Consider the following 51,811-nt stretch of genomic DNA (forward strand, 5'->3'; position numbering starts at 1 on the left):
CGAGATGGAGCGCGCTGGGTTATTTACCAAGGCAGCTTTTGAGAAGTAGTTTTATTTTTGCTATCGCTTGATTGATGGTTGCCTAATCGAAGCGATAGATATCCATTCCCAAGCTATGATGTGCCATGCTCTGATGCACGACGGAGACGCGTTGACCAGCTCCTAGGGCAAAAAACAGTGGTAGTAAATGCTCGTCGCTTGGGTGTATGTCACGAAAGTTAGGATACTGCTGCCAGTCTAATGCTGCTGGGATGTCTGTTTTGAGCTGCTGTAGCAACCAGAGCTTAAATTCTTGTGCGGTCTCATCTATGCTATTGGCTTCCCAGCGTAGGGCTTGTAGATTATGAGTGATATTGCCTGAGCCAACGACGAGTATTTGTTCGTCGCGCAGTTGCGCCAGTTGCGCGCCCAGCTGATAGCAGGCAGCACTGTCATAGTGCCGTGGCAACGATATTTGTACGATAGGTACATCGGCCTGCGGATAGAGATGTCTGAGCGGTGCCCAGACACCATGGTCGCTGACGCGCATCGGATTGACGCTACAGGTAATACCGCGTGCCGTTAACTGCTGCGCTAGCGATTCAGCGAGTGCCGGATGACCTGCAGCAGGATATTGTAGCTCATACAGTTCAGGTGCAAAACCTGAAAAGTCATGCCACGTCTTTGGTTGTGGGTTGCTGCTGATTTCTAGCTTCGCCGACTGCCAATGCGCCGACATAATAACGACGACACGTGGCTTGGGTAGGTTTTGCCCGATACGAGCCAGTGCACTGGTCGTAGCCGATTGCTCAATCGCCAGCGTTGGGGCACCATGCGAGATAAATACCGCTGGTAGCTTGGCTAAGTTGGTCGCAGTTGACTGCCCAGCTTGGGCGTTTGCCAAAGCTGCTGTGGTCGTAATGGGCGTATGCGTCTCTTGGTGAGGTTGCTCACGTTGCTGATGCGCATAAGGGGCGTTCGGTGTCGCTCGTTTTGGATATTTCATGTTCCGTTTATTAGGGCATGTGCTCGTTTTTCAATCGTTTTGATGAGGTATAACCAGTTCAAAATAAAAACAGTATGCTAAAAACAGCGTTCTGCTGGCATGAGTTTTCTTCGCTTGCTGTGCGCTTTGCCCTCCAGAGGCTTCGAAAAACTCATCGCAGCAGCACTGTACTCTTTTTAAGCTGTATTCTTTTTAAATTGAATCGACTATATCTGTTTTAAGCAAGCAGTCATTTATTAGCACATTTGCTCATGCTATTTTCAGTTACTATAATTTCGAGTAACTACGATTTTTAGTTGCCACGATGGTAGGGATGGTTGTGATTGACACTCATCGCCCGATATAGTTGCTCCATCAAGACCACACGTACTAATGGGTGCGGCAACGTCAGCGCGGATAATGACCATTTCACATCGGCTTTTGCCAATACTTCTGGTGATACGCCGTCAGCGCCACCAATCACTAGGGCGATATCATCGCCTTGCTGCATGGCATCGGCCAATTTATCTGCCAACCCTTCTGTTGATAGCATTTTTCCTTTGACATCCAATACCCATAATTGCTCACGTCCCGCTGCATTGTGAGCGGCCAATATCGCCTGACCTTCTTGCTCGCGATACTGGGCGAGATTGGCATCCGAAGGGTTTTTGGCACGTTTGGCGGCAGCAAGTTCAACAATTTCTGTACTGAGCATCGGTTGGATACGTTTGAAATATTCATCAAAGCCAGTCTGTACCCAGCTCGGCATCTTGTTACCAACGGTCAAAATTCTTACTTTCATAATACTTACCCTGTCAATACGTGAGAAAATGTAACAAAAAATTTTTAAGGTTAAGTTGCCGTAACAAAGACCTCTTTTACAAAGCTTTTTTTTATGCTTTACTAGCATTCGACAAACAGTTGTTCTTTAGTTCGCAATCATCTTGAGAAGTGATGAGCAATTGTACAACGTCATTATGCAATATTTTCATGTTATTTTTTGATCTACCATAAGTTCAATTGAAAGTTTTTTTAACGAAAGGAGTCGTTCATGAATCGTACTATATCTAGTGTTCTTACCTTTACCGCTGGTGCTTTGCTGTCTACCTCTGTCTTTGCTGCCTCTTTAAACGGCACGCAATGGCAAACCATTGATGATAAAACTGGTGAAAAAAAGGCCATCATTCAGCTGAATGAAAGCAACGGTAAAGTATCAGGAAAAATCATCAAAGTACTCAATAAAGAAGAGGCTAAAGCTGTTTGTACCAAATGTCCTGGCAGCCTCAAAAACAAGCCAATCGAAGGTCTACAGATTCTATCGGGCTTAAAGGCTGACGGTAATAATAAATGGAGCGATGGCAAGTTAGTAGACCCTGAATCTGGCAAGACGTATTCTGGCAAACTCACGTTAAGTGACAATGGTCAAAGCCTAGATCTAAGAGGTTATGTCGGTTCGCCACTCTTTGGTCGTTCGCAAACGTGGCAACGTATCAAGTAACGTGTGTAATGCCTATTGCATAGACTATTGACCAAGACTGTCATTTGAGCAAGCTTGCCATTGAAGTAAGCTTATCATTGAGACATAAAAAAGGATAGCCGATTAAATTGGCTATCCTTTTTTTATGTCTGTTTAATTGCTATTACTCTCTAATGATATTACATAAGTGAAGCAATGGTTTGCGAGACTTTGTCTTCTGTATTTTGGCTATCAGCATTATCGCTTGGTTTTGGAATAATAGTCAGCTTAGCATCAGATTCAAAGACAATGGCTTCAATATCATCGAAACTGTTCATGCCTTCAGAGCGCATGGCACACTCGATTTCTTGACGAGTCAAGCGCTCAGCATTCATGGCATCTGGCAAAAACTGCCCTTGATAAAAAACGATGCGCGGCTCAGATAAAATAAAATTGCTAAATTGCGGTGAGATGGAGGCGTATTTGGTGACCAAAAATTGTAGTAGGTATAGCACCAAGATAGAAGCCACGCCTTCGATAAAAGGGATGTCTTTGAGCAAAATAGTGCTAGCGCCCAATGAGCCGATCATTACGGTGACGATCCAATCAAAGTTATTGAGCTGTGAAGTGGAGCGCTTACCTGAAATTTTGGTGGTCAGCACGACTAAGACGTAAACCATGACGGTCGTTAAGACGATGCGTCCAAGCTTGTCTATACTGTCAAAAAATAGCATGTCCATAATATTGACTCCTATCAATAGTGCAAAGTGATTCAATGTTTAAAGGTCAGCTGCTAAATATCACACCAGCTAAAACTAGCGTAACGGAATTCAGGCCCTAATGGTGAATAAACTTTGTAGTACGTTGTAGACAGCAGCGCGTGTTCACCCTGTTTTACGTTTGGGGTTAAGGAGATGATTCAGCGCCAAAATACTGATGCGGGCACTGATAAAAGTCAGTACCAATATCATGACTAAGGCAGAAATGAGCGGGAGAGGTTGTTGCATAGCCATCTCAATCAATACTTCACGATTTACTGCATCAAATAAAAAGAACCATATGCCTAAGAAATAAATAGCAGTGAGTAACCAAACTACTGCGACGCCGCCAAACATTAAGCGATTTATTTCACTTTTACTAAGGGCGCGCTGTTGATGCTTAATAAATTTACTGACCGCAATATAAGCACCAATAATGATAGAGAGCACAGTCACCAGTTGCGAATTCAGAGCAAGTTTGGTTTGAATCATCATAAATATTGCGCTGGCAAGAATATAGCCCACCGCAAAAAATCCCACATATTGTGCCAGTTGGGATTGAGCTGACTCATGATTTTTCGGTAGCGCACTGCGATCTGAATGAGTCTTGGGTTTATTGAGATTGGTTGTCTTGCGTGACATGAGCGACCCTTTATAAAGGTGAAAAATAGGATGTTAAAAACACTTAATGTTGCGCTGTCCAATCAAGCATCGCATCTAACACGGGTCTAGCCGTATAAGCGTTTAATGCTTGCTCACTATTAATGAGTCCAACAACGACATAATCTTGTCCCGACAACCCTTTGACATAGCCTGCCATTGAGGTGACATTATTTAGAGTGCCTGTTTTTATCCATGCGCGCCCTGTGGCGGCTGAATCGGGTAAGCGTGCGCCATGAGCAGCAATGGTACCACTGACTCCAGCGATGCCTAACGAATTGACATAAGCATCGAAGCTAGGATGGCTATAAGCGTAAGTTAATAGCTCGCTTAAGTTGGCAGCCGTTATCGTACAATCACGGCAGAGTCCTGAGCCATTGGTTAGATACGGTGCTGGTGTGTTCATATGGCTCTGCCACCACTGATTTATCGTTTGTAAGGCCGCAGGATAGTCCGTAACAGCAGGTTTGCCAAACTGATATAAGCTGGTTGTCGGCTTATTGATGGTTTTATTATTTGCGGCATTGACATCGCTTGGCGTATCACTATTTGCACTAGTTATATCAGATTCTGCGTTGCTTTTAATATTAATGGCTTCAACGCTACCTGCTTTGGTTTTATTTTTCACCATAGTAGATTGGCTATAAGCGCCAATCGATAGCGCCACTTGTTCAGTCATGACATTGTTTGAGAAGTGATTGATATCATAAATCTGCTTAGTCAAATTCAAGGACGGATAGCTGGCAATGGGCAGCGGAGACATAGACAGTGCTGACAAACCATGCGTGGATTTAGTGCTTTTTGCTGTAGTGTAAGGCGTTTCTTGGGTGATGACATCGCCACTTAAGGTATTGCCTAGCTCTTGCCATTTTGCGGCGACAACACGTGCCGAAAAATCTTTGGCATAAGGATAAGCGACATAAAAAGCGTGCTCTTGGCAGCTATTGGGCAAACCGGTATTTAACACAAGCTTTTTCGTTTGCCACTGCGGTGCGAGACTATAACGCGCTTGTCCACAAGCAGCTGAGCGCGTATCTATTATGCTGGGCAAATCATAATTTGCTAATTGCGGTGTATAAGTCAGGCTTGCTTGGTCATCGTTTAACGGATAGCTTTTGATGCCAATGGTACTGAAATTCACCAAAAAACCATCGGGACTGGCGTTGTAAGGACGCAGTGGTGAGTTATCAAAGGCGGCAGGATCTTTAGTGACATTTTTAAAGACGGCACTGTCGACAATAATATCACCCTCGATATGATGAATACCCGACGATTTTACTTTATAGAGAAGCTGTTTTAAACGCTCGTGGGTCATTTTTGGGTCACCACTGCCTTGAATAATCAGATCACCATGTAAGCGGTCACCGATGACAAGGCCTGTATGATAGACACGGGTATGCCAGACAAAATCAGCGCCTAGGGTGTCTAAAGCAATAAAGCTGGGAACGAGCTTCATGGTGCTGGCAGGCGTGCGAGCGATATCGGATTGGTGATTCAATATTGGTGAAAATGAAATCTTTATGGATGCAGCATCAGTATTAATGTTACTGGTTTTATCGCTATTTTCTGTAATATTGGCATTACTACCATCGTCGTTAACGATGGTTGTTTTTGCCTTATCACCCAATATCGTTGGGATACTTTCTAAGCTTTGATAAGTGTAAGGATCATCAGTGTAAGCATGCAATTTTTGCTCATGTCTTTCAATGGTTCGCCGCTCAATGGTAACCAATGTACTCTGTTGGAGCAGATGGCTTTTCTCATTGAGTTTGTCATTATTATTTTGCGTGGCTGTTTGGGCGTTACCCTTTATATCAGCATTTACGTTAGCGGTTTGTTTCGGTTGAGAAACCCTTTTAGAGGAGCTATCCGAGCTGCTATCGATGACCTGAATCGGAGCGGGCAGGTGACTGGCGTTTTTATCACCGACTGGTGTGATGATGATACTAATATCAGCTTCTGTTAAGTCAGCTCGTGATAATGCCGCTTGAATAGCTTTGGGCAATGCTGCTTGCGCATACAGCGGGGCTGCCACTAATATCAGCGCAACCAACCATTTATGAGTCTGATTAAACGATCGCAAATGACCAAAAATAGGCGATAATTTGGCGGTAAGCACGGAGGAATGACAGAGTCTAGAAGTAGGTCGCATGAGCATCTTTTATTCGGTAGCAAAAGCCGCCTATACTAACATGAGTTACTGTTTTCGCGTAGATGGCAGGCGTGGTTGAAAACCTTTTTAGCTGAATTTTCAAAATACGCACGCACGCTAGCGCACATGTAAAAATGCCATGGCGGTCATGATCGCATCGTTATAAGCATCGTGAGCGCCCAGATCAGGGATATTATAGTGCGCTAAGATATTGCGCAGCTGTTGTGATTGGTTGGGGACACCCTGAGTGCGATCACCCATGCGTCGACTGTACAAATGGCGCAAATCGATGACTTGGTTGGGTAGTGCCGTGCCCATATAGCGTTTGACTAAAGGATTCAAAAATCCCGTATCTATTTGTGGGCAGAACCCTACTATCGGTCGATTATTAATAAAGGGTAGCAGTAATGCCAACATCTCATCATAGCTCATGCCATGCTCGACATCAGCGGTACGCAGCCCATGAATCACAATGGTGTCACGGTCTGGCATCACTGGAGGCTTGCATATGATATGCATGCCATTACCGGTGTCAATCGTATTGCCATTGATATGAATCGCGGCGACGGACAATAAATGGTGCTTTTTTGGATTGAGTCCCGTCATTTCGCAGTCAATTGCTACCCACTGCTTAGCCAAAGGTTTGGTAAACATCAATGCCAATTCTGGACGCTGTAGCTGTTTTTTCTGCCAAGCGCAAGATAACTGTGTTAGCCAACTCATATTTGTCGCTCATCCATTGATGCGAGTTCTATACTTATACGATTGTCATACTTATGCAATTTCTAATTGATAATGCTGACGTAGCTGGTTTTTAAAGCTTTTTACGACAGCCAAACACTCTTTTAATAAGTCACGCTCAAGCGCGGTCAAGGTCATTGGGTTTACTTGCCGTGCATGCTTATCTTCAGTGGAGAGCGCAACGGATAGGCGCTGCGCCATAAAAAACTCCAAGGCTTCTAGTAAAGTATCCGCCCGCTCTTGGGTCAAGGCGCGCGCTTGTACCAAAGCTTTAAGGCGGTTTTTGCTACTAGGCACGTCTAAGATATCGTTTTCTAACGCTAAGGTACGAATGCCATGAACCAGTGGAAAGATACCGGCTTTTTTTAGATCAATGTCTTCGGACACGGATTTGCCACCGAGCAAAGGCACGAACTTTTGCCACCACTGATTGACATCACCGAACTGTAGCGCGGCGCGGGCGAACTGGCGTACAAACATAGGGTCTGACTGCCTGTGGGCGATCTTTAAATGTTGACGCACCTGAGTCAATAATGACTCATCTCCGCAGACGTATTCGCCATCCAGTATGGCGGACAAATAAATACCATGCATAGGATTGGTGTTTTTAAACCATAAACCAATCTGGGCATTAAACTGTTTTAGCGGCTGTCGCCACATAGGGTTGGTCATCATGATATTGCCATCACACAGTGGATAACCGAGGTCTGCTAAATGGTGATTAAAAGTATCTGCAAATTGCGCCAGATCAGGATGAGTATAGCCATCACGTAAGATGAGCGCATTGTCTTGGTCAGTACGCATGATTTGCTCACCGCGACCTTCTGACCCCATCACGATTAAGCAGGTATTTTTCATAACTTCAGCAGGTACGATAAGTTGCCAAAGCTTGGTAAATACTTGTGCATTCAAGGTCTGTACCATACGGCTGATGTTGCCGATTTTGACGCCGTTTTGATGTTGTGCGCGAATGTAACGACCGATAAGCTCGACGGCAGTATCTAAGCTCGATAAATCTTTTGCTTGCTCGATTTGGATACTAATGAGCTGAGAGTGATGGCCAATATGCGCAAGCATATCGCTTTGTCCCAGTATACCGACGACATCCCCATTATGATCAATCACTGGTAGCCGATGGATGCGATAGCGGGTCATAGTCAATAGGGCATCACCAATCTCATCACTGGCTTTGATGGTACGCAGGTTAAAGTTAGCATAGCGCTGGCATGTAGTCGTGGCAGGGTTTTGCTGGTCACTCACGGCGCGGCAAATATCGGTGTCGGTTAAAATACCTAACAGATGACCAGTACCATGTCGCGTTTCTTTCCTATGCTCTAGATGGTTCAAGGGACGTACTAGTACATGTTTTAGCCCCGCTTTCGTCATGATAGAAGCGGCTTCGTATAAGCTATTATTGGCATCGACGATATGAACTGGCAATAGATTGACGTCAATGACAGGCTGCAACATGATCTGTTGCACTTCTTGTTGGTCGTTGTAGCTGGCAGGGTCTATGGCTTTATTGTGACGGCGTTGCTGTAATGCTTTTAGCCGTTCAGGCAGCTTATCTGACAGCATTTGACGGACTAGATGGTTTTGGGCGCTGATTTTATCGACTGCGCTACCAGCGACTTGGAGCAGCAACGTATCTTCAGCGGCTCGAAACTGATAGGTCTGTGATGCTCCAGTATTAGGGCTGTTTTCAGTCAATGATTCAGGCAGACGACGGCTGTCGAACCAGTCGTTATTATTGAGCTGGTCGGAGTGATTACTACCCAAATAAGAGGCCACAAACTCACCGTCAAGCAATTGCTCAATCTGTCCTTTGATGACGACATACAGATACTGCAATTCTTCGGCAGTTAGATGCTCATTTTTGGCGAGGTAGCGAATTTGAGTATTTTTTCTAATGCTTTGGCGTTCAGCCAGACTCAACACATCAAAAGGCGGCTGGTTAAAATCAAGATGGGGCATGGCATCATCCTTGATGGCATATTTGATAAAAGCCACTTTACTATAGCATTATTAAAGCAAAAAACCTCTAATAGCCACAGTTAAATTGTGGTTATTAGAGGTTAGTGTCTCGCTTAATACTTTTAAATATACTGCCTACGCACCCAGTAGTTTACGAATACGGCTGATCGCTTCACGGCTCTCATCGACACTAGCGACAAGCGCAATGCGTACATAACCTTGCCCAGGGTTTTTGCCATTGACTTCACGTGACAGGTAACGCCCAGCCAGTGCATGGATATTGGCCTGTTCGTATAAGGCTTTGACAAATAGTTCATCATCACCATCGAACTGTTTAGGCGCTTTGATCCAAAAGTAAAATCCAGCTTCTGGCATCCGCAATTCTAGTAGCTCACCAAGCTCAGACATCCATAAGGCAAACTTTTCTCGATACAGCACACGGTTATGCTCAACATGCTTTTCATCCTGCCAAGCCGCGATAGAGGCAAGCTGATGGGGTATTGGCATTGCGCAGCCTTGATAGGTACGATATTGCAAATAAGACTGCAAGATTTTGGCATCGCCTGCCACAAATCCAGAGCGTAAACCCGGTAAGTTTGAACGCTTGGATAACGAGTGGAATACCACGCAGTTTTTAAAGTCATGGCGTCCAAAAGCGGCGCAGGCTTGCAATAGACCAATCGGCACCGTATCAAAATATAGCTCGCTATAGCATTCGTCGCTAGCAATAATAAAGTCGTATTGATCTGATAGGCGAATGAGATATTCCCAATCATCCATTGTCATGACCGAACCTGTTGGATTGTTCGGACTACAAACGAATAGTAACTGCGTGCGCATCCATACTTCTTTTGGTACCGCGCGATAGTCGCCTTTAAAATCATCGTCTAGTGTACAAGGCACAAAGTAAGGCGTTGCTTGTGCCAGTATCGCCGCACCTTCGTATATTTGATAAAACGGATTGGGCATAACTACAGTAGGAGATAGACTGCTCTCCGGATTCGCTACATCATGATCAACAACCGCTTGTACAAAACTAAAAATCGCCTCGCGCGTGCCCATGACTGGCAATACTTCCGTGTTGGCATCGACATGATTTAAGAAAAATCGCTTTTCTAGCCAATGGGCGATGGTTTGACGTAGCTCAAAAGTACCATTAGTGGTGGGATAACGGCTTATTTTGTCCAAGTTTTCACGTAATACGTCCAGTACAAATTCAGGTGGTTCATGTTTTGGTTCACCAATGCCGAGCTTGATTGCACTGTGGTTATGGGCTGGCGTGCTATCAGCAAGTAACGTTGCCATTTTAGCGAAAGGGTAAGGATGCAGAGAGGTTAAGTTGTGATTCATAAGTAGGGTAACTATAATAGACAATTAATAATAAAGTTATAAAGAAAATTTACATTCAAGCAGTGTAGCACTTCTCTTATTTTTTGTCTTTTGCTTATCATGGCTAATTTATCTCCTCTGGAATAGAGGCTCACAGCAAAATTGTGACGTGATAAGTAAATCTAAGACGTTGGCATAAGTTTGGTGCTTTATAACTGATAATAATATAAAAGTGACTGTCAGCGGTAACGACAGATTATGGTAAGGATAATTTGACATGGCTAGTGTCTCAAAAACTGATGATCTCAATGCCAAAAATATCCAGAATAAAAATTTGGGTAACAGTACGCCGCGCACAGAGTTATACAAACAATTGAAACAGCGTGAGAATCATTGGTGGCAGGCGCGCCATCATTTGATTCGCCTGCAAGAGCGGCAGATGTTTTGGTTCGGTGACAACAGCTTTATGATGTGGCTGCTGTGGCAGTTGGTCAGCTATGTGGTCGTGGCTACGGTACTTATGTTACTCAGTAGGCTATTTAGCATATCGCTACCTTTGTGGCAGTATGTCGCTTTATTTGTGCTACAAACGCTGATTTTCATCATTATGCTGGCTTTCAAAGGTCGATTGGCCAACAACTTACAACGCCGAATTAATGAACAGGAAGTACTGAGGGAAGAGGCGCTAAACGAGATGATTATCTTGGCAGATGACAGTCTCTATCTCGATGTTCACGCTAAAGCACCTATTTCCTTGCAAGCGCTTTATGAGCATTATGATGCCAAGTTCCATCTTTCAAGTTTGCAGTGCTTGCTAAAAAAAGAGGTCGATGCTGGACGATTACTGTTAGGTGAACAACAGGTAGAGGCAAATATCTTGCCACCAGATTTGGCTGATGACGAGCTCAACGCTCATGCCAGCGAGATGATATATAGAAGTATCCTATAAACTCTGCTATCTATTCCGATAACTTTTTATCATGAAAGTAAGATTTTTACTGTATGAAAAATAGATTGATGCTAAACGGCATGACCTGCTTATCTAGCACCAATCTACTTTTTACGTTAAAGCGCCAATCCCAATCCACAATATTCGTTACTCGTTAAACTTCTTAATAGACCACACTGCTTAAGTTGCAGCACTATCGCTATGTAAGCTCAGACTCGTTGTCAATGCCGTTTTTAACGTTTCTAACTTGTCGGCAGACAAAGGCTCGTCATTTTGATCACTGATATAAAACATATCCTCTGCACGCTCGCCTAGTGTGGTAATGCGAGCCGCATGTACCTCAATTTTCTCCTGCAAGAATACTTGTCCCACCCGTGCCAGTAGCCCTGGCTGATCGAGGGTTTCTAAGCTCATAATGTGCTGACCTGATGCTTCATTAAACTCAAAATTAATCACCGTCTTCACCTCAAAATGTCTGAGCTGACGCGGCATTCGTTTATTCGTAAGCTTCAGTACGGTGGGGTCTTTAAAGGCATTGATTAAGCGCTGCTTAAGCTCTTGCTGACTGTCTTCATCGACCAATAATGTGCCACTAGGATCTAGCAGTACATAAGAATCCAACGCAAAATCACGAGTGGCAGTGATGATGCGTGCGTCTAAAACATCTAGATTCATTTGATCAAATACGGCCATAGTGACGGCAAATAGGTTTGTCTGATCTTGGGTGTAAACAAAGACCTGCACAGCATCCAGTGCCAGCTCACGATGCTCTCGCAGTACCACCAATGGTGGGCTATCGGCATTAGAGGCAAGCCCAATCGGTGGATGGTTCAAAATGGCTTCGGTATGCCATAAAATATCTTCAGCAATCTCACGCAAGAAGTACTCATCACCTAAGTCATCCCACAGTCTAAGTACCTCACTGCGGTTCATGTGCTGATTATCGACGTTATCCAACATGACCATTGCTTGCTTGTGCGTGGCGCTGATCATGTCTTGACGATTGGTTGGCGCATCGATATCAGCACGTAAAATACGACGCGTTTGCGAGTATAACTGTTTCATCAAGGTCGCCCGCCAGCTGTTCCATAACTGTGGATTGGTCGCGTTCATATCGGCGACGGTCAGTACGTACAGATGATTCAGGTGGGTGACGTTGCCAACCAAATCAGCGAAAAGTGTCACCACTTCTGGATCTGAAATGTCTTTTTTCTGCGCGGTCATCGACATCAATAAATGATAGCGGGTCAGCCAACCAACCAAATTGGCATCTGCTTTACTCATGCCATGTGCCAAGCAAAACTCAATCGACTCAGTTTCACCAAGCAAGCTATGATTGCCACCGCGACCTTTCGCAATGTCATGAAACATGGCTGCTAATACTAAAATTTCTTTGCGCTCAATACGCTGAAAGAGGGAACTGACCAGTGGAAAGTCTTCATAAAAATTCGGATCGGTAAAGCGGTGCAAGATGCGGATCAAAAACAACGTATGGGCATCAACAGTATAACGGTGGAATAAATCATACTGCATCAGACCGGTGACTTGGGAAAAAGCAGGAATATAATTGCCCAAAACGCCATAGCGATTCATGGTACGCAGGCGATGAAACAAGTAGTTTTGTTCTTTTAAATTGGCCAAAAATAGCGTTTGGTGATTAGGGTTGTCACGGTAAGTTTGATCGATACCGCGCGCGGCGATTTTTAGTGCTCGTAATGTATGTGTCCGGACGTTTTTGATACCGTACTGACCCATGAGTAAAAACATCTCGAGAATTGACTCAGGATGCTGAGCAAAAACGCGATGATGCGCCATGGCGATTTGGTCGCCAACTTGGTTGAAACGCGCATTAATCGGCTGCTTTTTTGGGCGCTCATCATCAGGTAGATTGGGCTCTATGATTGTCTCATAATAGTGATTGGTCAGCATCTCAGACAGCGTTGATATCTGCATGGCACAGCGATAATAGTCGCGCATAAAGCGCTCAACAGCGGCATTGGGTTGATCATCCGGCTGTGCCTCATAACCCATCAGCTGGGCAATGTCACGCTGATAATCAAACAGTAGCTTGTTTTCGTTACGTCCAGTCAATTCGTGCAAGTGATGCCGTATTTGCCATAAATAACCTTCGGCAAAGCTCAGCTCGTCGAACTCTTTTTCGGTCAAAAAGTTCTGCTGTACCAGATCATAGAGCTTAGTGACCCGAAAATAACGTTTGGTTACCCAGCCGATAATATGGATGTCACGCAGGCCACCAGGCGCTGTTTTGATATTCGGTTCTAGATTATATTCCGTCGCATTATGCTGCAAGTAACGCGCTCTGGCTTCCTCGGTTTTTACCTCAAAAAAAGCGCGCGGCGACCATTGCTTATTGACAATTTGAGCCGGAAAATCTTGCAAAGTATCATTACCAATCAGGAGCCGAGCTTCTAACTGCGCACTAGCAATCGTATGATCGAGCGCAGCTTCCAAAGCATCATTCACGCTACGTACAGAGAGGGCGGGCTCCAGCCCTATATCCCACAACAGCGCCACCAACCGATCGATTTTCCCACTGGCGTCAGTGCCAACCTCATCAGGGGAAAGCAGCAAAATATCAATATCTGAATAAAGCGACAGCTCACCGCGACCATAACCACCGGTGGCAAATAATGCCAAATCGGTCTTATCCAGCTCAAACCATTTAAACAAGGCGATGAGTAAGCCATCAATAGCACACGCGCGTGCTGCCACTAATTGACGAATATTGACACCACGCTCAAGCGCGCGGCTGATATCCAAATTTATTTGGGTTAACCATTCAGGAATACCGAGTAGGGTTTTTTCCGTCGCATTCGTCGCCGGTTGCAAGGAGTCGACAGTCACGGTCTTAGATGAAAATGAAGGGAGCGGTGTCAGATCAATCGATGCGGCATCACAAGTAAACATGAGTGTTATCCCGTTAAGAGTTTAAAAATAAAACGTTTCAGCTGAAAAGCGTAGAATCACCAATGTGCTGGTAGCTGATAAAAGCCACAAATAGAAGTTACTAATATAAGTTATTAAGTCATCAGAGTATAAAGATAAAAAGCGGGTAAGCACAATACTCAATATGCCTGAATTATTGGCCAAAAAAAAGACCGCCTAAGCGATCTTTTATGATGTTACTGTGTTAAAAAACTTAAATCTTCTTCAGGGCGGGCAGTAAACACCTCACAGCCATTGTCTGTGACGACCATGGTGTGCTCCCACTGCGCAGACAGTTTGCGGTCTTTGGTGATTGCCGTCCATTCATCAGGTAAGATTTTGGTCTGCCACTTACCTTCATTAATCATGGGTTCGATGGTGAAGGTCATACCTGTTTTTAGCTCGAACCCTGTGCCTTTTTTGCCATAGTGCATGACTTGTGGCTCGTGATGGAATTCATTACTGATACCATGCCCACAGAACTCACGCACGATACTGAAACGCTCAGGCTCGACCACTTCTTGAATCGCAGCACCTACATCGCCTAGGCGTGCGCCATCTTTGACAACACTCATGCCAGCATAAAGGGCATCTTGTGCCACTTTACAGATACGCTTTGCCATAATGGAGCCATTGCCCACGATCCACATTTTTGACGTATCGCCATAATAACCATCTTTGATAACCGTCACATCGATATTAATGATGTCGCCATCTTTTAGCAGTTTCTTTTCACTTGGGATACCATGACAAACTACATGATTGACCGAGGTGCAGATTGATTTTGGGAAACCATTATAGTTGAGCGGAGCTGGGATAGCGTCTTGTACATTGATAATATAGTCATGAGCAATTTGATTCAATGCTTCGGTGCTGACGCCCACTCTAACGTGCTCGTCCAACATAACCAGCAAGTCGCTGGCAAGTTTACCGGCGACACGCATTTTTTCTATGGCTTCTGGGGATTGGATAAGAGATTTTTTAATCATCATCATCTATCTTATAATTATGGGTTTAATGTGAGTAGATTATACCATAAATGGGTTGATGACAGTTTTACGTTAAGTGATAGCTAACCTATCATTGTGATTGATAATAATTGCTTTACAGCCAAAGAAGGGCAGTTATGACTGTTCAGTCACGGTAATATATTCATATTTTGACAAATTAGTTGAATGTTACAGAATATATAAGTAATGTAATTTTGTCTGCTAAAGGGATTAGCAGCAATCTTTACTCCTTTTGGGAGGTAAAGATAACCAAAATTATTGATGACAAGGATGTTGTTATGACTCTAAAGACCTCTTTTGCTGCAGCTGTCACGCCCAGCGCATTTTTACCTTCACTCGGTGCTATCGCTGCCGGTATCCTTCTGATGACCTTGCAAACCACATCTGCTCAAGCAGCTGGACAGTATTATAACTGTGCTAATGCCAACGGTTGCAAGCTGGTTGATAGTAAATATTTCACCTCGAGCTACACTAAAACTCAGTATCCGGTCGTCATGGCTCATGGACTTGGGGGCTTCACTACATTATTTGGAATCATTGATTACTTTAATGGAATACCTGGAGAATTGATGAAAGGTGGCTCACAGGTATATACCACCAAAACATCAGCCGTCAATAACAGTGAGATTCGTGGAGAGCAGCTGCTACAACAGGTCAAGACCATCACTGCCATTTCAGGCAAATCTAAAGTCAATCTATTTGGGCACAGTCAAGGCGGTATAGACATTCGTTATGTCGCTGGTGTTGCGCCAAAATATGTGGCGTCAGTAACTGCCGTATCAAGCCCAGAGCAAGGGTCAAAAACGGCAGATTTTGTCAAAAACACGCTTGAGCCAAATAACAATACTGGAAGCCCGTCAAACATCACCACAGAGTTAGTATCAGGGCTGTTTAATTTGATTGGTGGCTTTACAGATATCGGCTCTGGTATCAGCTTTTCAGAGATTCAAGAACAAGATGGCTGGCAAACATTGATGGCGCTATCGACCGATGGTGCTGCTCAATTTAACGCTAAATTCCCTGCTGCCATGCCAACCAGTTATTGTGGTCAACCGACCAGCACTGCTGCCAATGGCATCAAATACTATTCATTTAGTGGTGTTGGACAAATAACGAGCGTACTTGATCCTAGTGATTATCTATTGGCAGTAACGGGTGTACCGTTTGCAGGCGAGTCTAACGATGGTTTGGTATCTGCCTGCTCAAGTCGTCTTGGTTATGTGATTCGTGATAATTATAGAATGAATCACTTAGATTCAGCCGATCAAGTGCTAGGTTTGACAGCATGGGGAGAGTCTGAGCCAAAATCTATTTATCGTACTCAGGTTAATCGTCTTAAAAATGCCAACCTATAACCTTAATGGTTAATTGACTAAATATTTTAAAGTATGGATATACTGTATTACACGCGGCTAAAAGGATGAGCCGCAGTTTAGTGTCGTTGCTACATAGAAAAGCTTTATATAAGAATTCTATATGTAAAAAAATCTATATAAAGACGATACCAAGACAATCAATCAAAAACATAACAAGGATGTTTCTATGACACTTAATGCTCATTTATCTGCTTTGAAGATGCCAAAGGCATTTTTACCATCATTAGGTGTCATTGCCACCGGTGTATTACTGATGACCATGCAAACCACCTCCGCTCAAGCAGCTGGTCAGTACTACAACTGTGCCAATGCTAACGGATGTAAACTGGTCAGTAATAAATATTGGACGTCCAGTCATACCAAAACCCAATATCCAGTGGTGCTGGTTCATGGTGCTAATGGCTTTAATAGATTATTTGGCGTACTCGACTATTTTTATGGTATTCCAGAAACCTTGATGAGTGGTGGCTCAAACGTATTTGCAACTAAAACTTCTGCTATTCATAACAGTGAATTTCGCGGTGAGCAACTGCTGCAACAAGTTAAAACCATTAGTGCCATATCAGGAAGTCCAAAAGTTAACTTACTAGGGCATAGTCAGGGCGGTATTGATATACGCTATGTAGCGGGTGTTGCGCCGCAATATGTTGCTTCAGTAACCGCCATCTCAAGTCCGGAGCAAGGCTCAAAAACTGCAGATGTAGCGATGGAAGAACTTCAGCTTTCTGAAACCAGTCTAGTGACTCAGGCCTTGTTACCTATATTCGAGCTGCTTGGTGGTTCGTTAGATATTGGTTCAGGTATTAAGGTACAGGAACAAGATGGCTGGCAAACTCTCCAAGCCCTATCTGCTAAAGGTTCTGCACCATTCAATGCTAAGTTCCCTGCTGCAATGCCGACGAGCTATTGTGGTCAACCCGCTGATACTGAGGTTAATGGTATTAAGTACTACTCATTTAGTGGTATCGGTCAGATAACGAATGGTCTTGATCCAAGTGATTATCTACTAGCTGCTACAGGGCTTGCGTTTGCTGGCGAGCCAAATGATGGCTTAGTATCTTCTTGCTCAAGTCGTCTTGGATATGTCATTCGAGATGATTATAAAATGAATCATTTGGACTCAGTCAATCAGGTATTAGGATTAACAGCGTGGGGACAACCGGACCCAAAAACCTTGTACCGCGATCAAGTAAATCGTCTGAAAAAAGCTAACTTATAAAGCTTAGCTATAACACGCCTATAATATTGTCATAACTGGCTCGTCCTTAAGCAGGATCAATAGCCTTGACCCTGCTTCTTTATATTAAATTCGTATATCAATTGATTTATTAAATAAGATGTTTTTGCTATGTCAAATAACCGCCGTCAGTCTTTTTTAACTTTTATCAGTATTGCTGTGATTATTGCCATCGTGATAGCTGTTATCCTATGGTTTAAGCCCAGCGATAATAAAGATAAAGCGACTGAAATACTTTCTAGTAGTCAAAATAATGCTGCTGAAAATAGCCAGATTGATAAGCCTCAGTTAACTAGCAGTACTGGTGTGGCTACCAATCAAGGTAATACTAGCTTTAAAACAGGGCTTGAGAACCTACCGCGCTCCTTGCAAGGTACCGATGTCGATGGCGAAATTATTATTGATGAAAACAAACAGTTGGTCGTCACTCAAGGGTTACGGCGTTTATTTGATTATTTTTTATCCGCATTAGGAGAGGAGGAAGAAGCCGTTATATTTGCGCGTGTTGAGAGTTACATTCGCCATCACACCCCAGAGCCTGCGGCCAGTCAAGCGGTCGCTATATTTGGCAAGTATGTTGCGTATCTCAAAGCGCTCCCAGAGATAGAAAAGCGTTATGGCAATCTACAACTACAAGCGACAAAAAGTGGTGAACTGGATTTAAACGCTGTAGCACAGCAACAACAAGATGTGGCCAAGCTACGTCAGCAATATTTTGCAAAGGACACCATTAGTGCGTTTTTTGGTACAGAGGATGATTATGATGACTATAGTGTAGAGATGGTCAGAATCAACCAAAACAAACAAACCTCTGAGGCACAAAAAGAAGCCGCCAGACAAGACTATATCAGCCGCTTGCCAGATAGTGTCACCAAAGCCAATATCGTGCAGCAAGCCAATCTTGGTGAGCTTATGGATCGTACTGAACAAATGAAAGCTCGTGGCGCGACGCCTGAAGCATTATACAATATGCGCCGAGAGCTAGTAGGTGCGCCAGCAGCAAAGAGACTGGCGCAAGTAGACCAAGAAGATGCCAGTTTTGATCAGCGCTTTACTCAATATCAAACACAAAAACAGCGCTTGTTAAGCCAAAGTGCAGATCAAGCTCAAGCGCAAATTCAGGTAAACCAACTTGAGCAGCAGCTATTTGACGATGCTGAGCGTAAACGCTTGTCAGGTTATGCTTCTCTACAAGAGACGAAGACTCAATAAGCGTATTTCATTAACATTAATTAACTTACAGTGATGTAAGAGACAAGTATGCTAAAAGTGCAAATAAGTTATGGTCATTGGGAGAAGGACAGCCCACTATCTATAGCTTTAGTACAATGATATTTGTACTTCATTTGAACCAAAAGTGTTTTAAAACTATTCTAGGAGCTTATATGAAAAACATGACCAAAGCATTGATGACAGGTATTTTAATGGTGACAGTATTGGTAGGTTGCCAATCTATGTCAAGTATGACGGCACCCGCTACTGATCAGCCAAATATAACTGGTACAGACGTTATCTAAAGTGGTGGCTGATAATTTTACTGAAACCCAGATTGATTATTTAAGGTATCAGTAAGCGGCACTAGCAGTCATATGCAGTGCCATATTATAGTTATACGACATCAAAACACCTCACTATTTAGTGGGGTTTTTTATGTCAGCGCTCACCTGACACCATAGTCAGAGCACTTTTAAACCGTTACGGTGTCACCCGTCCTAGATGTACTCAGTGTACTATCTGCGGTCGGTCGCCTTGTAGCGATTCTAAAATTCTTTGACTATAAGGTGTATCATCATTTTAAGAACACTAAATATATCAATGTGCTAATTGAGGACACGCCCTAGCTGCTTTAGACAAGACATCAGTAAGGTTTTAGCATCGTTAGTGAATAAGGTCAATAGCAAACATCCGGTCGACTTTGCATTGCAACAAAACCTCCCTCAAGCAACCACTCAATTCATAATGACACCTCACTATTAGTCGTTCAGAATATCGCCATTGTTTAAAGCAATGAATAAGACAATAAACGAATCATAATAAAACCAAAATTTTCACTAGGTCTGTAAAGGGTGCATCCACTGCAAGATTTATAAGTAGTGAAAATTTTAGGTTCAATAAGACGAGGACCTTATATGAAAAGTATGACTAAAGTAATGATGGTAGCTACCTTGGCCGTTGGTACGCTTGCCGCTGGTTGCCAGACTACCGCCAATCTACCTGCGCCTGTCAGTCAGCCAATCACTGCAGATATATTACAAGCTCATAACTGGCAGCTTGTTGCTGCCAAACGCAGCAATGGTGATAAGGTAACTCAGCTGTTTTTTAATCCGGCAGAACCTTTAACTTTGAATTTCATGAATGACAACGGTAGAGATTACGTGGCATTTATGAACACCTGCAACAACATGAGTGCTGGATATAGCGTTGTCAATGGCAATGTAGAGATCAAAAACGGCATCAGTACTATGATGGCGTGTCCTGAGCCGCAAGCAAGTTTTGATACGGCAACCATGGCAACCGTACAAGGTAAATATAGCATCAATAACAATGCGAACAATGTGCCTATCTTGACTATCCGCAATGACGATCAAGTTGCGTATTTCAAAGCTATTTCTAAATAATTTGATGATTGAGTAAAAAATTAGATATTTCGGCTGAATTTAATAATGCCTCACTAATCAGTGGGGCATTTTTTTATCCAAAATTTAGTCCAGTTTAGGATACACTAGAGTAATGTTTCTGTAATATATTTGATTTTTTTAGAGGGATAGTTTTGACTCTAGGCTCATCACTAGTGGTGCTCACTCTCTAAAACTCTCGACATGTTTATCATTAGGCTTTATTGGACATTACTCTATGCTAAGAACCTCTATGCTAAAAACATCTATGTCAAAACCCGTTATAAATAGACTGACGATAAAAACGCCCATTGCCATTACGCTGTTTGTACTCCTCACAGGCTGTCAGACATTGAACAGCACATCAGTCAATAAGCCTATTAGTACAGTTGAGACCAATCCGTTGACGGCTCGGATGCCTGCGATCGATCGTCAAGGGCGCATAGCCTACGTGGATGAGCAGGGTACAGGTGCCGCAAAAATATCGACACTGTATAGCATCCGTCCTGATGGTAGCGATCGTCAGTTGATTGATCAGTTGAAGGGTTATATCTATGCGCCTGCATGGTCTGCGGACGGTCAGTGGCTTGCTTATAGTAAACAAGCACCACGTCAAAACCCCAAAATTTATATCTATGACAGAAAAAGTAAAACCCAAAGTCTAATCGTTAATGCTGAAGGCAGTAACATGTCCGCGTCGTTCTCACCTGATGGTCAAAAACTTCTCTATAGCTCAACCGTCGGCGGCAACGCAGATATTTATGAGATGCGTCTCAGCGATGGCAATACCAAACAGTTGACTACACTATCAAGCACTGAGGTACAGCCAAGCTATGCGTCTGACGGCAAAAGCTTTGTGTATACCAGTGATAAAGTCCGTGCTGGACGCCCAAGTATCTATCGCTATGACTTTGCCACTGGCAATGCAATACCTATGCCGACTAGTGGCTATGTAGCCAGTCCTCAACTCAGTGCAGACGGTCAGCAGTTAGCGTATCTCAACGGTCGCAAGGCTGCGGTTATGACATTGGCTACCCGTCAAACCATCGATCTCGCAGAAACAGGACTCGATGAGCCTGCACGGTTATCACCATCTGGACAGTATGCAGTTTATCCAATGCGTAGCTCGCAAGTGAGTAGCCAAGGCACTAGAAATATAGGTAGCCTCGTTATCCGCTCGTTATCTGGCAACACAAGCTACAGTATTAATAGTGACGCTGGCGGGATGGTGCGTTCACCGATTTGGGGACGCTAATGGCGAAATCTATGTATTATAGGGTGAGATGTCTATATAATTAATAAAGAAACATAAGTTGATTCTGTGACTTAAGTTTTCATGAACGTCACATAAATTTTATAAACGGCTCATCAAGATTCTGCGTATCAAAATACTATATATAAACATACTGTATATAGAGATACTGAATTAGTTGAGCAAAAGGAGAAAGTACGTAATGCAAGAGTCGTTTTTGATATTCATCACCAAAATCAGCTTGTACCCGACGATAGTCTTTACAGGATTGGTGATGTTTGTGACCTTGTATTGGATGGTTTCTCTACTTGGTATGGCAGATATGGATACAGTAGATATTGGCGATGCAAGTGGCGAGGGTAGCAATTTGACCTCATCAGGCTTTGTGTCGGGTCTGCTGCTCAAATTCGGTCTGTATGGCGTGCCGCTTATCGTTATTCTTAGCTTAATCAGTTTAATTGGTTGGTTGTTAAGTTACTTCTATACCAGTTTTTTACATCAAAATTTTGACTCAGGCATCTTATATTATCTATTCGGCACAGGGGCGCTAATCTTTGTATTGGTCATCTCCATGTGGCTGACAGGCATCATTATTTCTCCCATCCGCAACAAAATAGCCAAAATACCTAGACGCAATGCCGCTAGCAATATCGGCAAAATCGCGGTTGTGCGTACCCTTAGTGTCACGGATAAACACGGCGAAGTGGAACTGAATGATGGCGGTGCAGGGTTGATACTCAAAATTCGCTCAGACATCAATCATGGCTCGCTGAAACAAGGCGATCGAGTGATGTTGGTGGAATATTTAGAGGCAGCCAATACCTATCGCGTAGCCCCTGTAAAAGATAAATAACCACTATAGTCACTCCACTATAAAAGTGTTACTGCGTTAACCTCGCTTGAAGTATTTGATATACATCTACACTCGGTTGCCTTGTACTACTTTTAAATTGAATCGACTATATAAATAATTTAGCCACTAGTAAGTAATTTAGTCACGATGATTCGCCATCGTTATTTTCAGCACATCATTACCGCTTTCAGCACAGAATAAGTTCACAGAATGAACAGGGATTTAGTCAGAGGTTTTAGAAGCATCTCTGGTTTAGGCATAATATTTTTTAGCAATGATTTAAACGGTTTTAAATTTCGTGATAGTCGATTCAGAATAATGCAGATATAAGAATGGTGCGTGATAGAGCTATAAAGCACAAGTGCTATAAAGGGTGCTATAAACAGTAAATTTAACAAGCCTGATAGCGTATCTGATTTATATAGAATTGATTATGGAATGTTTTAATTAAAGGAATGGATATGGACACACTCATTATCGTCGGCGTGGTTGTAGTGCTGGCGTTTGTTTTTATGATGGTCGCACTACTGATGCTCAAGGCCTTTTACTTTAAGGTCGAGCAGGGCAAAGCACTCATTATTAACGGTGTGAGTAAAATTGCCGTACGTTTTGATGGTGGTTTTGTTTGGCCGGTCATCAACAAAAAAGAGTTGATGAGAATCTCGCTCATCACCTTAGAAGTGGATAGACGCGGTAAAGAAGGTTTGATTTGCGCAGACAACATGCGTGCTGATATCACCGTGGCATTTTATTTGCGCGTCAATGAAACCGAAGAGGATGTGCTAAAAGTCGCCAAATCGGTTGGGGTAGAGCGTGCGTCAGATAAAGTCGCTGTCAACGAGCTGTTTAATGCCAAGTTCTCTGAAGCCTTAAAAACAGTTGGTAAGCAGATTGATTTCGTCAAACTGTTTGAAAACCGCAGCGAGTTTCGTGACAGTATCGTTCAAGAAATTGGTAACGATCTGAATGGCTATGTCTTAGAAGATGTGGCGATTGATTACTTAGAGCAAACGCCAAAATCGTCGTTAGATTCAAGCAATATCTTAGATGCTGAAGGTATCAAAAAGATTACTCAATTAACGGCCTTTCAAAACGTTATCACCAACGAGCTTGAGCGTGATGAAGAGCTGGCTGTTAAGAAAAAGAATGTCGAAACCAGAGAGGCGATGTTAGAGCTAGAGCGTCAACAAGCCGATGCCGAAGCCAAACAGCAACGTGAAATCTCGTCAGTGATTGCACGCGAAACGGCTGAAACCCGCAAGATTGAAGAAGAAGAACGTAAAAAGTCTGAAACAGCCGTTATCTCGGTTGAGCAGGATTTGGCGATTCAGCGTGAGAATCAGCAGCGTGAAATCGAAGTCGCAGGTCAAAATCGTCTGCGTGCAGTCGTCATCGAAGAAGAAAAAGTGACGCGTGCTCGTGATTTAGAAATTGTCTCTCGTGAGCGTGAAGTTGACTTGCAACGTATCGAAGCTGAACGTGCGATTGAGCTTGAGAAAAAAGAAATCGCCAACGTCATTCGTGAACGTATTGCAGTGGACAAAACCGTTGCGCAAGAAGAAGAGCGTATCAAAGAAGTCCGCGAAATTAGCGAGGCTGAGCGTTCTAAGCAGACACGCGTCCTAGCAGCAGAAGCCGATGCGGAAGAAATCAAAGTACGTCAGGTGAAAAAAGCCGAAGCAGAAGAGCTGTCTGCCAAGCATAAAGCCGTCGAAATCACCACGCTTGCCGCTGCGAATCTTGAAGCATCCGCCAAAGATTCAGAAGCCAAAATTAAAATGGCCGAAGGTATCAAGGCAGAAGAGTCGGCGCATGGCTTTGCTGAAGCGGCTATCCAAGAAGTCAAAGCCGCTTCTTTGGAAAAAGAAGGCATTGCGAAAGCTAATGTTATTAGAGCGACTGGACAAGCTGAAGCGCAATCAAATCGTGAAAAAGGCATGGCAGATGCAGAAATCATCGCCGCTCGCGGTGAATCTACCGCCAGAGCTGAGCGTGAAAAAGGCATGGCAGATGCTCAAGTCATCGCGGCTCGTGGTGAGTCAAATGCCAAAGCAGAACGCGAAGTTGGATTGGCAAAAGCCGAAGTTACTCGCGCACATTTCCAAGCCGAAGCAGATGGTCTGGTCGAGAAATTCAATGCCATGGGTAGCATGAGCAAAGAAGCACGTGAGCACGAAGAGTTCCGCATGAGCCTTGAGACGGCCTTGCAAGAAGCGCTTGCCTCGATTGACGCTGGTAAAGAGATTGCGAAAGAAAATGCTGAAGTATTGGCAGTTGCGTTACAGAAAGCCAAAATTGATATTGTTGGCGGCGAAGCGCATTTCTTTGACAACTTTGCTAAGTCACTGTCTATCGGTAAAGCCATCGATGGCCTAGCGGGTAAGTCAGACACATTGAGCGGTATCATCAATGGTGTGATGGCCAGTCAAGCCATGAAATCAAACCAGAAAAATGATGATAAAACGGTTTAATTCTATATCAGGTCGAATTGACAGAGTTAGGTCGAATTGACTGATATTTATATATCTAGCATTAGTAATCAACATTAATATCAGTAAATTATCTGTCGTGTAGGCGGCAGATTTTTTTGGCTAACTCAGGGTGATTCAGAACGACGAATCATGATGAGTTGGCTAATCTAAAAAAATAGCAGTGACCACTCGTTTTTTTAGATTAGCCAAGTGCTTCTTTACTTTCAATGATTCTTTATTGCCCAAAATTCTCTTATAGTGGATTCAGTTTAAAAGAGAGTCAAGGCAACCGAGTGCAGATGTAACTGTGATACTTCAAGCGAGGTTAACGCTGTAGCTCTTTTATAAAGGATTGACTATATTATGTAAAAACAGAAACGGACGAGCAACGATGGCGGACACGCAAAACTCAACAAATTCAGACAGCAATGATAACGCTAATCAAGCCAACCAAACCGATCAGGCCGTTGCTTCAGGCAATGCTTATGAGCTCATCAAAAAACGTCTGACAGAACAAGGCGGTCGTTTAGAGACGCAGACACAGACGCTAAATAATGCGCGTCTCGAAGAGTTTGGCAGCACTCAAATGCAAGTCATCGCCCGTACTCGTATTCGTACCGAGTACAACTGTGTGGCACAAGACATGGTGCAGGTCGGCGATTATTTGCTGTTTGGCTACAACGTTTTTATGGGGCTCAAACGTGCGAGCAATATAAAAGACGTATTGTCGTTATATCGTCTGAACGAGCCAACTGGTAATGAAGAAGAGTATCAGCTCGAAGAGGTTGACTTAAAAGGGACGTTTTTAGCTCAAGATGCCTTTGTTCAAGATTTCAATGAGTTGTATCGATATTACAAGCAAACGCGCCTGATTCAAATAACGGTGAAAGACAGCAAATTGCTGTTGGCGTTTCAGATTGGCGAGCGCATCACCGATATTCGAGTGTTCCGTTTTGCGTTAGATTTTAGCCAAGGTACACCAGAGTCGGCGCAAGTCGCTTATGTGGACAATCGAGGCGAGCGTGACATTGAACTGCCGCCTGCTTATGGTTTTGACTGGATTGAGACCACACGCGATCAAATGGTGAATGGCAAATATCCCCATATGAATATCTTAGACACGATATTTGTAGAAACCGTCGGTGGCGATTTGACCATCAAGATTGAGGACAATACGCAGTCAGGGCAAGGTATTTATAGCGAACCGGTCAATGACCGCACCCAGTCGCTGACGGATGCTGAGATTGCTTATGCCAAAGTGGGTAGTCTAATACTGCTTAAGATATTGCCATATCGTGAAGAGGATTACCGTTATTTTGTTTATAACACCTTGACCGAAGCGGTGCTGCGATTGGATGCGATTGGACAGTCATGTGTTCAGCTACCAGAAGACCACGGCATCATGTTTCCGGGTGGTTACTATCTACAGACAGGTGAGTATAAGCTGTTCGAGGCCAATAACGTTGGCGCTACTGACTTACGGTTTAAGCGTAAAATTGTATCGCCAAATGGGGAAGATGTTTTATTCTTATTTTACGACCGAGACTTGGGCGTCACGGGACTGTTTCCTTATAACTTGATTAAAAAACAATTGGCAAACCCTATCTATTGTAACGGTATGGCTTTGGCAGAGAATGGCCGTTTGGTACTGTTTAGTGACCAAAGCGAGCCATCTCGTATTCACCCAATGCAGATATGGCACACGCCTTATGCCTCACACGAGTATGTGAGTGAGTTGCCAGAGAGCACGAGTTTTTATGGCAAAATCGGTAATAAAGAATTGGTGCGTGGTATCTCAGACCTGTATAGCATTACTCGCCTGATTGATAATCAAAGCGTGTCACAGAAGCTCTATGAAGAGCTTACCAATAATACCAGCCGACTCTTTGATAGCTATTACTGGTTGTCTGAACCTGAGCTGAGCGACGTCGCCAGTAGTATTAAAGAAGTGACGGCCACGGCTGAGCTGGTGATTGATGAGTTTGCCAAAGTACAAAGTATCCAAAAGCAAACCCAAACCGCGCTAGCCGATGCTGATACACAGCAAGGTGAGATTTTGCGGCAGATACGCGTTACTAGCTTTGAGTCTGCCAGTGATTATGTCGATCAGTTATCAGCGTTAAGACGCCAAAAAGGTCGCTTGGTCAGCTTGGAAGATTTGCGCTATCTAGATGCCGATAAGCTACAAGCATTACAGACACAGTTAGAAGAAGCCGAAAGCGAGCTGGCTGAAAAAACCGTGCTATTTTTAAGTGGCGAAGAAGCGCTTTCGAGTTACGAAGGCATATTGGTCGATGTCAGTGAGCGCTTAAACACCGCAGAAACCAATGCTGAGCTAAAACCCGTACTAGAAAAAATCGATGAGACAGCGCAAGGGTTAGATTTATTGACCGAGTTGCTAGGCACATTAGATGTTGCCGATGCCACAGTACGCACGCAAATTATCGATGACATATCGACCATTTATGCCAGCCTAAATCAGAGCAAAGCCAAGCTTAATCATAAACGCAAAAATCTAGGCTCTGCTGAGGCCGTGGCGCAATTTGGCGCGCAGTTTAAGCTGTTTGGTCAGTCCATTGCCAACGCCTTATCCATTGCCAATACGCCTGAGAAATCAGACGAGCAAATGGCAAAATTGCTAGTACAGTTGGAAGAGTTAGAGAGCCAATTCGCTGATCCAGAGACCAACAGTGGTGATCAGTTTTTAGCCGATATCATCAGTAAACGTGAAGAGATTTACGAGACCTTTGAAAATCATAAGCAGCAATTGCTCGATGCTCGTAACCGTAAAGCGCAAAACTTGGGTGATGGCGCGCTGCGGATGCTTGAGAGTATCAAGAAGCGCACGCAAAGCACTGGCGTCACAGGCTTTACAGAGGAAGAAGCACTAAATACGTATTTTGCGGCTGATGGTCTGGTGCAAAAAGTCCGTAACATCGCAAAAGAGCTGCAAGCGATGGGCTTTAGCGTCAAAGCAGATGACATTGATGCCCGTCTAAAAGCCATTCAAATCGAGAGCTACAAGAGTCTAAAAGACAAGTCGGACTTGTTTGAAGATGGTGGTCAAATCATCAAACTGGGTAAGCATCGTTTTTCGGTTAATACTCAGCCACTGGATTTGACCTTATTGAGTCGTCAACAGTCAGATGGCAAGCGTGTGCTGAATTTGCATCTAACGGGTACCGACTATTATGAAGTGCTTAATAATGCTGAGCTAAATGCCTTACGCCCGTATTGGGACATGAATATCGCCTCCGAGTCTGACAAAGTGTACCGCGCCGAGTATTTGGCCTATAGCATTATCGAAAGTGCCAAAAACAGCCAAGACGGCCTAACCGAAGCCCGTCTATATCAAGCATACGATGCGACTGTCATTACTCTTGATGTTAATGGTGATATTGATAATGACAGTCCATTGTCTAAACTGGTCAAAGCTTATGCTACCCCTCGCTATCAGCTAGGCTATGACAAAGGTATTCATGATCATGATGCTACGTTATTACTGATGCAAATATTACCGACTTTGCGCGAGGCAGGGTTGCTGATTTATACCCCGCAAGTACGTGCCTTGGCGCAGTTATTTTACTGGCAGCTGAATATCGTACAAGCGCTTGGCTTAGATAGCTTACGCCAGTTTGGTTATGACAAATGGCTAAATGAATCAGTGCTGACACGCGCAAATAACTGGACAGATAGAGCAGCTACCGCTGAGCAACTGCGCCGTGCATTGGGCAGTGATACGGCCAAATCGCTATTGGTCGAGGACATGAGCCAAGTCATGCGTCATTTTGTTATGGCTCATAATGATGACAGTTTTAGCGCTGATAACGGTGCTAGCATTGATAAAGATGATAGCGTTGATAACGGCGCTAATATCTTCAAACCAAGCTATGTCCAGCTTGCCTGCGAATATTTGGTTAGTGTGATGGGGCAGGCGGTTGAAACCAATGTAGGCGCATATAACACAATAAACTGGCAAACCAGTCAACAAGCGCAGCAGTTGTGTGAGCAGCTAAGCCAAACGTTGAATAGCGCATCAGGTGGCACGCAAAATACCGCCAATTTTGACCAACTACAGTCTTCAATCGGCAAGCTTGGCTTTCAACCCAAATCAGCCTATGAGCTATTGGCAACATGGTTTCATGCCTTACTTGATAAAACCTATGGTGGTACTAAGTCGGATAGTGCATCAGTTGATGGCACGGATGAGACAGGCGAGACACTCAGTGAAGTGCAGCTTGCTGAGCGTCAAGAAAAAGAAGCGCTACGCAAGCAGCAATTAGAAAGTGGCCGTCATTATGTGCCGGAGGCAATAGCCGTTTTACTCACCCAATTGAACGATGCTCAACGTGAAGCTTTAGTGCAGCGCCTTATTGACTCAGGTGCTAGCTTTGATAAAGGGCTAGGCAATAAAGGGTTGGGCAGTAACGGACTAGGTAATCAAGGCACAAGTGGCACACCATCAGCCTTGTCATTTTCATCAATTACCTCATCAACGCCTTCATTGACCAGTATTAATAACCCGCTCAATCAAGTGCAAAGCTTTGAGCGTAGCACGGGTAAGGTGTCGCTTGAGATACAAGTCAATAATTTGCTAGGTGAGCATGCGCGTATCCATCAGCAGACCTTAACCTTTGCCGTTGATGATTTTTTAAATCGTCTGCATCATCATGATACCCAAGTCATTCCTGCCTATAGACGTTATTTGGCCATGCGCTCAGAGATATTACATGACTCAAAAGAGACGTTGCGACTGGACGAGTTTATGCCGCGTCCACTATCCTCATTTGTGCGTAACCGTCTGATTAACGAGAGCTATCTGCCACTTATCGGTGATAACCTTGCGAAACAGATGGGCACGGTCGGCGAGGATAAGCGTACCGATTTGATGGGTATTCTCATGATGATATCGCCACCAGGGTATGGTAAAACCACCTTGATGGAGTATGTGGCAAACCGTCTTGGCCTTATCTTTATGAAGATTAACTGTCCGTCACTTGGTCATGATGTGACGTCCTTAGATCCTGAAAAAGCGCCCAATGCCACCGCACGAGAAGAGCTGAATAAAATCAACTTAGCTTTTGAGATGGGCAATAATGTCATGCTTTATCTCGATGATATTCAGCATACACATGCGGAATTTTTACAGAAGTTTATCTCACTCGGTGATGGTACGCGCCGTATCGATGGTGTTTGGCAAGGCAAAACCAAAACCTATGACATGCGTGGCAAAAAATTCTGCGTGGTCATGGCAGGTAACCCATATACCGAGAGCGGCGAGGCATTTAAAGTGCCTGACATGCTTGCCAACCGTGCCGATATCTACAACCTAGGCGATATCATGAGCGGCATGGAAGAAGTGTTTGCGCTTAGTTATATCGAAAACTCGCTCACTTCTAACACCGTTCTCGCACCACTGGCCAACCGTGATTTAGCGGACGTTCATCGTCTCATCAAAATGGCAAAAGCGGACAATGCCAATCTCGCCCAAGCCCAAAGCAGCGAGCTGACCTATCCGTATAGCACCTCAGAGATTAATGAGATTGTCGCGATCTTGCGTCATATGTTTACGGTGCAAGAGGTCATTCTAGACGTCAACCAAGCCTATATTGCCTCCGCTTCGCAAGATGACAAGTATCGTGTTGAACCGATATTTAAGCTACAGGGCAGTTATCGTAATATGAACAAGATGACCGAAAAGCTGTCGGCGGTCATGAATAAGAGTGAGCTGAATCAGCTGATAGATGACCACTATCTGGGCGAGTCGCAGCTATTGACCCAAGGCGCAGAGAGTAATCTGCTCAAGCTTGGTGAGATGCGCGGTGTCTTGACCGAAGCGGAAATGGAGCGTTGGGCGCAAATCAAAGCCGACTTCTTGCGTAACAAAGCCATGGGCGGTGAAGATGGCGATACAGGCGCGCGTATCGTCGCCCAATTGGTTGATTTGGCCAGTGGCTTCAATGCCATCAGTAGCCAGTTTGAAAAATACTTAACGAAAAATGATCCGGAGCAAATCGCTCGATTACGAGAAGCAGGACAACAAGCGCAACTCGATGCACAGTTAAACGCCCAATTAGAAGCACAGAAAATACTTGCCGATAGCGTCGTTAATAATGCCAAAGTCGTCAGCGATAGCATCGATAACGGCTTTGAAAAAAGTCTGAATCAGCTGATGCAAATATATAAGCATGATCACAATGCTGAGAAGGTAGAAGGCGAGTATCTCAAGCAAAACCAAGAGGTGCAAAAAGCGCTGATGGTGCAGCTGGTCAATGCCGTTGAACAACTGGCACAGAAAATGGCGAATAGTCTGTCTAATAGTTTGACTGAAAGCCTGATTAAAAATGAAGAGAATCAAACTGTAGGTAGCGATGCGCCTGACATCACTCAGCAGACCGCGCTTATGGCAACTGCCCTCAAGCAAGCATTAGAGCCACTGACAATGCGGATGGATGAGAAACTACTCATCGATAGCAGTACTGATCAATCTGGCAAGCTCATCGTTAATAGTCTCAATAGACTTAATAAAATCTTTGATGACTATGATTGATAGCTGATAATTAATAACTACTGATTAATAGCTGACGATTAGTCACTACTGGTTAACAGCTATGATTGATGGCTAATAATTAAGCGTTAATGCTTAATTATTAAGGCTTATGAGCAATGCTGATGACTTGCACTTATGAACAGCACTTATGAATAGCACGTATAAATAGGGCTTATGATTAAGAGACAATGGTAATATAGTTGGCAACAGCTGCTTTGGATACAATGACAGCGAGTAAGGTTGCTACAAACAGTAGGTTAAGCAAGACTGACACCGTATCCGATGGTAGTGAATCGACTATATCAAACCAATGAGAAAATTATGGCGCACAAAAAGAAGAACGTCCGCAAAAAACTTTGCCCTGTCTGCGAGCGCGAATTTAGTTGGACTAAGAAGCTGGATAAAAACTGGGAGAGCATGGTCTATTGCTCAGACCAATGCCGACGGGTGAAAAAGTATGAAGGGCTGGATCATCAAAAAGAAGAGAAGTAGACGTTAATAATGAAGTAGAGCTATATAGACATAAGGGAGCAGACGATGGCACATAAAAAAGTAAACCTACCGCAAAAAAACTGCCCCGTCTGCCAGCGCCCGTTTACGTGGCGTAAGAAATGGGAGAAAGATTGGGAGCAGGTGGTTTATTGTTCTGAGCGGTGTCGGCGAGGGAAAGATAAAGCAGATTAAGTTGGTATTAAAAAATAAAAATATCAGTATTAAGGGATTTAATATAACTAAATTAATTTTTTCTTATGTATAATTACATATTCTTTATTCATGGAATAAATAGGATTTCCTTCTTTATACGAAACTATAGATGCCATTCTCTTATTCGGAATGGTTCTATCAAGTAGTTGCAAATTTTCGAAACCTTTTATCTCAAGGTATTTAGATGTTATAGATGTTAAATCAATATTTGTACCATCAACTGTGCGGTTTCCTAAGGTCATTACAATATATTTCTTAGTTACATCACATATATGATCAAGAGATATAAAGTAGTCCGCAAAAAAATTTATAACTTTTTTTTGTTTGATTTGACCGATCTTAGATAAATAGGGGGAGATTAGCTCAATCCCTATCTCTGAAAGTTGATTTTTATTGCTTCCACCAAGGCTCTTTCTATCAATTATTGAATAGTTATCGAGTTCCCAGCCTTCAAGTTTTAGGTCTTTCTTATCAATCCAAAAAAGAGGAAGAGATGAGAATTGACCATAAGTAACAGTAGTTTGGTTATCTCCATATGGTGGACTAGTTATTGTCAAATCTATTGAATTAGGTTTAATTTTATAACCTAACTTAAGAACATCACCTTTTATAAGGTTAACGTGCTTCGCTTTAATATTGAACTTTTTTGCATTTACTTTGATTTCGGTTAGAAACTCTCCGATTACGTTATTTTTTATTTTAAATATATCTTCGCTGTTCCTAATATGTAGCTTATAGGTTGATGATCTTGAATTGCTATACTTTCTGACTAACTTTGAGAAAACTGACCAAAAATATAATCTATTTCTTTTACTTTTTATTTGAATTATCGACCATCTTATCTTAGATAAGCTGACTATAATATCTTTTCTAAACCATTTCTCGATATTATCAAACTCTAAAGGAATGTCAGGAGCAGTTTTAACTAATTCTTTAACAGTATTGATGTCTTCTAAAATATTCTTGGTTACACCTTTAAGCTTGATATAAGTCAAGAGGTTAGCAAGTGGGTTTATATCAAAACCATAGACCTCACATTTATCATCAATTTTAACAGCTTCATATAGAGATGTGCCAGAACCATGATAAGGGTCGTAAACAGTTGTTATTTCATCAGTTTCAATAATACTTTTCATTACTAAATTTTGTACAGGTGCGATCATAGTAGCGGGGTAAAGGCTAACACCATGTATATCATCTTTACGATAGTCTTGAAAAGAAATGTTCATATTAAATATAGCCTTTATCTTTCAAATATGCATCAACGAGTTGAGCAAAATAGCCTGCATGTTCTGCTATTATCTCAATGTCTTCTTTATTCAATTTGTCTGTAGCACCGTGAGAGCCTAAATTAGATCTTTTGACACTGCTGCTAAAAATATTTGGTTCAAAATAGTTATCATATGTAGTGTAGGAATTATTAAGGTTTTTATAGAAGTTTTTATCACTTCCTTTATAGTTTTTAATATAAGAAACAGTTTCAAAAACTTTATCTTCAAGCTTGCCTTTAGTGATGATACTAGAATCATAATCTTCTAAGAACTTACAACACAGCTCAAAAATAACTCTTAGAGAGGTAGCAATGATAATTTTATAATTTTTATTGATAGACCATAGTTCGTTAATTTGTTGAATAAGCTCGCCAACGATAGGTAAAGTCAGTTCATACTCGAAACTAAAGGAATTTATTAAAGATTCCTCAAGATTAGTAGATTGTAGAGAAAATGTTTTTTTATTAAAAGTTAATTTTAGTTCTGGACTTACTACAATCTTTGAGTTTTTAAAAAACTTATAAACTATAATGCTTTGACTTGAGTTAGATACATCAGATATACATTTATCAACTGACTCGAGACCATCGACGTATACAATGACAGAATCATTATGAACTATACACTGGTTGCTATCGTAAGCTACATCTATGAAAGTAAGTAAATCTATTGTAGGAGAAGAGTGATAGAAGTTGACAGTATGCTTGCTCTTGATGAGCTTAATAAAACCTAATCTATTATAGGTAGGCGTGTCATCAGATTCAGGCGCGTCATCAGATTCAGGCGCGTCATCAGATTCAGGTGCGTCATCAGATTCAGGCATGTCGTCAGATTCAGGCGTGTCGTCAAATTCAGGCATGTCGTCAAATTCAGGCATGTCGTCAGATTCAGGCATGTCGTCAGATTCAGACATGTCGTCAGATTCAGACATACTATCAGAACTGGGAAAGCCTTTTTTACGCAGCTTTGAAGCTTCTTCTTGTATAAAAAGATTTAACTCAAGTAAATACTCTTCCAATTCTGAGACAATAGAGTTTTCGATTAGTTTTGTTCTATCAGGGTTGAACGTTATTTTAGGATTTGTAACTACTAAATCTAAAAACCCAATAATCTGAGGTAAAGATTTTGATGATTGAACAGCACGAGATATTTCAGGGTTGAAAAGGTCATAGTTATTAAATAGTACTTTATTGAAATATACTAAAGGTCGCAAACTGGATTGTTTACTACGAACTAGTTGAAACAAAGAATCTACATTTCTTACACCTGAACCTTTTAAACTAAGGATTCGTAATTCAGTTTTTAAAGTGATGTCTTTAGGGAGTTTTTTTTGTTAAAGTTGATTTTTGTGCTGTATTTCCCACTTTTGAATGTAACTAAATTTCCATTATTAGAGTTAAAATAGACACTAAATAGACATAAGTTTTCACTATCATTAAGAGCATCATTTAAGGATGTAGTGTTAGTCTCGAATTTTTCTACTTTACTACCTACAAGATTGAAAGTGACTTCAACACCACTATCCAAAAACAAATTTGTAAATTTCTTCGTGTTTATATCAGATATAAAGAACTTATCTATAATATCTAATTCATCGTCTTGATCGCATGATATTTTTACTAAAGTGCCTTTGAAATTTTCATTAACTTCCACTGATTTAATCGGGATATTAAAATCACTAATGTCATCTAAATAAGTTAAGTCATTCTTACACACTTCAAAACTTAGAGCCCCACTATAAGATTGATGAGTAGTCTGCCATTTGACTCTATTTCCAAACTTGAAGACGGCTAATAAACCTAGTCCTTTTTCACCCTGCTGGTATCTATTTCCACAAACTATTTTCCCATATGTTTTACTGCTTTTAGCAATGTGAAATAAAGACTGTAAGTTGCTTTCAGACATGCCATGCCCATTATCATGAATTTGAATAACATGATTATCTAAATCATACGAAATTTCAATTTTGGTTGCACAAGCATCATAGCTATTTTTGAGAACTTCGTTGATAGCAAACATATAACTAGGAACTTTTTCAGACAGTTCATTAATTATATTTCCGCTCACTTTAACAGGGATAGACTTCATAAACCATTCCTAGATACACATTTGTTTACATTTTAGCCTGAATATCTAAGTTTAGCTATCCAAATTAATTAATTTCAACTAATCGGTCTTAATGCTTACTTAAAGATGCAAATTCGTCTTGCTATCTCTCTTAACAAAAATATTCGCAACCAACGCACCGCTAAAGTTATGCCATACACTAAATATTGCACTAGGTAAGGCTGCAACAGGATTGAAGTAAGATAATTTCCAATATTTTATAAAAATGGCTTACCCATATCAAATGAGTAAGCCAAAAAATAACTATAAATTATTTAAGCGTTAACTGCGTTTACGTTCCTACAAATTCGGATTTAACCACTTCTCAGCAGTCTTCATATCCCAGCCTTTACGCTCAGCATAACTCTCTAACTGGTCACGGCTGATTTTACCAACGTTGAAGTATTCACTATCAGGATGCGAGTAATAGAATCCGCTGACCGATGACGCAGGCCACATCGCATAGCTTTCGGTTAGCGTTGTACCGATAGCATCTACCGTACCGAGCCAGTCAAACAATTTGCCTTTTTCGGTATGCTCAGGACAAGCAGGGTAGCCAGGCGCAGGGCGGATGCCGACGTATTTCTCTTTGATCATCTCATCATTGGTGAGTGATTCGGTCGGTTGATAGCCCCAGTATTCTTTACGGATGAGCTCGTGTAGATGCTCAGCGAATGCTTCAGCTAAACGGTCAGACAGTGCCTGTACCATGATGGCATTATAGTCATCACCTGCCGCTTTGTACTTTTCAGCGAGTGTTTCTGTACCGACGATTGAGACGGTAAAGCCGCCCAAGTGATCGGTATGCGTCTCTGATGTTGAGACAAAGTCTGCCAAGCTAAAGTTAGGCTTGCCACTGGCTTTGTCGCTTTGCTGACGTAAGTGTTCAAACTGATAGGTCGGTTTGCCGCCATCAGCAGGCGCGTTGTCATAGACTGTAACCGTATCGGCACCAGTACGGCGAGCAGGCATGATTTTGAACACGCCTTTGGCCACGAGTGATTTCTCATCGATCATTTTTTGCATCAGTTCATTGGCATTATCAAATAAATCACGTGCCGCTTCGCCGACCACATCGTCTTGCAAGATTTTCGGATACTTACCGACCAGTCCCCAAGAGATAAAGAACGGCGTCCAATCGATATATGGCAGTAGGTTGGTGATAGGGTAATCATCCAATATCACTTGGCCTAACTTATTAGGCACTGGTGGCACATAGTTTTCCCAATCGTACTGAAAGCCAATCTTGACCGAGTTCGCATAAGAGATCTTGGCCGCTTTTGGCTGACGCTTGGCCAGACGCTCACGTACTTTGACGTACTCTTCACGTGTCTCATCGATCAGCGCTTGACGATGCTCTTTTGATAGCAGCTTGGTGACCACACCGACTGAGCGTGAAGCATCAGTGACGTAGATGACACCATCATTTTGATATTGCGGCTCAACCTTGACGGCGGTATGTGCTTTAGAGGTGGTGGCACCGCCAATCATCAATGGTAGCGTCATGCCGCGCTCTTGCATTTGCTTGGCGACATAGACCATTTCATCGAGACTTGGGGTAATTAAACCAGATAGGCCGATGATATCGACTTTTTCTGCAATGGCGGTATCGAGGATTTTTTCACAAGGGACCATCACGCCCAAATCGACAATGTCATAACCATTACAGCCAAGCACCACGCCGACGATATTTTTGCCGATATCATGCACGTCGCCTTTGACGGTCGCCATCAGGATTTTACCTTTTACTTCGCCTTCTACTTTTTCGGCTTCGATATACGGGTTTAGCCACGCGACTGACTGCTTCATCACGCGTGCAGATTTGACCACTTGCGGTAGGAACATTTTACCGGCACCAAATAAATCACCGACGATATTCATACCGTCCATGAGTGGGCCTTCGATGACTTCTAGCGGTTTGGGATATTTCTCCCACGCTTCTTTGGTATCGGCTTCGATAAAGGTGGTAATACCTTTGACCAGCGCATGGGCAATACGCGCTTCGACGGTGCCTTCGCGCCAGCTCATGTCGACCGTGCTTTCTTTTTTCTTGCCACCATCTTGATAGTTTTCGGCAGCTGTCATCAGGCGTTCAGTTGCGTCTTGACCTGTTTCGCCTTGGTTGCGGTTGAGCATGACATCTTCGATAGCGTCACGCGCTTCCTTTGGAATATCATCGTATAACTCAAGCATGGCTGGGTTGACGATACCCATTGTCAGGCCATTGGTAATCGCATGAAATAAGAAGACAGAGTTGATGGCTTCACGGATAGGGTTACCACGGAAACTAAACGACACGTTAGACACGCCGCCCGATACCATGGCGTTTGGCAAATTGTCAGTAATCCACTTAGTGGCGTTGATGAAATCAGCACCGTAGTTGTTGTGCTCAGTGATACCAGTGGCAACGGCAAAAATGTTCGGATCAAAAATAATATCTTCAGAAGGGAAACCAACTTCATTGACCAACACATCATAGCTGCGCTGACAGATTTGGATTTTACGCTCGTAAGTATCAGCTTGACCATCCTCATCAAATGCCATGACGATAACGGCAGCACCATAGCGCATACACAGTTTGGCACGCTCGACGAATTCAGCATGACCTTCTTTTAGCGAGATAGAGTTGACGACAGATTTGCCCTGCGTGCGTTTTAGGCCTTCTTCGATGATGTCCCATTTAGACGAGTCAATCATGAGCGGTACACGGCTGATGTCTGGCTCGCCTGATACCAAGTTGACGAAATGAATCATCGCCTGCTTGGAGTCGAGCATGCCCTCATCCATGTTGATATCGACGATTTGCGCGCCGCCTTCTACCTGATCGCGGGCGACATCGAGTGCTTCGGTATAGGCTTCCGTTTTGATCAAGCGTAAGAACTTTTTAGAGCCTGTCACGTTGGTACGTTCACCCACGTTGACGAACAAGCTGTCTGCTGTGATGGTAAATGGCTCAAGTCCAGACAAGCGGCAGGCAGGGGCGATTTCAGGAATCACACGCGGTGCATAGTTTTTTACCATATTCGCGATTTGGCGAATGTGTTCTGGTGTCGTACCACAACAGCCGCCCACGATATTTAAGATGCCCGCTTTGGCAAAGCCCTCCAGCAGAGCAGTGGTTTCATCAGCCGTTTCATCATATTCACCAAACTCATTGGGTAGGCCTGCATTTGGATGCGCTGACACATAGGTATTGGCGATATTAGATAACGTTTGAATGTGTGGACGCAGCGCATCGGCACCAAGCGCACAGTTGAAGCCAACCGATAATGGTTTGGCGTGGCGAATTGAGTTATAAAAGGCCTCAGCCGTTTGCCCTGATAAGGTACGACCTGACGCATCAGTAATCGTACCCGAAATCATAATCGGTAATTCAAAACCAATATCATCAAACACACCAGTAATGGCAAATATCGCCGCTTTGGCATTGAGCGTATCAAAAATAGTTTCGATTAAAATAAGATCGACACCGCCTTCTATCAAGCACAAGGTCGCTTCACGGTAGTTGAGTACCAACTCATCAAAGGTGATATTACGAAAGGCAGGGTCATTGACATCAGGTGATAGCGAGCACGTGCGTGAGGTAGGGCCCACGACACCAGCGACGAAACGTGGCTTGTCAGGTGTCTTGGCAGTGAACGCATCTGCTGCACTGCGGGCAAGTTGAGCTGCCGTCTTATTTAGCTCAGGTACCAGATACTCCATGTCGTAGTCGGCCATCGATAGACGCGTACCATTGAAGCTATTGGTCTCGATGATATCCGCACCAGCAGTCAAATGATCGTTATGGATATCTATGATCATTTGTGGTTGCGAGAGTACGAGCAAATCATTATTGCCGCGCACATCTTGGTCTATATCCGCAAAGCGCTCACCGCGATAATCTGCTTCTTCTAATTTATAGGTTTGAATCTGCGTACCCATCGCGCCGTCTAACATCAAAATTCTTGAGGCCATTTGCTCAGTGATACGGGCACGTGCGGTCAGTTGTTGTTTCTTGTAAGGAAACACGGCAGGTGGCGTGAGGATAAAATCATCAGCAGATTGCGCTGAGCTAGAGGTGGCGTCATGTTGAGAAGTAATCGTTTGAGTCATAGGAGCGCTGCTTATATCGTCAATGTCATAAAAGGAAGGAATAACAGATAGGGTGCAAAATTTTATAAAAGGAATAGGCAAATCCGCATTATTTTAGCATGAAAATAATATCCCACGCGGGATAGTGCTTATTCCTCTTTGGCAATATGGCAGATACAATATCTGCTTTTTGAGCCATCAGGTATGGAGTTTATTGCATAAAACAAATAGGCACAAATGACTATCATTTCGTTTAAAGATTACATAAAGCTTTGTTTTTAAGGTTAAAACCTATCAAGACTATTAAAAGTCCGACAGAACTTACATGCCTACGACAAAAAGTAGCGTAAAAGTGAATTCATAAGGCTTTTCTATATGTTAATTTAATTTCAGAAGAGTTGGCTGTTGGTAAGAAAAACTTACAAGCAAGTGTTCATTGTCATTACTATTTGGTAAATATTATCAATAGCGCAATCAACACATTCTAAAGCCAATTATCTACTCTGTAAGTCAGTAATACAATAATCAAGAATGATTCAATCATTAAGGAAAATGTTATGAAATTGACCAAAATTGCTACTATCGGTACATTGGCTGTCTCAATTGTTGGCCTAAGCGCCTGTAATAATATAATGCCAGCCAAAAGCGCTGATATGAAAGCACCAATGCATAGCCAATCTATGGCAAAAATGAACATTGTACAAGTGGCGCAGAGCAACCCTGATTTTTCAGTATTGGTAGAAGCGGTTCAAGCGGCAGGTTTGGGAAACATGTTGTCTGATCCAAACGCTCATTACACTGTATTTGCACCGACCAATGCTGCCTTTATGCAAGCATTACAAGAAACAGGTATGACCAAAGCGCAGTTGTTCGCTAACAAGCCTTTGTTAACTAAGGTATTAGGTTATCACGTCGTGAGTGGTGATATGGCCATGTACGCTAAAGACGTTAAGCCTGGTAATGTCATGACAGCCAGCAAAGATACCTTGATGGTAACTAAAGAAGGTAAGTTGATGGATGAAAATGGCCGCACAGCTAACATCTTGAAAACTGACATCGCTGCCAACAATGGTGTGGTACACGTGATCGATAAAGTATTGTTACCTAAATAAGAATAACTAAAACCTGATATCTCTACTTTCTATGAGGTAGAGATTGAACCAATAACAGCCGTTATCTGTATGAGTTAATAATCAGATAATGGCGTTTTTAGATATATAGCATGTCAAATAATGCTACTTCAAAGTAGCGTATTAGCAATTATAAAGCAGTTATATCGCCAATACGCCATATCTAGAATAAAAGTCAACAACAGCGTACACGTGATTGATACAGTGTTGCTACCTAAGTAAGTACCAATTAAAAATTAAACCGTTAGAATTATAGTTATCGATATAGCGAATTTGATATCAGGACTGGATAATAAGTAGTCGGTACTGTCTGCAAGATATCAGTCACTTTTATCTTTATTTAAAATGAATATTTGTTAATCACATTATTTAATTAATTATCTACAAGGAAATACCTATGTTAAAGAAAAACTTACTATCTATCGCCGTAGTTACAGCCGCCATGTCACTAGCTGCTTGTAGTGACAAAGAAGCCGCTACTGATCCAGTTGAGCCTGAAGTTACCACCGAAGAAATGGCAGTTGAGCCAGTTGCTGAAGCTGATCCAATGGTTGAAGCAGAGCCAATGACTGACATGGAAGCTACACAGACTATCGCTGAAATAGCGGCAGGCAATGAGAACCTAACTATCCTTACAGCAGCGCTTCAAGCCGCTGGTCTTGATACTATGTTGATGGAAGATACCAAATACACAGTATTTGCCCCAACTGACGATGCTTTTGCTCCAGTACTAGAGAAGTTAGGCGTGACTAAAGAAGAGTTATTGGCCAACACTGATCTACTTAAGAAAGTACTTCCTTACCATGTAGTACCTATGGAAGTTAAAGCTGCTGATATCCCTTACGCTACTGATATCAAAACCGCTAACGGCGCAACGATTTCTATTAGCGATGCTAACGTCATTACAGATGCTACTGGTGGAACGGCTAACATCACTGGTACTGACATAATGGCAACCAATGGTGTGGTACACACTATCGATGCAGTATTAATGCCTGAGTAATTTTTTACAGACTACTGGTCATGACTTATCAGTAGTTGACGTATAGATAATACTGAAAGAGCCTAGCCATTGAGCTGGGCTTTTTTGTGCCAATATATTTATCTTGGTATTTTTTACGACGGTCTATAAGGGTATCGGCACAAAAAAGCCCGAGACAATAGTCTCGGGCTTTTTATACGCAATGAGTAGGGTGTAGCAGTACTAAACTAAAGAAGATTATACGTTGTCTTTACGTAGTGGGTCTGCGTTCATTCTTTTTTGTTCAGCTAGATGACGCTCTTCCCAATAAGGTGCGTTTTTGATACCAAATTTGGCAGGATCAAAACTATAGCGTTTCACGCCAGCTTTACGCTGAGCTTCATAATCTTTTAGCATAGTCAATGTTGGACGAGCCACAATGAAGATGACCAAAATACCAACAATATTGAGCCAAGCCATGAGGCCAACACCAATATCACCAATAGCCCAGATATAACCAGCTGAATTCAAGCCACCGTAGGCAACCATCACCATGATTAGAATTTTGACTAAGAATAGACCAGTTTTATTGGCACCGCGACCGAGGAAGCGAGTCAAGTAAGCCACGTTTACTTCAGCGATGTAGTAGTAAGCCAAAATCGTAGTAAAGGCAAAGAAGAATACTGCGATGGCAATAAAGGTATTACCATAGGTGCCATAGACAGATTCCATTGCCATTTGCGTAAAGGCAGGTGAGTTAATCTCAACACCAGCAGCAACATTCTGTACGATGAACTGACCATCTGGAAGCGTACCTTGAATGTTATACATGCCTGTAGATAAAATCATAAAGGCGGTAGCAGAACAGACTAGCAACGTATCGACATATACTGAGAATGCCTGTACTAAACCTTGCTGTGATGGATGCTCAACTTCAGCAGCAGCAGCAGCGTGAGGGCCAGTACCTTGTCCAGCTTCGTTAGAGTAAATACCACGTTTTACACCCCAACCAATAGCAGCACCGAAACCTGCTTGTGCAGTGAATGCATCACCAATGATCATACCAAATACATCTGGGATCAAGCTGACGTTAGAGAACATAATAATTAAGGCTAAAACGATATAACCTAGTGCCATAAAAGGTACAGCAAACTCGGTAAAAGTTGCAATACGCTTAATACCACCAAAGATGATGATACCTAGAACGACTAGAATGATACCTAGTGCCACTAAACGCATAGAGCCAACTTCTAGGCCTCCGACGTTCATGATAGTACCTTCACCCATCACCTGTGCGAATGCACTGATAACACCGTTTGCCTGTACGCCTGGTAAGAACATACCGCAAGCTAAAATAGAGGCGATGGCGAAGAGAATACCGTACCATTTTTGACCAAGGGCACGCTCAAAGTAATAAGCAGGGCCACCGCGATATTCGCCAGTAATCACATCTTTTTCTTTGTAAATCTGTGCAAGGGTAGACTCGACGTAGGCAGTAGATGCCCCTAAGAAGGCCACAACCCACATCCAAAATACTGCACCTGGACCACCGAAGCCGATAGCAGCAGCTACCCCAGCGATGTTACCCATACCCACGCGTCCTGCGAGTGAGACGGCAAGTGCTTGAAATGATGAAATACCTTGTGCGCTAGATTTACCGGTGAATAGTAACTTGATCATTTCACCGAATAGACGTACTTGTACGAAGCGCGTCATAATGGAATAAAACAGACCCGCACCCAGACACAGATAGATCAGTGCAGGGCTCCAGATAATTCCGTTTACTAAATTGACTAAACCTTCCATATGTATATTCCTAATACTGTCTCAAAGTGGCTATTAATAATAATACCGGCGTCAACCAATTGCTCTAGTGGCTCACTTAGTTTGCCTGCATAGACTTACACATCTCGTTAAGTCTTATATGTACTTAGCCACTCAGAATGGACTGTAGTTGTCTGTATTTATCCGCTTGGCCTATTCGCAACACTGACCATGTGTATACCGCTCATCAGAGTCAATTTCAAAATGAGCTGCAGTTGCAATCCTTTGCTGTCTTCATTATGCGGTACATCCAGTCATTACGTCATCGACGCAATAGCTGTTATAAATGGACCAGCGGATAAAACAGGCGGTTATATAATTAAATACTTATCAGTAAAGTGATAGCATTCAACTTGCTATGAGTCGTATCGATTGGCTACACTGGTAAAAGCTTGTCGATTTGTAAGTTGAGGCTTTGGCGATCCCTGAACAGAGTTAACCAGACGTTCGTAATCCTCTAATACTAAACAAACGATAAGTCCACTACCAAATGTATTCAAACCGTACGGCTACGTAACTGCAATTTGCCATATTTTTGGCACAATTACTAGAAATTTCTTTAAGAGTAGCAGGATATCTCGATGTTTGAGACGACAGACCCCACAATAAATAGCGATGAAACAAAGGAGTTTTGTAACTGCTACATTATTTTTTTACCCACAGTCCAGAGCGAAATGGTTTATTAGTCAACATAATTAGGCTTTTGGATAAATATAACCATAGTGTAAGCAAGTATAAATGCCAATATGATTAAGCGTGGCGGTTGTGTTTTGGTAACGATGAATTGTAAAAAGTGGGTTATATCCCCATTATTGGCAGAATGTCTTGTAGGCTATAAAATGTAACCGTTACTGACGACTATCATTCTATTGAATAAAGTAGCAGTTGATGGACTGGATAAATAGACGTACAGGATGGTTGAACAAGTGGTTATATCAGCTGTAAAAAAACGTGTTACTAGGTATTTGTTATTTATCATTATTAGGAGAGACAACGATGACGCGTAAATCCATTGTAAAACCCATGTTGCTATCAGCAGTATTAGCGACTTCTACTGTTGGTTTGACGGGTTGTGGTTATAACAATCTGCAAGCACAAGATGAGCAGGTAACGGCTTCGTGGTCAGAAGTAGTCAACCAATACCAACGCCGCTCAGACCTAGTGCCAAACTTGGTCAAAGTCGTACAGCAATACGCAGAGCAAGAGCAAGAGGTGTTTACCCAAGTTGCTGAAGCGCGCTCACGTGCCGGTGGTATCACCGTGACCCCTGAGGTGCTCAATGACCCTGAAGCTATGGAGCGTTATGCGGCTGCGCAAGAGCAGATGACTGGCGCTTTATCGCGTCTAATGGCTGTCTCTGAGCGCTATCCTGATCTAAAGTCAGATGCCTTGTTCCAAGATTTGCAAGCACAGCTAGAAGGCACGGAAAACCGTATCGCCGTTGCTCGTAACCGCTATATTCAAGAAGTACAAAGCTATAATACGACGGTGCGTCAATTTCCAACCAATATCACTGCCAAAGTATTTGGTCTAGATACCAAGCCAAACTTTACAGTAGCCAACGAAGAAGCCATTTCAACAGCACCCAGTGTTGATTTTGGCGACGACGATGCAGCAGCTGTTCAGTAAAGTATGGTGCATAAAAAAGTACGATGCATAATAAGGCTTGATGCTTAAAAGATAAACGAAGCTCATAGTTATTGCAGTAGTCGCCATTCATTCAGCACAGACGTCATTTGAGGTGGTATAGATTAGATGAATCATTCAAAAGCAATCTTATCAGTATTACTATTCACACTGAGCATCAGTAGTGCGCCAGTGCTGTATGCAGCACCTAATGATGCGGCAGTGGCTACCGATAGTGGCTCAAACAGCCCCTCGAATCTGCAAAACCGCAGTGTCGAGGATTTGGTAGCGATTGCCAAAGCAGGCGAGTCCAACGAAGCCATAAATGATGCGGTACTGGGTAACGAGGCAATTAACGAAGCCATACTGGGCAACGATGCGATCAACCCTAATGCGGCTGACAATGACACGGCTAATAGTGAAAATCCAGCAACACGAGCGCCTGCTAAGCCAGCTGTTCAATCAAATGCTGAGAGTGTCGATGCCGACAAGCTCATATTAAACAGCCCTGTTATTGACCAAGCCGATATTTTAAACCCGCAAGAAAAGCAGCGCTTAGAGGCGCAGCTCAGAAGTATCTATCAACAAGGTTTGGCGCAGGCAGCCGTTGTCATTGTGCCGACTACCAATGGTTTGCCCATCTTTAACTATGCTTTGCAGGTTGCAGAGAAATGGCAGTTGGGTGATAAAGATATCGATGATGGTTTGCTGATTGTCGTCGCAGTCAATGACCGTGATATGTATGTCCTAACGGGTTATGGGCTAGAGGGTGTGTTACCAGATGCTGCGGTCAACCGTATTATTCGTGAAGACATCACGCCATTGTTTAAGCAAGATAACTATGGTGCGGGGATAATCGCTGGTGTTGATGCATTCAAAACGCGCCTAACTGCTGATCCTGACGTATTGGCCCGTGCCGATGCTCAAGCTGCGGAACGTAACGTTCAACAAGGCTCAGATGAGCTACCATCACCTATTTTCTTATTTATTATGGCAATGATATTTGGTAGTTTTATCACCAATATTTTAGGCCGAGTATTTGGTTCTATCATTACCGCAGGTGGGTTTTTTGCTGGTTCATTGGCACTGGGCGGCGGGTTCTTTATGACATTGATTATGGCGATATTTATATGGCTGTTTTTGATCTCACGCGGCGGCGGTGGTGGCAAAGGTGGCGGCGGTAAAGGTGGCAGAAGACGCGGCGGTATGATTTTCTTACCCGGTATGGGCGGTGGAAGTGGTGGCGGCTTTGGCGGTGGAGGTTTCGGTGGTGGCGGCTTTGGCGGCGGCGGTGGTGGTTTCGGCGGTGGCGGTGCTGGTGGCTCATGGTAAGTAACTATTAAAAATTGGTTAGTAAAAACCAAGCAAATGAAGCCGCAGTAAAACAAACGCAAACAACCTGCAAAAATGATGTCTGTGAGGAAACAATTAAATGTCAGAAAACAATGCTCCAAAAGCCAGTTTTGCCCGCTGGTGGCGTCAGGTCTTATTCGTGCCTTTGTTGCACAGCAAATGGCTGACAGCAGAAGCCAAAGCCCGTTTGACAGATGAGGTCACTAGCGCAGAGCGTGGCCATCGTGGAGAAGTGTTTTTAATTATAGAAAACCACCTGCCGACTCAGGATGCTTATCATATCGACTGTCGCGAACGTGCGGTGGATTTGTTTAGCGAGTATCGAGTGTGGGACACCGAAGAAAACACGGGTGTCTTGGTTTATGTCAATATCTGTGAGCATCAATTAGAGATAGTCGCGGATCGCGGTATCAGCGCTCATGTGAGCCCCACAGTCTGGCGGGCGATGTGTGAAAAAGCCGTGTCGGGTATCGCCAATAAAAACACCGAAGAGAGCTTGGCTGAATTATTAGACGAAGTTGGGCAGGTATTGCGTCAGTACTATCATCTTGAGAATAACCCAGCAGGTAATGAGCTGTCCGATACCGTGGTATTTTTGAAATAGCGTTTATGAAGTAGCATTTATGAAGTGATGCTTATAATAAGGTAGGACGTTTTGATCTTAATCTATAGGGTTTTAGGCGAAATCCAAATATAATAGACTTTTAAACAAGAGGGCGCTTCCAAACACATCTATAGCCAGACGCATTTATAGAGAGCAATCCTCAAAAAAAAGCCTTTATCAAAAACCATTACTGGAACACTATGATTGAGTTAATAAAGAAGCTACCAAAAGCGGAACTTCATCTACATATTGAAGGCTCGCTAGAACCTGAACTGATGTTTAGATTGGCGAAAAAAAACCAAGTAGAGATTCCTTATACAGACATAGAAGATGTACGCAATGCTTATAACTTCACCAACTTGCAGACCTTTTTAGATATCTACTATGCGGGTGCCAATGTCCTGCTCACAAAAGATGATTTTTATGATTTGACGTGGGAATATATTCTTAAATGTGTTGAAGACAATGTCATTCACACAGAGATATTTTTTGACCCACAGACGCATACCGAACGTGGTGTGTCTTTTGAAGCTGTAATCACTGGTATCAAAGAAGCGCTCGTAGATGCTGAAGAAAAGTATGGTATTACGTCTTGCATCATTATGTGCTTCTTAAGACATTTATCACAAGAAGAGGCGTTTGAAACCTTAGAGCAAGCATTGGCGTTCAAAAACGATATCATCGGTGTTGGTCTTGATTCATCAGAATTGGGCAATCCGCCATCAAAATTTAAAGAAGTATTCAAAAAAGCCAAAGAAGAAGGCTTTAAGCTGGTCGCTCATGCTGGTGAAGAGGCAGATTTTTCATATATATATGAAGCTTTGGATTTATTAGAGATTAATAGAATCGATCATGGTGTGCAGTCTATAAAAAGCCCAGAATTGATGCAAAGGCTCAAAGACGAGCAAATGCCGCTGACAGTTTGTCCGAACTCAAATATCGAACTCAAGGTCTTTGAAAATTATAAAGAACACAATATCAAAGAGCTGCTGGATTATGGTTTGAACATTAGTGTCAATTCAGACGATCCAGCATATTTCAAAGGTTATATGAATCAGAACTTTATAAATATATGCGAAAACTTACCGCTAACGGAAGACGATGTTGTTACTTTAGTAAAGAACTCCTTTAACTCCTCATTTATCAGTGATGAGTTAAAAGAATCCTACTTAGCGAAGGTTGATCTTGCGTTGAAATAAGCTTTAATGCGCTTATTTTTTAGCAGTGAAGGCTTAACGGTTGATATCAATCGTTAAGCCTTTTTTATTATTCATTTTATACCCATACTTATAAAGCAGTAATTTCTTCTATAAGCAGCGGCAGTATCACACCAGCCTTTTCTGCTAGAGTGATATCAACGATGGTGTTTGGCGTCGGGTCGGGGTTTATCTCTATAATCTTGGCACCATTTTGCTTGGCTAGCTGTGCGAGATCTGCGGCAGGGTAAACAAGACTTGATGTGCCAATACTGATAAATACATCGCAATTAGCCCCTGCTTCTTCTGCAATCTGCCATGCTTGTATGGGTAAGGCTTCTCCAAACCAAACAATATCCGGTCGGATATAGCCACCACAATGCGGGCAGGTCAGCAGTACCTCATTGAAGCTCATGGTGTTTCGGTTATCGTATGAAGTTCTTGGTTGATCTTGATAGGGTGTCTGACATTGTCCACAGCGGTTGCGCCACAGATGACCATGTAAATGAGTCACCGAGCTACCAGCTTGCTCATGTAAATCATCGACATTCTGAGTAATGAGAGTCACTTGCTGATCGGAAGTTTGCGCCTGGTATTGCCACTGAGCCAACGCATGATGGGCTGGATTTGGCGCTTTATCTGCTACCAGCTGTCTGCGCCATTGATACCATGACCACACGAGCTTTGGATCACGAGTGAACGCTTCAGGGGTGGCTAAGTCTTCGACTCCGTAGTTCTCCCACAATCCTGTCTGCTTGTCTCGGAACGTCGGGATACCACTTTCTGCTGAAATGCCAGCGCCAGTCAAAATGCAAATTTGCTGTTTCGCTGCCAACAGTTTTGCCGCAAGTTTTACTTCTGCTATTAACGCTGGTGATAATTCTGCTAACATGAGCCAACCCTTGCTAATAATGGATATTTTTTCTTATGATAGACGGAATTTGGTGGCTTGTCATATTGTTCGCTGTCATCGCAGCCTTATGGTTCGCGGCAAAATCGCGCGGGGCAAAAGTAGGAGAAAAATATAGTGGCGCAAAATCAAAAAATGCCACACCTAATGATGCTCTGCAAAAAACAACAGCGCTATTAAAGCAGTACTTTCCTGATTATCGAGTCACACGTAAGGCAAATCATTTACTCGTTAGCAAACAAGGCAAGAAAGTCGCGATGATTACGATTGATAAGAAGATTGCTGCAAGTCAGCGCCGTCTAGGTGAGATACCAGTGATTAATTATCATCGAACTCCCAGCCGTGACCAACTGGCTGCAAATCTACAAGAGGCAGAGTAAATTTTGCTATACAGTCAATTCTCTATAAATTGGGTACGGTGTCAGTCTCGCTCAGTCTACTATTTGTAGTACTTTCACTCGGCTTCCTTGTATCCAAATTATACCGAACCGACTACAGGTGAGAGCCTCAGAAGTATACGGGCACAGAAAAACCGCAAACATTCTAAAGTGTAGGTTTGATAGGTATAGACAGTTTATTTAGGGTAGTGCTAAGGAAGTGATAGAGTGAGGTTGTAAACAGTATAATTGGTGCGCTCGGCGGGAATCGAACCCACGACCCTCGGCTTCGGAGGCTAGAACCACCATATTTTGTTAAATAGCGTTAATGTATAATAACCTACCATACTATATAATTAAAGGGATATAAAGGATTTATCAGCATGACGTTTAGCGTATTTTAAAGGAGTTTATAGCAACGTGAATATCAATTTTGGTCACTAGTTAAGTATAAAGTTTAATCATTATTTATGGTTTTAATGTATGTATTTTATACTTAAATTTTTCATAAATTACTGATTAAGCGAATTATTAACTCATCAAAGTAATATCGGAATAAATTACTGTAGAAATGGGTTGTTATAATTTCGAAAAAATAGTCAGGCATTTCAGCCGTAGTTTAGATCTTAACGAGTTTTCGAATGCGTTGAAGAAACTGTTCTGGACTACACTTGCAAATACACTGATATTGAGTTTTTGACAAAAACGTTTTTAGATTATCTTCTTTTGATTTACCTTGTTAAGCCATCAATAATTCTACAGTAACCTCAAAAAAATACTCATCTTTGATAGTGATACTAACCGTACCTTTATGCGCATTAGCGATAGCCTGAACAATAGATAGCCCTAGTCCTGTACCTGAGTGCTGATGGCTGGTCTTATCGTGACGATAGAATCGCTCAAATAACTTATCAGCTTCACTCTGGTTTAACGGTTTGTCTAAGCAATTGGTCATAGTTATTCTTAACCATGGCTGCTTTGAGGGTCGAACCTCATCTTTAGCCACATTAAGTGAGGTGGTTGAGGTGAGGACGGTAGCGGATATCATGATAGTACTATCACTAGCTGCGTAATAAATGGCATTTGACATCAGATTGGCAAACAGCCGCTGCAATAGGCCTTCATCACCTAATACTGTCTTAAATTCGCCTGATCTTTCAAAAGTTATCCCTCGATCCTCTGCAATCATTTCATAGTAATCAACGAGCTTGGTGATTAAGCTGTCCGTATCTACGTGACTAATTTGCGAGTCACTTAATCCTTTCTGAGTTTTTGCCAGTAGCAACATATTGTTTATCATGGCTGACAGCTGCTCTAACGTATCATGCTGATGATGTAGTTGCTCGATGTATTCGTTGCCTTCTCTTGGCTTAGTTAACATGACCTGCGTTTGTGTACTCAGCGTCGCTATTGGGGTACGCAGCTCATGAGCGATATTGTCTGAAAATCGTGACAAAGATTCAAAGTTGCTTTCAAGCTTGACCATCATCGAATTATAAGACTCTGCTAGTGGCCGCAGTTCTAACGGCATATCGTCAACCCCAACTCTTTCGTCTAACCTTTGGAGGTTTATGCCTTGCATTTTTTGTACGATAGTGGCCAGAGGAGCAAAACCCCAATACACACTTAATGCCGCTACTGAAACCAATAATAAGGTGATGGCAGTAAGTATCAAGGTCAGCTGGCGATTAAACTGGATAAGATATTGATGATGCACATCGATAGGTAATGCAATGAACGCCAAAACCTCTTGATTTCGAATAATAATTGCTCGGTAATGCCTATTATTTATCTTGATCATAAACTGCTGATCGTGATGATCCTGCCATAGTGATAACAAGCTAAAATCGGGCGGTAAATTATGAATGAAATTACTAGGGTCACTGGATAATAATTTGCCTTTTTTATCTGCTACTAAGGTTTTTAAATCATAATCTAGCCAAGAGGAATGCAAGTGATTGTCATCAATGAGTGATTGGGACTTTGACACTGTGAATGGTTCTATGTGATCGTTAACATCACCCATGCGTTTACGCAGGTTAAAAGCCGCATGGGTGATAATCTCTGAGTCCATTTGCTCAAAGTGTCCACTCACAGAGCGCTGCACCCACGCATAGATGATGATCTGAGAGATAATAACAAAGACTGTCAATAAGAAAATAGTTCGCCATAGCAGTGACCAGCGCCGATTTTTGAGTTTATAGTTCATGCTATTTAGAATAGTCTCCGTCCGCACCACTTTGGACTTCAGTAGCTAGCGCCTCCAATCGGTAGCCCATACCACGCACAGTATGAATCAGCTTCGCCTCATGCTCATCATCTATTTTTATGCGAAGACGCCTTATCGCCACATCAATCACATTGGTATCATTTTCAAAATT

The 51,811-nt window shown here is 42.8% G+C and carries 39 protein-coding genes (1 of these 39 running past the window's edge); 21 read left to right on the forward strand and 18 right to left on the reverse strand.

All coding sequences use genetic code 11. From position 1 onward, the window contains the following. Nucleotides 1-49: the 3' portion of an amidase gene (locus AAEY72_RS10230; RefSeq protein ID WP_352310436.1), read on the forward strand. The gene continues 1,445 nt to the left of window position 1, outside the view; the window shows 49 of its 1,494 coding nt (coding positions 1,446-1,494); its start codon lies off the left edge, out of view; it ends in the stop codon at nt 47-49. Nucleotides 50-82: 33 nt separating this feature from the next. Here AAEY72_RS10230 and AAEY72_RS10235 read toward each other — a convergent pair whose 3' ends face one another. Further along, nucleotides 83-985 carry a DODA-type extradiol aromatic ring-opening family dioxygenase gene (locus tag AAEY72_RS10235; protein ID WP_352310437.1) on the reverse strand — a complete coding sequence of 301 codons (903 nt, stop codon included), beginning with the start codon at nt 983-985 and terminating at the stop codon, nt 83-85. 292 nt (nt 986-1,277) lie between these two features. Next, the gene (gene rlmH / locus AAEY72_RS10240; protein WP_010196493.1) at nt 1,278-1,766 is read right to left on the reverse strand and encodes a 23S rRNA (pseudouridine(1915)-N(3))-methyltransferase RlmH; all 489 of its coding nucleotides are present in this window, start codon (nt 1,764-1,766) and stop codon (nt 1,278-1,280) included. Between the two features lie 249 nt (nt 1,767-2,015). On the opposite strand from rlmH, the gene AAEY72_RS10245 reads away from it, so the two are divergent. Continuing rightward, nucleotides 2,016-2,462, forward strand: a complete 447-nt coding sequence (locus AAEY72_RS10245) for a DUF2147 domain-containing protein (RefSeq protein ID WP_352310438.1) — start codon at nt 2,016-2,018, stop codon at nt 2,460-2,462. A gap of 158 nt (nt 2,463-2,620) precedes the next feature. Here the strand turns inward: AAEY72_RS10245 and AAEY72_RS10250 are convergent, their stop codons facing one another. From AAEY72_RS10250 to dapC, 6 genes are all read right to left on the reverse strand, one after another. Beyond that, nucleotides 2,621-3,160 carry a DUF421 domain-containing protein gene (locus tag AAEY72_RS10250; protein WP_352310439.1) on the reverse strand — a complete coding sequence of 180 codons (540 nt, stop codon included), beginning with the start codon at nt 3,158-3,160 and terminating at the stop codon, nt 2,621-2,623. A gap of 144 nt (nt 3,161-3,304) precedes the next feature. Then, a complete protein-coding gene (locus AAEY72_RS10255) occupies nt 3,305-3,820 on the reverse strand; it encodes an ABZJ_00895 family protein (protein ID WP_210541542.1) in 516 nt (171 codons plus the stop codon). A 43-nt stretch (nt 3,821-3,863) separates the two neighbouring features. Beyond that, on the reverse strand, nt 3,864-5,990 hold the full coding sequence (locus AAEY72_RS10260; protein ID WP_352310440.1) for a D-alanyl-D-alanine carboxypeptidase/D-alanyl-D-alanine-endopeptidase: 2,127 nt from the start codon (nt 5,988-5,990) through the stop codon (nt 3,864-3,866). A 117-nt stretch (nt 5,991-6,107) separates the two neighbouring features. After that, a complete protein-coding gene (locus AAEY72_RS10265) occupies nt 6,108-6,713 on the reverse strand; it encodes a 3'-5' exonuclease (RefSeq protein ID WP_352310441.1) in 606 nt (201 codons plus the stop codon). A 51-nt stretch (nt 6,714-6,764) separates the two neighbouring features. Next, complete coding sequence (locus AAEY72_RS10270) at nt 6,765-8,705, reverse strand: DUF294 nucleotidyltransferase-like domain-containing protein (protein WP_352310442.1); 1,941 nt, start codon at nt 8,703-8,705, stop codon at nt 6,765-6,767. Between the two features lie 135 nt (nt 8,706-8,840). Then, nucleotides 8,841-10,055, reverse strand: coding sequence for a succinyldiaminopimelate transaminase (gene dapC, locus AAEY72_RS10275; protein ID WP_352310443.1), 1,215 nt, complete (start codon nt 10,053-10,055; stop codon nt 8,841-8,843). Between the two features lie 256 nt (nt 10,056-10,311). On the opposite strand from dapC, the gene AAEY72_RS10280 reads away from it, so the two are divergent. Further along, nucleotides 10,312-10,983, forward strand: a complete 672-nt coding sequence (locus AAEY72_RS10280; protein WP_240216678.1) for a hypothetical protein — start codon at nt 10,312-10,314, stop codon at nt 10,981-10,983. A gap of 180 nt (nt 10,984-11,163) precedes the next feature. Here AAEY72_RS10280 and glnD read toward each other — a convergent pair whose 3' ends face one another. Both glnD and map read right to left on the reverse strand, forming a co-directional pair. Next, nucleotides 11,164-13,911, reverse strand: a complete 2,748-nt coding sequence (glnD, locus tag AAEY72_RS10285) for a [protein-PII] uridylyltransferase (protein WP_352310444.1) — start codon at nt 13,909-13,911, stop codon at nt 11,164-11,166. A gap of 215 nt (nt 13,912-14,126) precedes the next feature. Next, nucleotides 14,127-14,921, reverse strand: a complete 795-nt coding sequence (map, locus tag AAEY72_RS10290; RefSeq protein ID WP_352310445.1) for a type I methionyl aminopeptidase — start codon at nt 14,919-14,921, stop codon at nt 14,127-14,129. A gap of 296 nt (nt 14,922-15,217) precedes the next feature. Between map and AAEY72_RS10295 the strand changes: the two genes are divergently transcribed. The 11 genes from AAEY72_RS10295 to AAEY72_RS10345 all read left to right on the forward strand — a co-directional run bounded on the left by AAEY72_RS10295 (nt 15,218) and on the right by AAEY72_RS10345 (nt 31,977). Beyond that, the gene (locus AAEY72_RS10295) at nt 15,218-16,294 is read left to right on the forward strand and encodes an esterase/lipase family protein (protein WP_352310446.1); all 1,077 of its coding nucleotides are present in this window, start codon (nt 15,218-15,220) and stop codon (nt 16,292-16,294) included. A 187-nt stretch (nt 16,295-16,481) separates the two neighbouring features. Beyond that, nucleotides 16,482-17,534 (forward strand): esterase/lipase family protein, encoded by a 1,053-nt coding sequence (locus AAEY72_RS10300; protein WP_352310447.1) that lies wholly within the window; start codon nt 16,482-16,484, stop codon nt 17,532-17,534. A gap of 129 nt (nt 17,535-17,663) precedes the next feature. Then, entirely contained in the window at nt 17,664-18,764 is a 1,101-nt protein-coding gene (locus tag AAEY72_RS10305) for a lipase secretion chaperone (RefSeq protein ID WP_352310448.1), read from the forward strand. 173 nt (nt 18,765-18,937) lie between these two features. Continuing rightward, the gene (locus tag AAEY72_RS10310; protein WP_264623034.1) at nt 18,938-19,069 is read left to right on the forward strand and encodes a hypothetical protein; all 132 of its coding nucleotides are present in this window, start codon (nt 18,938-18,940) and stop codon (nt 19,067-19,069) included. A 612-nt stretch (nt 19,070-19,681) separates the two neighbouring features. Continuing rightward, on the forward strand, nt 19,682-20,170 hold the full coding sequence (locus AAEY72_RS10315; protein WP_352310449.1) for an META domain-containing protein: 489 nt from the start codon (nt 19,682-19,684) through the stop codon (nt 20,168-20,170). Nucleotides 20,171-20,420: 250 nt separating this feature from the next. Continuing rightward, nucleotides 20,421-21,422 carry a beta-propeller domain-containing protein gene (locus AAEY72_RS10320; protein WP_352310450.1) on the forward strand — a complete coding sequence of 334 codons (1,002 nt, stop codon included), beginning with the start codon at nt 20,421-20,423 and terminating at the stop codon, nt 21,420-21,422. A 199-nt stretch (nt 21,423-21,621) separates the two neighbouring features. Then, nucleotides 21,622-22,272 carry a hypothetical protein gene (locus AAEY72_RS10325; protein WP_352310451.1) on the forward strand — a complete coding sequence of 217 codons (651 nt, stop codon included), beginning with the start codon at nt 21,622-21,624 and terminating at the stop codon, nt 22,270-22,272. Nucleotides 22,273-22,733: 461 nt separating this feature from the next. Beyond that, nucleotides 22,734-24,743, forward strand: coding sequence for a flotillin family protein (locus AAEY72_RS10330; RefSeq protein ID WP_352310452.1), 2,010 nt, complete (start codon nt 22,734-22,736; stop codon nt 24,741-24,743). Between the two features lie 391 nt (nt 24,744-25,134). Then, nucleotides 25,135-31,293: a DNA repair ATPase gene (locus tag AAEY72_RS10335; protein WP_352310453.1), complete on the forward strand. Its 6,159-nt coding sequence runs from the start codon at nt 25,135-25,137 to the stop codon at nt 31,291-31,293. Between the two features lie 321 nt (nt 31,294-31,614). Beyond that, a complete protein-coding gene (locus AAEY72_RS10340; RefSeq protein WP_352310454.1) occupies nt 31,615-31,785 on the forward strand; it encodes a DUF2256 domain-containing protein in 171 nt (56 codons plus the stop codon). Nucleotides 31,786-31,830: 45 nt separating this feature from the next. Then, complete coding sequence (locus AAEY72_RS10345) at nt 31,831-31,977, forward strand: DUF2256 domain-containing protein (RefSeq protein WP_352310455.1); 147 nt, start codon at nt 31,831-31,833, stop codon at nt 31,975-31,977. Between the two features lie 47 nt (nt 31,978-32,024). Here the strand turns inward: AAEY72_RS10345 and AAEY72_RS10350 are convergent, their stop codons facing one another. The 4 genes from AAEY72_RS10350 to metH all read right to left on the reverse strand — a co-directional run bounded on the left by AAEY72_RS10350 (nt 32,025) and on the right by metH (nt 39,470). Further along, on the reverse strand, nt 32,025-33,227 hold the full coding sequence (locus AAEY72_RS10350) for a modification methylase (protein ID WP_352310456.1): 1,203 nt from the start codon (nt 33,225-33,227) through the stop codon (nt 32,025-32,027). 1 nt (nt 33,228) lies between these two features. Then, complete coding sequence (locus tag AAEY72_RS10355) at nt 33,229-34,482, reverse strand: hypothetical protein (protein WP_352310457.1); 1,254 nt, start codon at nt 34,480-34,482, stop codon at nt 33,229-33,231. Nucleotides 34,483-34,571: 89 nt separating this feature from the next. Then, nucleotides 34,572-35,357 (reverse strand): ATP-binding protein, encoded by a 786-nt coding sequence (locus AAEY72_RS10360; protein WP_352310458.1) that lies wholly within the window; start codon nt 35,355-35,357, stop codon nt 34,572-34,574. A 318-nt stretch (nt 35,358-35,675) separates the two neighbouring features. Beyond that, entirely contained in the window at nt 35,676-39,470 is a 3,795-nt protein-coding gene (gene metH, locus AAEY72_RS10365; RefSeq protein ID WP_502945366.1) for a methionine synthase, read from the reverse strand. A gap of 536 nt (nt 39,471-40,006) precedes the next feature. Here metH and AAEY72_RS10370 point away from each other — a divergent pair. Beyond that, nucleotides 40,007-40,561, forward strand: coding sequence for a fasciclin domain-containing protein (locus tag AAEY72_RS10370; RefSeq protein WP_352310459.1), 555 nt, complete (start codon nt 40,007-40,009; stop codon nt 40,559-40,561). A gap of 415 nt (nt 40,562-40,976) precedes the next feature. Beyond that, a complete protein-coding gene (locus tag AAEY72_RS10375) occupies nt 40,977-41,582 on the forward strand; it encodes a fasciclin domain-containing protein (protein ID WP_352310460.1) in 606 nt (201 codons plus the stop codon). A gap of 216 nt (nt 41,583-41,798) precedes the next feature. On the opposite strand, the gene AAEY72_RS10380 is transcribed toward AAEY72_RS10375, so the two are convergent. Then, the gene (locus tag AAEY72_RS10380) at nt 41,799-43,346 is read right to left on the reverse strand and encodes an alanine/glycine:cation symporter family protein (RefSeq protein ID WP_010196574.1); all 1,548 of its coding nucleotides are present in this window, start codon (nt 43,344-43,346) and stop codon (nt 41,799-41,801) included. A 1,014-nt stretch (nt 43,347-44,360) separates the two neighbouring features. Here AAEY72_RS10380 and AAEY72_RS10385 point away from each other — a divergent pair. The 4 genes from AAEY72_RS10385 (at nt 44,361) to AAEY72_RS10400 (ending at nt 48,146) form a co-directional block, all read left to right on the forward strand. Continuing rightward, nucleotides 44,361-44,993: a LemA family protein gene (locus AAEY72_RS10385; RefSeq protein WP_010196576.1), complete on the forward strand. Its 633-nt coding sequence runs from the start codon at nt 44,361-44,363 to the stop codon at nt 44,991-44,993. A gap of 126 nt (nt 44,994-45,119) precedes the next feature. Further along, complete coding sequence (locus tag AAEY72_RS10390) at nt 45,120-46,322, forward strand: TPM domain-containing protein (RefSeq protein ID WP_352310461.1); 1,203 nt, start codon at nt 45,120-45,122, stop codon at nt 46,320-46,322. A 100-nt stretch (nt 46,323-46,422) separates the two neighbouring features. Beyond that, on the forward strand, nt 46,423-46,947 hold the full coding sequence (locus tag AAEY72_RS10395) for a TPM domain-containing protein (RefSeq protein ID WP_189586872.1): 525 nt from the start codon (nt 46,423-46,425) through the stop codon (nt 46,945-46,947). Between the two features lie 200 nt (nt 46,948-47,147). Continuing rightward, on the forward strand, nt 47,148-48,146 hold the full coding sequence (locus AAEY72_RS10400; protein ID WP_352310462.1) for an adenosine deaminase: 999 nt from the start codon (nt 47,148-47,150) through the stop codon (nt 48,144-48,146). 88 nt (nt 48,147-48,234) lie between these two features. Here AAEY72_RS10400 and AAEY72_RS10405 read toward each other — a convergent pair whose 3' ends face one another. Beyond that, the gene (locus AAEY72_RS10405) at nt 48,235-49,035 is read right to left on the reverse strand and encodes an SIR2 family NAD-dependent protein deacylase (RefSeq protein ID WP_352310463.1); all 801 of its coding nucleotides are present in this window, start codon (nt 49,033-49,035) and stop codon (nt 48,235-48,237) included. 35 nt (nt 49,036-49,070) lie between these two features. Here AAEY72_RS10405 and AAEY72_RS10410 point away from each other — a divergent pair, with 35 nt between their 5' ends. Next, the gene (locus tag AAEY72_RS10410) at nt 49,071-49,433 is read left to right on the forward strand and encodes a hypothetical protein (protein ID WP_352310464.1); all 363 of its coding nucleotides are present in this window, start codon (nt 49,071-49,073) and stop codon (nt 49,431-49,433) included. Between the two features lie 736 nt (nt 49,434-50,169). Here the strand turns inward: AAEY72_RS10410 and AAEY72_RS10415 are convergent. Together AAEY72_RS10415 and AAEY72_RS10420 are read right to left on the reverse strand one after the other, a co-directional pair. After that, nucleotides 50,170-51,639, reverse strand: coding sequence for an ATP-binding protein (locus AAEY72_RS10415; RefSeq protein ID WP_352310465.1), 1,470 nt, complete (start codon nt 51,637-51,639; stop codon nt 50,170-50,172). A gap of 1 nt (nt 51,640) precedes the next feature. Next, nucleotides 51,641-51,811: winged helix-turn-helix domain-containing protein (locus tag AAEY72_RS10420; protein WP_352310470.1), on the reverse strand; the 171-nt coding region annotated here is incomplete at its 5' end.

Origin of the sequence: Psychrobacter sp. W2-37-MNA-CIBAN-0211, assembly GCF_040309405.1 — a bacterium.
Lineage (GTDB): Bacteria > Pseudomonadota > Gammaproteobacteria > Pseudomonadales > Moraxellaceae > Psychrobacter > Psychrobacter glaciei.

Excerpts from the sequence above, each read along its gene's own strand:
- AAEY72_RS10280 (WP_240216678.1), top strand. The coding sequence starts at position 10,312 with ATGGCTAGTGTCTCAAAAACTGATGATCTCAATGCCAAAAATATCCAG.
- rlmH (WP_010196493.1), bottom strand. The coding sequence starts at position 1,766 with ATGAAAGTAAGAATTTTGACCGTTGGTAACAAGATGCCGAGCTGGGTA.
- AAEY72_RS10255 (WP_210541542.1), bottom strand. The coding sequence starts at position 3,820 with ATGTCACGCAAGACAACCAATCTCAATAAACCCAAGACTCATTCAGAT.
- AAEY72_RS10260 (WP_352310440.1), bottom strand. The coding sequence starts at position 5,990 with ATGCGACCTACTTCTAGACTCTGTCATTCCTCCGTGCTTACCGCCAAA.
- AAEY72_RS10350 (WP_352310456.1), bottom strand. The coding sequence starts at position 33,227 with ATGAACATTTCTTTTCAAGACTATCGTAAAGATGATATACATGGTGTT.
- AAEY72_RS10305 (WP_352310448.1), top strand. The coding sequence starts at position 17,664 with ATGTCAAATAACCGCCGTCAGTCTTTTTTAACTTTTATCAGTATTGCT.
- AAEY72_RS10235 (WP_352310437.1), bottom strand. The coding sequence starts at position 985 with ATGAAATATCCAAAACGAGCGACACCGAACGCCCCTTATGCGCATCAG.
- AAEY72_RS10335 (WP_352310453.1), top strand. The coding sequence starts at position 25,135 with ATGGCGGACACGCAAAACTCAACAAATTCAGACAGCAATGATAACGCT.
- AAEY72_RS10325 (WP_352310451.1), top strand. The coding sequence starts at position 21,622 with ATGCAAGAGTCGTTTTTGATATTCATCACCAAAATCAGCTTGTACCCG.
- AAEY72_RS10395 (WP_189586872.1), top strand. The coding sequence starts at position 46,423 with ATGTCAGAAAACAATGCTCCAAAAGCCAGTTTTGCCCGCTGGTGGCGT.
- AAEY72_RS10310 (WP_264623034.1), top strand. The coding sequence starts at position 18,938 with ATGAAAAACATGACCAAAGCATTGATGACAGGTATTTTAATGGTGACA.
- AAEY72_RS10300 (WP_352310447.1), top strand. The coding sequence starts at position 16,482 with ATGACACTTAATGCTCATTTATCTGCTTTGAAGATGCCAAAGGCATTT.
- dapC (WP_352310443.1), bottom strand. The coding sequence starts at position 10,055 with ATGAATCACAACTTAACCTCTCTGCATCCTTACCCTTTCGCTAAAATG.
- glnD (WP_352310444.1), bottom strand. The coding sequence starts at position 13,911 with ATGTTTACTTGTGATGCCGCATCGATTGATCTGACACCGCTCCCTTCA.
- AAEY72_RS10330 (WP_352310452.1), top strand. The coding sequence starts at position 22,734 with ATGGACACACTCATTATCGTCGGCGTGGTTGTAGTGCTGGCGTTTGTT.
- map (WP_352310445.1), bottom strand. The coding sequence starts at position 14,921 with ATGATGATTAAAAAATCTCTTATCCAATCCCCAGAAGCCATAGAAAAA.
- AAEY72_RS10370 (WP_352310459.1), top strand. The coding sequence starts at position 40,007 with ATGAAATTGACCAAAATTGCTACTATCGGTACATTGGCTGTCTCAATT.
- AAEY72_RS10410 (WP_352310464.1), top strand. The coding sequence starts at position 49,071 with ATGATAGACGGAATTTGGTGGCTTGTCATATTGTTCGCTGTCATCGCA.
- AAEY72_RS10270 (WP_352310442.1), bottom strand. The coding sequence starts at position 8,705 with ATGCCCCATCTTGATTTTAACCAGCCGCCTTTTGATGTGTTGAGTCTG.
- AAEY72_RS10340 (WP_352310454.1), top strand. The coding sequence starts at position 31,615 with ATGGCGCACAAAAAGAAGAACGTCCGCAAAAAACTTTGCCCTGTCTGC.
- AAEY72_RS10295 (WP_352310446.1), top strand. The coding sequence starts at position 15,218 with ATGACTCTAAAGACCTCTTTTGCTGCAGCTGTCACGCCCAGCGCATTT.
- AAEY72_RS10375 (WP_352310460.1), top strand. The coding sequence starts at position 40,977 with ATGTTAAAGAAAAACTTACTATCTATCGCCGTAGTTACAGCCGCCATG.
- AAEY72_RS10385 (WP_010196576.1), top strand. The coding sequence starts at position 44,361 with ATGACGCGTAAATCCATTGTAAAACCCATGTTGCTATCAGCAGTATTA.
- AAEY72_RS10250 (WP_352310439.1), bottom strand. The coding sequence starts at position 3,160 with ATGGACATGCTATTTTTTGACAGTATAGACAAGCTTGGACGCATCGTC.
- AAEY72_RS10265 (WP_352310441.1), bottom strand. The coding sequence starts at position 6,713 with ATGAGTTGGCTAACACAGTTATCTTGCGCTTGGCAGAAAAAACAGCTA.
- AAEY72_RS10345 (WP_352310455.1), top strand. The coding sequence starts at position 31,831 with ATGGCACATAAAAAAGTAAACCTACCGCAAAAAAACTGCCCCGTCTGC.
- AAEY72_RS10380 (WP_010196574.1), bottom strand. The coding sequence starts at position 43,346 with ATGGAAGGTTTAGTCAATTTAGTAAACGGAATTATCTGGAGCCCTGCA.
- metH (WP_502945366.1), bottom strand. The coding sequence starts at position 39,470 with ATGACTCAAACGATTACTTCTCAACATGACGCCACCTCTAGCTCAGCG.
- AAEY72_RS10400 (WP_352310462.1), top strand. The coding sequence starts at position 47,148 with ATGATTGAGTTAATAAAGAAGCTACCAAAAGCGGAACTTCATCTACAT.
- AAEY72_RS10390 (WP_352310461.1), top strand. The coding sequence starts at position 45,120 with ATGAATCATTCAAAAGCAATCTTATCAGTATTACTATTCACACTGAGC.
- AAEY72_RS10415 (WP_352310465.1), bottom strand. The coding sequence starts at position 51,639 with ATGAACTATAAACTCAAAAATCGGCGCTGGTCACTGCTATGGCGAACT.
- AAEY72_RS10315 (WP_352310449.1), top strand. The coding sequence starts at position 19,682 with ATGAAAAGTATGACTAAAGTAATGATGGTAGCTACCTTGGCCGTTGGT.
- AAEY72_RS10405 (WP_352310463.1), bottom strand. The coding sequence starts at position 49,035 with ATGTTAGCAGAATTATCACCAGCGTTAATAGCAGAAGTAAAACTTGCG.
- AAEY72_RS10360 (WP_352310458.1), bottom strand. The coding sequence starts at position 35,357 with ATGAAGTCTATCCCTGTTAAAGTGAGCGGAAATATAATTAATGAACTG.
- AAEY72_RS10245 (WP_352310438.1), top strand. The coding sequence starts at position 2,016 with ATGAATCGTACTATATCTAGTGTTCTTACCTTTACCGCTGGTGCTTTG.
- AAEY72_RS10320 (WP_352310450.1), top strand. The coding sequence starts at position 20,421 with ATGCTAAAAACATCTATGTCAAAACCCGTTATAAATAGACTGACGATA.